General features: G+C 58.5%; 46 protein-coding genes, 1 pseudogene and 1 other annotated feature (1 of these 48 running past the window's edge). Of the genes and pseudogenes, 32 read left to right on the top strand and 15 right to left on the bottom strand.

The window, feature by feature from the left end:
* The first annotated feature begins 102 nt into the window (after nt 1–102).
* The 9 genes from FJE54_RS07920 to acs all read left to right on the top strand — a co-directional run bounded on the left by FJE54_RS07920 (nt 103) and on the right by acs (nt 12,165).
* Complete coding sequence (locus tag FJE54_RS07920) at nt 103–705, top strand: HEAT repeat domain-containing protein (RefSeq protein WP_139652268.1); 603 nt, start codon at nt 103–105, stop codon at nt 703–705.
* Nucleotides 706–774: 69 nt separating this feature from the next.
* Nucleotides 775–1,869, top strand: coding sequence for an isocitrate/isopropylmalate dehydrogenase family protein (locus tag FJE54_RS07925; RefSeq protein WP_139652269.1), 1,095 nt, complete (start codon nt 775–777; stop codon nt 1,867–1,869).
* A gap of 72 nt (nt 1,870–1,941) precedes the next feature.
* On the top strand, nt 1,942–4,599 hold the full coding sequence (gene acnA / locus FJE54_RS07930) for an aconitate hydratase AcnA (protein WP_439653137.1): 2,658 nt from the start codon (nt 1,942–1,944) through the stop codon (nt 4,597–4,599).
* A 294-nt stretch (nt 4,600–4,893) separates the two neighbouring features.
* Nucleotides 4,894–6,888, top strand: coding sequence for a Tat pathway signal sequence (locus tag FJE54_RS07935; RefSeq protein WP_139652271.1), 1,995 nt, complete (start codon nt 4,894–4,896; stop codon nt 6,886–6,888).
* A 69-nt stretch (nt 6,889–6,957) separates the two neighbouring features.
* Nucleotides 6,958–7,096, top strand: a sequence feature (ribosomal protein L10 leader region).
* Nucleotides 7,097–7,159: 63 nt separating this feature from the next.
* Nucleotides 7,160–7,681: a 50S ribosomal protein L10 gene (gene rplJ, locus FJE54_RS07940; RefSeq protein WP_139652272.1), complete on the top strand. Its 522-nt coding sequence runs from the start codon at nt 7,160–7,162 to the stop codon at nt 7,679–7,681.
* A 99-nt stretch (nt 7,682–7,780) separates the two neighbouring features.
* Complete coding sequence (gene rplL / locus FJE54_RS07945; protein WP_139652273.1) at nt 7,781–8,161, top strand: 50S ribosomal protein L7/L12; 381 nt, start codon at nt 7,781–7,783, stop codon at nt 8,159–8,161.
* 157 nt (nt 8,162–8,318) lie between these two features.
* A complete protein-coding gene (locus FJE54_RS07950) occupies nt 8,319–9,248 on the top strand; it encodes a DUF4013 domain-containing protein (RefSeq protein ID WP_139652274.1) in 930 nt (309 codons plus the stop codon).
* A gap of 216 nt (nt 9,249–9,464) precedes the next feature.
* The gene (locus FJE54_RS07955) at nt 9,465–10,136 is read left to right on the top strand and encodes a hypothetical protein (RefSeq protein ID WP_139652275.1); all 672 of its coding nucleotides are present in this window, start codon (nt 9,465–9,467) and stop codon (nt 10,134–10,136) included.
* Nucleotides 10,137–10,173: 37 nt separating this feature from the next.
* A complete protein-coding gene (gene acs, locus FJE54_RS07960) occupies nt 10,174–12,165 on the top strand; it encodes an acetate--CoA ligase (protein WP_139652276.1) in 1,992 nt (663 codons plus the stop codon).
* A gap of 145 nt (nt 12,166–12,310) precedes the next feature.
* On the opposite strand, the gene FJE54_RS07965 is transcribed toward acs, so the two are convergent.
* Nucleotides 12,311–13,141, bottom strand: a complete 831-nt coding sequence (locus FJE54_RS07965; RefSeq protein WP_139652277.1) for a MerR family transcriptional regulator — start codon at nt 13,139–13,141, stop codon at nt 12,311–12,313.
* 313 nt (nt 13,142–13,454) lie between these two features.
* Between FJE54_RS07965 and FJE54_RS07970 the strand changes: the two genes are divergently transcribed.
* The 4 genes from FJE54_RS07970 to FJE54_RS07985 all read left to right on the top strand — a co-directional run bounded on the left by FJE54_RS07970 (nt 13,455) and on the right by FJE54_RS07985 (nt 20,944).
* A complete protein-coding gene (locus tag FJE54_RS07970; protein WP_139652278.1) occupies nt 13,455–14,516 on the top strand; it encodes a nucleoid-associated protein in 1,062 nt (353 codons plus the stop codon).
* Nucleotides 14,517–14,548: 32 nt separating this feature from the next.
* Entirely contained in the window at nt 14,549–17,284 is a 2,736-nt protein-coding gene (locus FJE54_RS07975) for a DEAD/DEAH box helicase (protein WP_139652279.1), read from the top strand.
* A gap of 234 nt (nt 17,285–17,518) precedes the next feature.
* The gene (locus FJE54_RS07980; protein ID WP_139652280.1) at nt 17,519–19,306 is read left to right on the top strand and encodes an ABC transporter ATP-binding protein; all 1,788 of its coding nucleotides are present in this window, start codon (nt 17,519–17,521) and stop codon (nt 19,304–19,306) included.
* Nucleotides 19,307–19,423: 117 nt separating this feature from the next.
* Entirely contained in the window at nt 19,424–20,944 is a 1,521-nt protein-coding gene (locus FJE54_RS07985; protein ID WP_139652281.1) for an aminotransferase class I/II-fold pyridoxal phosphate-dependent enzyme, read from the top strand.
* Nucleotides 20,945–21,099: 155 nt separating this feature from the next.
* On the opposite strand, the gene FJE54_RS07990 is transcribed toward FJE54_RS07985, so the two are convergent.
* A complete protein-coding gene (locus FJE54_RS07990) occupies nt 21,100–21,462 on the bottom strand; it encodes a winged helix-turn-helix transcriptional regulator (RefSeq protein ID WP_139652282.1) in 363 nt (120 codons plus the stop codon).
* A gap of 153 nt (nt 21,463–21,615) precedes the next feature.
* On the opposite strand from FJE54_RS07990, the gene FJE54_RS07995 reads away from it, so the two are divergent.
* Both FJE54_RS07995 and FJE54_RS08000 read left to right on the top strand, forming a co-directional pair.
* Nucleotides 21,616–21,954, top strand: coding sequence for a TIGR04076 family protein (locus FJE54_RS07995; RefSeq protein WP_255467294.1), 339 nt, complete (start codon nt 21,616–21,618; stop codon nt 21,952–21,954).
* Between the two features lie 241 nt (nt 21,955–22,195).
* Nucleotides 22,196–23,392 carry an NADP-dependent isocitrate dehydrogenase gene (locus FJE54_RS08000; protein WP_139652283.1) on the top strand — a complete coding sequence of 399 codons (1,197 nt, stop codon included), beginning with the start codon at nt 22,196–22,198 and terminating at the stop codon, nt 23,390–23,392.
* Nucleotides 23,393–23,880: 488 nt separating this feature from the next.
* On the opposite strand, the gene FJE54_RS08005 is transcribed toward FJE54_RS08000, so the two are convergent.
* Nucleotides 23,881–26,421: an excinuclease ABC subunit UvrA gene (locus FJE54_RS08005; protein ID WP_139652284.1), complete on the bottom strand. Its 2,541-nt coding sequence runs from the start codon at nt 26,419–26,421 to the stop codon at nt 23,881–23,883.
* 231 nt (nt 26,422–26,652) lie between these two features.
* Nucleotides 26,653–27,939: a YhgE/Pip domain-containing protein gene (locus FJE54_RS08010; RefSeq protein ID WP_139652285.1), complete on the bottom strand. Its 1,287-nt coding sequence runs from the start codon at nt 27,937–27,939 to the stop codon at nt 26,653–26,655.
* Nucleotides 27,940–28,050: 111 nt separating this feature from the next.
* Between FJE54_RS08010 and FJE54_RS08015 the strand changes: the two genes are divergently transcribed.
* Nucleotides 28,051–28,641: a TetR/AcrR family transcriptional regulator gene (locus FJE54_RS08015; protein ID WP_139652286.1), complete on the top strand. Its 591-nt coding sequence runs from the start codon at nt 28,051–28,053 to the stop codon at nt 28,639–28,641.
* Here the strand turns inward: FJE54_RS08015 and FJE54_RS08020 are convergent.
* Both FJE54_RS08020 and FJE54_RS08025 read right to left on the bottom strand, forming a co-directional pair.
* A complete protein-coding gene (locus tag FJE54_RS08020) occupies nt 28,619–30,766 on the bottom strand; it encodes a Tex family protein (RefSeq protein WP_139652287.1) in 2,148 nt (715 codons plus the stop codon). The genes FJE54_RS08015 and FJE54_RS08020 overlap by 23 nt on opposite strands.
* 95 nt (nt 30,767–30,861) lie before the next feature.
* Complete coding sequence (locus FJE54_RS08025; RefSeq protein WP_139652288.1) at nt 30,862–31,098, bottom strand: glutathione S-transferase N-terminal domain-containing protein; 237 nt, start codon at nt 31,096–31,098, stop codon at nt 30,862–30,864.
* 914 nt (nt 31,099–32,012) lie between these two features.
* On the opposite strand from FJE54_RS08025, the pseudogene FJE54_RS16440 reads away from it, so the two are divergent.
* The 8 genes and pseudogenes from FJE54_RS16440 to FJE54_RS08060 all read left to right on the top strand — a co-directional run.
* Nucleotides 32,013–32,183, top strand: a pseudogene (locus FJE54_RS16440) (LysR family transcriptional regulator); the annotation flags it as partial.
* A 27-nt stretch (nt 32,184–32,210) separates the two neighbouring features.
* Complete coding sequence (locus tag FJE54_RS08030) at nt 32,211–32,888, top strand: LysR family transcriptional regulator substrate-binding protein (RefSeq protein ID WP_255467297.1); 678 nt, start codon at nt 32,211–32,213, stop codon at nt 32,886–32,888.
* 229 nt (nt 32,889–33,117) lie between these two features.
* Nucleotides 33,118–35,544, top strand: a complete 2,427-nt coding sequence (locus FJE54_RS08035; RefSeq protein ID WP_139652290.1) for a molybdopterin-dependent oxidoreductase — start codon at nt 33,118–33,120, stop codon at nt 35,542–35,544.
* 13 nt (nt 35,545–35,557) lie between these two features.
* The gene (locus FJE54_RS08040; RefSeq protein WP_139652291.1) at nt 35,558–35,893 is read left to right on the top strand and encodes a 4Fe-4S dicluster domain-containing protein; all 336 of its coding nucleotides are present in this window, start codon (nt 35,558–35,560) and stop codon (nt 35,891–35,893) included.
* 307 nt (nt 35,894–36,200) lie between these two features.
* Nucleotides 36,201–37,673, top strand: a complete 1,473-nt coding sequence (locus FJE54_RS08045) for an SLC13 family permease (RefSeq protein ID WP_255467469.1) — start codon at nt 36,201–36,203, stop codon at nt 37,671–37,673.
* A gap of 87 nt (nt 37,674–37,760) precedes the next feature.
* The gene (locus tag FJE54_RS16020) at nt 37,761–37,928 is read left to right on the top strand and encodes a hypothetical protein (protein WP_180326651.1); all 168 of its coding nucleotides are present in this window, start codon (nt 37,761–37,763) and stop codon (nt 37,926–37,928) included.
* Between the two features lie 774 nt (nt 37,929–38,702).
* Entirely contained in the window at nt 38,703–39,548 is an 846-nt protein-coding gene (locus tag FJE54_RS08055; protein ID WP_180326652.1) for an arylamine N-acetyltransferase family protein, read from the top strand.
* Between the two features lie 123 nt (nt 39,549–39,671).
* Nucleotides 39,672–40,037 (top strand): helix-turn-helix transcriptional regulator, encoded by a 366-nt coding sequence (locus FJE54_RS08060; protein WP_139652295.1) that lies wholly within the window; start codon nt 39,672–39,674, stop codon nt 40,035–40,037.
* Here the strand turns inward: FJE54_RS08060 and FJE54_RS08065 are convergent.
* Both FJE54_RS08065 and FJE54_RS08070 read right to left on the bottom strand, forming a co-directional pair.
* Nucleotides 40,034–41,176: a glycerate kinase gene (locus FJE54_RS08065; RefSeq protein WP_180326653.1), complete on the bottom strand. Its 1,143-nt coding sequence runs from the start codon at nt 41,174–41,176 to the stop codon at nt 40,034–40,036. The two genes, FJE54_RS08060 and FJE54_RS08065, sit on opposite strands and share 4 nt — an antisense overlap.
* 47 nt (nt 41,177–41,223) lie before the next feature.
* Entirely contained in the window at nt 41,224–42,486 is a 1,263-nt protein-coding gene (locus FJE54_RS08070; RefSeq protein WP_139652297.1) for a peptidase C69 family protein, read from the bottom strand.
* A gap of 142 nt (nt 42,487–42,628) precedes the next feature.
* On the opposite strand from FJE54_RS08070, the gene FJE54_RS08075 reads away from it, so the two are divergent.
* The gene (locus FJE54_RS08075) at nt 42,629–42,970 is read left to right on the top strand and encodes an arsenate reductase family protein (RefSeq protein WP_139652298.1); all 342 of its coding nucleotides are present in this window, start codon (nt 42,629–42,631) and stop codon (nt 42,968–42,970) included.
* A 79-nt stretch (nt 42,971–43,049) separates the two neighbouring features.
* Here the strand turns inward: FJE54_RS08075 and FJE54_RS08080 are convergent, their stop codons facing one another.
* Together FJE54_RS08080 and FJE54_RS08085 are read right to left on the bottom strand one after the other, a co-directional pair.
* Nucleotides 43,050–43,595: a GNAT family N-acetyltransferase gene (locus FJE54_RS08080; protein WP_139652299.1), complete on the bottom strand. Its 546-nt coding sequence runs from the start codon at nt 43,593–43,595 to the stop codon at nt 43,050–43,052.
* Entirely contained in the window at nt 43,592–44,542 is a 951-nt protein-coding gene (locus tag FJE54_RS08085) for a DUF808 domain-containing protein (RefSeq protein WP_218971909.1), read from the bottom strand. Before FJE54_RS08085 ends, FJE54_RS08080 begins: the two co-directional genes overlap by 4 nt.
* Before the next feature lie 674 nt (nt 44,543–45,216).
* Between FJE54_RS08085 and FJE54_RS08090 the strand changes: the two genes are divergently transcribed.
* Nucleotides 45,217–45,819 carry a DNA-3-methyladenine glycosylase I gene (locus tag FJE54_RS08090; protein WP_139652301.1) on the top strand — a complete coding sequence of 201 codons (603 nt, stop codon included), beginning with the start codon at nt 45,217–45,219 and terminating at the stop codon, nt 45,817–45,819.
* On the opposite strand, the gene FJE54_RS08095 is transcribed toward FJE54_RS08090, so the two are convergent.
* The 5 genes from FJE54_RS08095 to FJE54_RS08115 form a co-directional block, all read right to left on the bottom strand.
* Complete coding sequence (locus tag FJE54_RS08095; protein WP_180326654.1) at nt 45,816–46,802, bottom strand: ArsR/SmtB family transcription factor; 987 nt, start codon at nt 46,800–46,802, stop codon at nt 45,816–45,818. The genes FJE54_RS08090 and FJE54_RS08095 overlap by 4 nt on opposite strands.
* On the bottom strand, nt 46,774–48,525 hold the full coding sequence (locus tag FJE54_RS08100) for an ABC transporter ATP-binding protein (RefSeq protein ID WP_139652303.1): 1,752 nt from the start codon (nt 48,523–48,525) through the stop codon (nt 46,774–46,776). The genes FJE54_RS08095 and FJE54_RS08100 overlap by 29 nt, the downstream gene beginning before the upstream one ends.
* A gap of 267 nt (nt 48,526–48,792) precedes the next feature.
* Nucleotides 48,793–49,284, bottom strand: a complete 492-nt coding sequence (locus FJE54_RS08105; RefSeq protein WP_139652304.1) for a hypothetical protein — start codon at nt 49,282–49,284, stop codon at nt 48,793–48,795.
* A 139-nt stretch (nt 49,285–49,423) separates the two neighbouring features.
* Nucleotides 49,424–50,065 carry a type 1 glutamine amidotransferase family protein gene (locus FJE54_RS08110; protein ID WP_139652305.1) on the bottom strand — a complete coding sequence of 214 codons (642 nt, stop codon included), beginning with the start codon at nt 50,063–50,065 and terminating at the stop codon, nt 49,424–49,426.
* Between the two features lie 120 nt (nt 50,066–50,185).
* On the bottom strand, nt 50,186–51,094 hold the full coding sequence (locus FJE54_RS08115; protein WP_139652306.1) for a helix-turn-helix transcriptional regulator: 909 nt from the start codon (nt 51,092–51,094) through the stop codon (nt 50,186–50,188).
* 196 nt (nt 51,095–51,290) lie between these two features.
* Here FJE54_RS08115 and nrfD point away from each other — a divergent pair, with 196 nt between their 5' ends.
* The 6 genes from nrfD to FJE54_RS08145 all read left to right on the top strand — a co-directional run.
* Complete coding sequence (nrfD, locus tag FJE54_RS08120) at nt 51,291–52,250, top strand: NrfD/PsrC family molybdoenzyme membrane anchor subunit (protein ID WP_180326655.1); 960 nt, start codon at nt 51,291–51,293, stop codon at nt 52,248–52,250.
* A 4-nt stretch (nt 52,251–52,254) separates the two neighbouring features.
* Complete coding sequence (locus tag FJE54_RS08125) at nt 52,255–52,737, top strand: GntR family transcriptional regulator (RefSeq protein ID WP_139652308.1); 483 nt, start codon at nt 52,255–52,257, stop codon at nt 52,735–52,737.
* A gap of 5 nt (nt 52,738–52,742) precedes the next feature.
* Nucleotides 52,743–53,735, top strand: a complete 993-nt coding sequence (locus tag FJE54_RS08130; protein ID WP_139652309.1) for an SPFH domain-containing protein — start codon at nt 52,743–52,745, stop codon at nt 53,733–53,735.
* A gap of 268 nt (nt 53,736–54,003) precedes the next feature.
* Complete coding sequence (locus FJE54_RS08135) at nt 54,004–56,478, top strand: molybdopterin-containing oxidoreductase family protein (protein WP_180326656.1); 2,475 nt, start codon at nt 54,004–54,006, stop codon at nt 56,476–56,478.
* 13 nt (nt 56,479–56,491) lie between these two features.
* A complete protein-coding gene (locus tag FJE54_RS08140) occupies nt 56,492–57,118 on the top strand; it encodes a 4Fe-4S dicluster domain-containing protein (protein ID WP_139652311.1) in 627 nt (208 codons plus the stop codon).
* Between the two features lie 91 nt (nt 57,119–57,209).
* Nucleotides 57,210–57,671, top strand: partial view of a TorD/DmsD family molecular chaperone gene (locus tag FJE54_RS08145; protein WP_180326657.1) — the 5' portion only. 222 nt of this gene lie beyond the right edge of the window; the window shows 462 of its 684 coding nt (coding positions 1–462); it begins with the start codon at nt 57,210–57,212; its stop codon lies off the right edge, out of view.

Genomic DNA, 57,671 nt, shown 5'->3' on the forward strand with positions numbered 1-57,671 from the left:
GTATAATGGGTATGACCATACAGCATATTCAGATACGTGCCCGGATGTCGATCGGGTCTGCATGGTATCCAGGTTGGCTCGGGCAAAAGACGGAGGCGCTACGTGAGCGAACAATCTCAGGAAGTACGAAAGCTAGCGGCTCATGCCCTTGAAGACGATGAGGCTCTCGGTAAGGTGGTCGAAGACCTTTCCGGATCTTCCCGCAGGACACGTCAACTTGCGGCTTCGGCGCTTGCACTTGTGGTAAAAGATGCTCCCGAAAAGCTTGACGAGCATGCTGGAGCGCTTGTCGATGCGCTCAACCGCCCCGAAGCCCAAACCCGTTGGGAATGCCTCGACATCCTTACGGTGTTGACCGATCGGGATTCCCGTACCTGCGAAAAAGCGATCGCCGGTGCCGAGACCGCGCTGTTCGACGAGGATAGCGGACCGGTTCGTCTGGCGGCGATGCGGTTTTTATGCACCCTCGGCGCTACGACTGAAAACCGCTCGGAAAAGGTATGGCCTCTTATCGACGAAGCCATACAGTGCTATCACGGGGATATCGAGTTCCAGGACATGCTCGTTGCCGTTGTTGATTTCTCGGCAGGGAAGCTCAGCTCGCAGGTGAAGCACGCGCTTGCAGAACGCATGAGGTTCGATGCCGAAAACAGCAAAGGGGCCCTTAAGCGTCGGGCGACGCAGATCATCGAAAACGTTTCGTAACGCGAGGGTGATACCATGCGTTGTGCGGCGTATGACGAGTGACGCCTGAACCTAAGGAGGAATACGGCAATGGCAAGACATGCGGTCACCCTCATCCCCGGCGACGGCATTGGTGTAGAAACTTCTGCGGCCATGCAGCGTGTCGTCGAGGCGAGCGGAGCCGATATCGAGTGGCAGGGTGCCGAAGCGGGCGAATCGGCGATTCGGGCGCACGGAGTTCCGCTTCCTCCATCGACGATCGAATCGGTCAAGCGTACCGGGGTCGCCATCAAGGGTCCCGTTACTACGCCGGTGGGAACCGGGTTTCGAAGCGTCAACGTGGCGCTTCGGCAGGCTCTCGAACTGTACGTTTGCCTTCGGCCGGTTCACTCGATTCCCGGAGCAGGGGGTCGCTACGACGATGTGGATCTCGTCATCGTGCGCGAAAATTCCGAGGATCTGTACGCCGGCATGGAGTTCGAGGCGGGCAGTGAAGAAGCAGCCGAGCTGATCGCCCTGTGCGAAGAGGCCGGTCTTGGAAGGATTCGTCCTGATTCGGGTATCTCCATCAAACCGATCTCGGTTACCGCAACCCGCGCCATCGTTCGCTACGCATTCGATTATGCCCTCGCGCATCGGCGCTCGAAGGTAACGGCTGTGCATAAAGCGAACATTATGAAACATACCGACGGCCTGTTCTTATCGGTTGCACGCGAGGTGGCTGCCGAGTACGAAGGACGTGTTGCGTTCGACGATCGAATCGTCGATGCGTTCTGTATGAACATGGTCATCGACCCGTCGCAGTTCGACGTGGTCGTTTTTCCGAATCTGTACGGCGATATCGCAAGCGATCTCGGGGCTGGGCTCGTGGGGGGCCTGGGGATCGCGTCCGGGGCGAACATCGGTGAAAAGTACGCGGTGTTCGAAGCGGTTCACGGTTCGGCGCCCGATATCGCGGGAAAGAACATTGCCAACCCCACCGCGGAGATTTTATCGGCAGCGATGATGCTCGATCACATGGGTGAGCAGGCGTGCGCCGAGCGCATCCGCGCCGCTGTACGCTCTGTGTACGCCGAGGGAGAAACGCTGACCGCCGACATCCGCAAGGCGAGCGGATCTTCGCTTGCTGCGGCAACCTGCACCGAGTTCACCGACGCGCTTGTGCAAAAGCTCGGGTGCGGCTGAGCGAAACAGTAGATCAACGCGTCTTACGGCGCGCGAAGGAAATACATTGACGAGAGAGGCACGACACCTATGATGCAAGACCCAGCAACCCGCAGCGCGCAACTCGTTGTCGGCGAAGAGACGTACACGTATTATCCGGTCTCATCCGTTCCGGGCTCGGAGCGACTTCCGTATTCTTTGACCGTACTTCTGGAAAACGTACTCAGATGCGCCGAGAACGACGAAGAGGCCCACGAGTCCTGCGCGCGGATCATGGAAGCAGGTTGTTCGGGAGAAGTGGGGGAAGAGCTCTCGTACAGTCCCGCGCGCGTGCTGCTCCAAGATTTCACGGGGGTGCCGGTGTTCGTCGACTTCGCAGTTATGCGCGAGGCTATGGCTGCGCTTGGGGGAGATCCCGCGAAGGTCAACCCGCAGATTCCCTGCGATCTGGTGATCGACCATTCGGTGATCGCTGACGAGGCGGGATGCGCTTCGGCTCTCGAGAGGAACAAAGAACTCGAATTCGAGCGCAACGGCGAACGCTACACGTTTCTCAAGTGGGCCCAAAGCTCGTTCGAGAACGTGCGCATCGTACCTCCGGGGCAAGGCATCTGCCACCAGATCAACGTAGAGGAATTTTCCCAGGTTGCGATGGTCCGCGACGGGGCCGAGGGTAAAACCGTGTACTTCGATACGGTTGTCGGAACCGATAGCCATACGACGACGGCAAACGGCATTGGCGTCTTGAGTTGGGGTGTGGGCGGCATCGAGGCCGAGGCTGCGGCGCTCGGGCAGCCCATCACCACGCTCGTGCCGCGCGTGGTGGGCATCGAGCTGACTGGAAGCCTGTCCGAGGGCGTTTCCGCCATGGACCTCGCGCTCGTGTTCACGAACATGTTGCGTGCACGCGGTGTGGTTGGTGCCTTCGTCGAGTGCTTCGGGCCCGGGCTCGAGAGCCTTACCGCAACGCAGCGCGCTTGCGTAGCGAACATGACGCCCGAATACGGATGCACCTGCACACTGTTTCCCGTCGACCGCCAGACGCTCGATTATCTGCGTGTGACCGGGCGAAGCGACGAGCAGATAGCGCTTATCGAGGCGTATGCGAAGGCCCAGGGCTTCTGGAGCGATCCCGCGGCCGAACCTCGCGTGTATGCCGAGGTCATCAAGCTTGATCTCTCCACCGTGCGGCGCAATCTCGCCGGTCCCTCGCGGCCTCACGACCTTATCGTTGCCGCCGATGCACAAGAGGCATTTCGCTCGGTATGCGCCGATCGCGGCCTTTCCCTCGACAAGCGGGTTGCCGTTGAAGTGCGTGGCGAGCAATGCGAAATCAGCCACGGCGCGCTTGCCATCGCTGCGGTGACGAGCTGCACGACGGCAACCGATCCTGCCATGATGATCGCTTCGGGCCTCGTGGCCAAGAAAGCGGCGGATGCTGGCCTTGCTGCGAAACCGTGGGTCAAGTGCGTGCTCGCGCCCGGCAGCAGGGCAACCGAGCTTCTGCTCGAGCGAGCGGGCCTCGTAGACGGCCTGCAAAAGCTCGGGTTCTACAACTGCGGCTTCGGCTGCATGAGCTGCATCGGCAATTCGGGCCCCATCCTGCCTGCGATGCACGATGTAGCGGGTGAGATCGAGCTTGCGAGCGTTCTTTCGGGCAACCGCAACTTCGAGGGCCGCATCTCGCCCGACGTTTCCCAAAACTACCTTGCTTCGCCTGCGATGGTCATCACGTATGCGCTCGTGGGTACGATGGATTTTGATTTCGAGAACGAGCCGATCGGCTCGGGCGCCGAGGGCGAAGCGGTGTTTCTCGCCGACATCTGGCCGAGCGACGAGGAGATCGCCCGAGCCCTCGACGAGCAGGTGACCCGCGATCTTTACGAGAAGGGCCGCGAAGGCCTCATGGACGGCGATGAGCGCTGGCAAGCCATTTCGGTCGACCCGAGTGCGACGTTTGCTTGGAATGACGATTCGACGTACGTTCGTCGTGCTCCGTACTTCGACGGCATGGCGGCCGAGCCTGCGGCCGTAGAGCCCATCGAAGGCGCGCGCGTACTCGTGAACCTCGGCGACTTCATCACGACCGATCATATCAGTCCTGCGGGTTCGATTGCGCTCGATTCGCCCGCAGCCGCCTATCTGCGCGATCACGGCGTTGCGGAAAGCCTCTTCAACACCTACGGTGCGCGTCGCGGCAACCACGAGGTCATGATGCGTGGCACGTTCGCCAACGTCAAGCTGCAGAACAAGCTAGCCGAGGGCAGGCGTGGCTGCTGGACCACCGATCAGCTCACGGGCGAGATGGCGAGCGTGTTCGATGCAGCCATGGATTACGAGAGCGCGCAAGTCCCGCTCGTGGTGCTTGCCGGTAAGATGTACGGCAGCGGTTCGTCGCGCGACTGGGCGGCTAAAGGCCCGATGCTGCTCGGCGTGCGCGCGGCGTTTGCGATGAGTTTCGAACGCATCCACCGCTCGAATCTCATCGGCATGGGCATTCTGCCCCTGCAGTTTTTCGAGGGCGAAAGCGCCGAGTCGCTCGGGCTCGACGGAACGGAGACCGTGACCATCGGCGCCGTAGACTTCTCGAACGGCCTGCCCGACCCGAGCGTCGTAGCGGTGGCCGCTTCCAAAGCCGATGGAAGTACGGTGGATTTCGAGGCGATCGTCCGCGTTGATACGCCGACGGAGGGCCGCTACTTCGCCAACGGGGGCATCTTGCACTACGTGCTTCGCAATTTGGCCGAATAGCGCTTGGCTGTACAGCGCCTCGGTGCTGTGCGGAAAACGACGAAATGCGGCCCGGGGCGATGCGAAAGGTTGTTGCCTTGGGCCGCTTTGCCTTCGAAAGGGTTGGGCACCGTGGATCGAACTGCTCAAAGGTCGCCTCGCTTGGCCCGCTGTTCGAACCGCTATGCGCAGTCCGCGTATCACCATTCGGTAAACTTCGCGGACCAACCCGCCGTGTGCGGCCCTTTACGGTACAATGCTTAGGAAGTGAAAGCTCTATGCATTGCATTGTGCACTGAGAAGGGATGTTTATTCGTGAAACAGACATCAGGTTTGGATGCCTTGTTGGAAGCCCTGCGCCAGTCGGGCGTCGATGTGGGCGGCGGCGGTAACCCATTCGGGGGCGGTGCTTCCCAAGGAGGCGACGACGAGGACGCCTCGTCGGGCGGCGGCACGCGCCCGCCGCGGGTGGAAGTATCGTTCGGCGATAAGATGGCCGCATGGGGCAAGAAGGCGATCATCATCGCCATTATCGTAATCCTCATCATCGCGGCTGTCGCGTATTGGTGGTTCCATCCGCCCATCAACATTCACTCGACCGATACGTGGACGTTCGTTGCCATCTTCGTTTTACTGCCCCTGTTTTTGTTCTTCTGGGCGCGCTCGATGGCGTACAAGAAGGGCACTGGCAAATACGAGTACAACGAGAAGAAGGCGAAAACGTTCAAGATCGCCTCGTATATTCCCGTGCTCGTCATTCTCGTGGGCGTGATCGGCGCGGTAGCCTCGCTTTCGTTCTTCCCGGGCAACGCCGAAAAATACGCGAGCATCTTGAACACCACGAACGACGAGTTCGCCGAGGACATCAAAGAGGTCGACTACACCCAGATTCCGGTCATCGACCGCGATTCCGCAGTGCTTCTGGGCAACCGCACCATGGGTTCGATTCCCGAATACGTGAGCCAGTTCGAGATATCGCCGCTCTACAGCCAGATCAACTACCAGGGAAGCCCCGTGCGCGTGAGTCCCTTGGGTTATGCCGACCTGTTCAAATGGCTCGCAAACCGCGACCAGGGCATTCCGGCCTATGCGCTCGTCAACATGACCACGCAGGATGCCGAGATCGTGCGCTTGGGCGACAACCCGATCCGCTACTCCCAATCCGAGCCGCTCGCGCGTAACATCGATCGCCACGTGCAGCTCAAGTACCCCTTCTATATGTTCGATCAATTCGCGTTCGAGATCGACGACGACGGCAAGCCATGGTGGATCTGCCCGGTGCAGGCCCGCACGATCGGCCTGTTCGGCGGCAAGACCGTCCAGCGCGTAGTCATGTGCGATGCGACCACGGGCGAGTGCACCGATCTTGCGGTCGAGGAAGTGCCGCAGTGGGTTGATCGCGTGTACCCCGCAGACCTGTTGGTCGAGCAGTACAACTGGTATGGTGCGTACAAGGACGGCTGGATCAACTCTTGGCTCGGTCAGCAGGGTGTCGTGCAGACGACGCCGGGCACCAACGGCCAGCTCGGGTACAACTACATCGCCAAAGATGACGACGTGTGGGTATACTCGGGCGTCACGTCCGCCACAGCCGATAATTCCATCGTCGGATTCGTGCTCGTGAACCAGCGCACCGCCGAATCGCATTTCTACGAAGTTGCGGGCGCAACGGAAGACTCCGCTATGCGTTCGGCCGAGGGCCAGGTACAGCACCTCGGGTACAACGCGACGTTCCCGCTGCTCATCAACATCAGCGGCCAGCCCACGTACTTCATGGCGCTCAAGGACAACGCCGGCCTCGTGAAGATGTTCGCGATGCTCGACATCCAGCGCTATCAGAACGTCGCGGTGGGCAATACGGTCGAGGAAACGCAGCAGGCGTACAAGGCGCTTTTAGCCACCAACGGCGTCGAGCTCGAAGACGAGGGCGATGCGAGCATCGTTACCGAAACGAGCGGAACGATCGAGCGGATCGTGACCGCGGTCGTAGACGGCAATTCGCATTTCTACGTGAAGCTCGTCGACGATACGAACCTCTACGATTTCGCGCTGCCGCGCTTGATGGGAATCGTTGCGTACGCCGAGGGTGACGAGATATCGTTCAGTTACCTCGATTCAGACGGAGTGTGCGTGGCTGAAGAGATCATCGGGGAGCGGGTATCGTCGCAGGCGGCCGCTGCGGCCGCGAAGGCGGCGAACCCCTCGTCGGCAGACGGTCAGGCACAAGGCGGCGCCGAAGCTGCAGCCGGTGCGGCAGGGGAGGCCGGTGCGGAGGCCCCTGCAACGGGCGGTGCTGCGACTTCCTCGTGAACCTCGTGAAATCGCTTGACTTACGGATGGATCTCGCTAGTATATAACGGTGCGCTTTAGCGCATGGAATGAAAGATTGTTCCGCTGCCCAAGACAGCAGGTACCGAAAGGTTTAATCGCGTAAGCGGCCCGCCGAGGTGGTCTGTAAACAAACGGTTTTACGACCCCTGCTGTCATTGCGCATCAGGGGTCGTTTTCTTTTGCATGAAGCTTAAGGATTCACCCACGAGCGGTGCGGAACCTGAGTTTGCATGGAAAAGGAGGTGTACTTATGCCCAACGTACATAACGTCGAAACGCTCGGCCTTATCAAGGATGAGCTCAAGGATGTCAACGCCATGTGGGTCGTCGATTATCGCGGCCTCACGGTCAAGCAGATCCAGGAGCTTCGGACCAAGGTGCGCGAGGCCGGCGCGAGCATGAAGGTGTACAAAAACACGCTCATGCATATTGCCCTGGATGACCTCGAGCTCCCCAATATGGACTCCATCCTCGAAGGCCCGTCAGCGTTCGTGTTCGCCGGCGAAGACCCGGTTGCTTCCGCGAAGGCCCTGAAGGACTTCACGAAGGTGAGCAAGGATCTTGAGATCAAGGGCGGCATGATGGACGGCAAGTTCGTCGATGCTGGGCAGGTCGAGGCCATCGCTTCGCTGCCGTCTCGCGAGGGACTCATTGCAATGCTGCTCGGCACGATCAGCAACCCGCTGGTCCAGACGGTGCGCGTGCTCAACGCTCCCATGGAGGCGTTCGCCCGTTGCGTCAACCAGATCGCAGAGCAGAAACCCGCAGCTTAAGCGCTGCATGAAGCCGGCAGCCTGAACGGCTCCGGCACCTGACAAACGAAAGAATCGATCCGCTCAGAACGCGGACGAAAGAAACAAAGGAGAATCATCATGGCTGTGTCCCGTGAAGAGATCGTCGAGGCGTTGAAGGAAATGCCCGCCCTGGAACTGTCCGAACTCGTGAAGGAACTCGAAGAGGTCTTCGGTGTTTCCGCTGCCGCTCCGGTTGCCGTTGCTGCCGCTCCGGCCGCTGGCGACGGTGCTGCCGCCGCTGAAGAGAAGAGCGACTTCGACGTCGTGCTCGAGGGCTTCGGCGACAACAAGATCGCTGTCATCAAGGTTGTCCGCGAGATCACCGGCCTCGGCCTCAAGGAAGCCAAGGAGCTCGTCGAGAGCGCTCCGAAGCCGATCCAGGAAGGCGTTGCAAAGGACAAGGCCGAAGAGCTCAAGAAGCAGCTCGAGGATGCCGGCGCTGCCGTTACCCTGAAGTAGTTCACGCGGTTTTCGCCGCTTGCCGCTTTGTGCGGCGCTGCAAGGTGTTTTCGGTATCTTCATGATCCTAACGCCTTGGAAACGAAATGCAGGAGGGAAGCAAACGCTTCCCTCCTGTTGTGTATAGTGGACCCAATTCATGGTAGAAAGGATCCTCATGCAAGCTGGTTACTTCAAGACCGCATGGAACGACGTAAAGAATTCCGAGGGATGGTTCGGCAAGGTTTTGCTCCTGGCCCTCATCGCGCTCATTCCCATTTTCGGCCCCATCGTAGTAGCGGGGTATCTCTTCGGTTGGGCGCGCGATATCGCGTGGGGAATCCACGGCCCGCTTCCCAAGCACGTATTCGGCAACGAGGACGGTAAACTCTACAGCCGCGGTTTCTTCGTGCTGGTGATCGGCTTCGTGTTCGCGCTGCTTCCGTGGGTCATTGAGCTCGTATGGGCCTTCATCATGGGATTCGGATCTCTTACGTTCGGGCATGGCGGCATGGGCAACTGGGGCGGCATGTTCATGTTCGGAGGCTTACTGACACTCGTGTTCACGGCGCTCACCGTGGCATCCGCCTTCATCGCCATGATGTTCCAATGGGTCGGCGCAATGCGTATGAGCATTTACGGCCGGCTTTCCGCGGGGTTTCAATTCAGTAAGATGTGGGCGATGATGAGGCGCGATTTCGGCGGGCTCATTCGCATATTCGGCATGAGTATCCTGCTGTCGCTTATCCTTTCCCTCATCCTGTACGCCGTGTTCTTCATCCTGATCTTCGCGATCGTGTTCATCGGCATCTTCGCGACGGGCGGCAACCTACGCGCCGATCACCTCGACGGCAACGTGTTCGGCTGGATCCTCGCGTTCGGCGGACTATCGGTGGTGGGCATGCTTCTCGTGAGCTACGTTCTGGTAGCTGCAGTGATTTGGATCGAGATGCTCGTGGTTCGCGCGCTCGGGTACTGGACGCGTCAGTTCGACGTGCCGGCATGGCGCGGACAGGACGATCCGATGCCTTTCGAGTTGCACGAGGCGGCGGCGCGGCAAGCCCAACAACCCTATCATCATCCCGGGCCGCCCCCAAGCGGTCACTAGTTCCTCGCTTCGAAAACCATCGCGTCTTACAGAAAGCGGCTCCGATATTCGGGGCCGCTTTTTCCGTTCGCGGGCGATTCTTTGCCAGTCGTAGGCAAAAATCGGCGTCGTTCGTTGACCTTGTAATCGTTGCAACCCCCATGATTGGCCCACAGCACGAAACGGTTCCCTACGTCTACGTAAAGGACGAACGCATGTAAGAAAAGGAGGCACGTCATGAAAGCGACGAAACAGGAAATGGCTCTGAGGAAGTACCCGACCGCTTCTGAGAGAATCGATGTAGCCGCCATCAACGCCAAGCGCCCGAAGGCTACGGCGCCCATCAGCAACCTGCACGGCGAGATGCTCTGGTCGGTGGTCAAGAAGCTTCGCGAGCCCGAATTGCTTGCCTTCCTTGCAAACCCCGAAGAGCGCCGCGCCGCGAAGATCGCCGCCGTGGCCGCACTCGAAGATATCGATCTTCTGATTGCCGTGGCAACGGCCGCCGTTCCCCTGTTCGCCCGCAAGGATGCGCTCGTGCGCATCGACGAGCTGTGCGACGGAAAGCCCTTGGAAGTATCCGACGCTTTGCGTCTGGTTCCCTGTCTCAACGATAAAGACCTGCTCGCCTTCACTGTTTCGCTTATGGACATGAGCGATTTCGATTGGTGCGCGTACTCTACCGAACGTACCGTGGATGCGCTCTGCGCCGCCATGTACGAATGCCAGAGCATGTACGAATCGGTTCTTCTCGAAGACTCGTTCGCGCATCTCAGTCATTCGCGCCCGGATCTCGCAAAGAACCTGCGCGCCTGCAGCCCCGAGAAGTTCCTCACGGAAGACACGTTTGCTCCCGTGACCCCCACTGTGATGTACCTCGACCGCTATCCCGTTGACAACGTTGCCTAGCCGATCCTTGCAGACGAAGAGTAGAAGGGAACCCCTCATGAAGAAAAGCACCCGTACCGCATTCATCAGACACATGCTCGAAAACGAGCGATCCATCGAGCCTTCCCCCGAGTTCAGCTACAAAGCGCTCATCAAGAGCAGGCAGGACTACGACAGCATGTACGAGCGTTCGATCAACGACTCGGAAGCGTTTTGGGCTGAGATGGCCGAACAGGAGCTTGAGTGGTTCAAGCCATGGGATGCGGTCGAGGAGTACGACTTCTCATCCGAAACCCCGTATGCGCGCTACTTCCGCGGCGGCGAGCTCAACGTATCGTACAACTGCCTCGACCGCCACCTCGAAGGTCCTCGCAGGAACAAGGCGGCTCTCATCTGGCAGGGCGAGCCGAATGAAGATGTCGAGATCTTCACCTACCAGCGCCTCCATCGCGAAGTCTGCAAGGCGGCCAACATGCTCAAAGCGCTCGGCGTGAAACGCGGCGATCGCGTGGTCCTCTACCTTCCGATGGTTCCCCAGCTCGCCATCAGCATGCTTGCGTGCGCCCGCATCGGTGCCATCCACTGCGTCGTGTTCAGCGGCCTTTCGGCCGAGGCCCTCAAGGACCGTATTGAGGATTCGGGTGCGAAGGTGGTCATCACATCGAACTACGGGTACCGCTCCGGCAAGATACTGCACCTGAAAGATATCTGCGACAAGGCGCTCGACATGTGCCCGCAGGTCGAAGCCTGCGTCGTGGTGAGGCGCATTGAAAAGCGCACCGACATGAAGGTCGATCGCGATGTGTGGTGGGACGATTCGATGGCCAGCATGTCGCCGCATTGCGAGCCCGAGAGCATGGAAGCGACCGATCCGTTGTTCATCCTGTATACGAGCGGCTCGACCGCAAAACCCAAGGGCATCCTCCACGGTACCGGCGGCTACCTCTTGTATGCGACGCTTACCATGAAGTACGTCTTCGACCTCAAGGAAACCGACATCTACTGGTGCACGGCCGATGCGGGCTGGATCACCGGGCACTCGTATTTGGTGTACGGACCGCTGTCGAACGGCGTGACCTCGCTCATGTTCGAGGGCGTGCCGAACTACCCGCATCCCGACCGCTTCTGGGATGTCGTTGAGAAGTTCGGCGTGAACATCCTCTACACCGCTCCGACTGCCGTCCGTTCGATGATGAAAGACGGCGAGCAGTGGATCAACAAGCACGACATCTCAACGCTGCGCTTGCTCGGCTCGGTGGGCGAGCCGATCACCTCGAAAGCGTGGTTGTGGTATTACTCCGCCATCGGCCAGGGCCATTGCCCCATCGCCGATACGTGGTGGCAGACCGAGACCGGCGGCGTCATGATCACGACGATACCCGGTGCGGTCGACATGAAGCCCGGATCGGCAGCGTTGCCCTTCTTCGGCATCCAGCCCAAGGTCGTGCGGCCCGACGGCACCGAGGCGTCGGCCAACGAAGGCGGCAGCCTTGTCGTATCCCATCCCTGGCCCGGCATGATGCTCGGGGTGTACAACAATGAGGAAGCGTTCAAGAACGTGTACTTCCCGAATCCCGGCTGCTATCTCACCGGCGACGGCGCGTATCGCGACGAGGACGGGTACTTCTGGATCACGGGCCGCATCGACGACGTTATGAACGTCTCGGGTCATCGCATCGGTACCGCCGAGGTCGAGAGCGCGCTCGTATCCTACCTGCAGGTTGCCGAGGCAGCGGTTGTGGGGTATCCGCATCCGGTCAAGGGCGAAGGCATCTACGCCTACGTGACCGTCAAAGAAGGTTCGGTTATCAACGACGATCTGAAGCAGGCGCTTCGCCAGCACGTGCGTTCGAGCATCGGACCCATCGCGACTCCTGACGTGATCCATTTCGCCCGCGCACTGCCGAAAACGCGAAGCGGCAAGATCATGCGGCGCATCCTGCGCAAGATCGCGGCCCAGGATACCGAGAACCTGTGCGACACCTCGACGCTTTCCGAGCCTTCGGTCGTTGACGAGCTGATCGAAGAGACGAAGCGCTTGAGCGCTTAGAGGCTATCGGCCTGAATCTGATCGGGCCGGGCGCTTCAAACCTGTTGATATCGCCCGTGGCACGCGAAACGCTGTCACGGGCGATAGCCGTTTCGGGCCTTGCGGTGGGCAAGGTGGGATCGACGGATCGATGCGGTGCGTGCGGCTACGCGTCGACCAAGACCGATATGTGGATCAGGTAGTCTTCCGACGAATCGGACATGATGTAGGAGTTCATGTCGAGCTCGTACAGGGGGCTGAGCATCTCGAAGCCCTCTTTCTTTATGAAGTGAAAGAGCTTCTCGTAGGAGCGTGCGATGGTGCTCGTTCCGCCCTGGTGGAGGATGACCGCATAGTTGCCGCGCGCCTTTTTCTCGAGGCGTTCGCCGAAGCGCCGACGGTTTTCGGGAGGAGCAATCCATGTGACCAGTTTGGTGTAGAAATATTCATCGGGCTTATCCGTATCGGGGATGTCGACGATGCGTCCGAGCGGAAACTTCGAGACGCCGGCGGCTGAGCGGCAGAAATCCGAATGCTCGCTCATGGCCTCGGCATACGCCTTTTGCGTGCGCTCGCGCTCGACCTCGGTCGTGATGAACCATATCTCGTCCCAATACGCGAGGCGCGCTTTGCCCTTTGGGAACAGCAACGCGCGCTGGGTGATGTAGCGCATCTTCTCCATCATCGAGATGCGGGCATCGATGATGTCGCGCTGCTTTTCCATCTCGTAGATGCAGTTCTGGGCGTTTTCGAGGAACAGTTCGGTGGATCGGTTGTCGAGGTATTCCTTGATCTCTTTCATCGACATGCCGGTGTCGAGGAAGAAGCGGATGACGTCGAAGAGGTAGAGCTGCTTGAGGGAATAGTACCGGTACCCGTTTTCGCGCACTTCCTTGGGTTTGAGCAGGCCTATTTTGTCGTAGTGAATGAGCAGTTCCCTGCTGACATTGCACATCTGGGCGAACTCACCCGAGGAAAGCAGCAGCGAATTCTCCATGTATAAGCCCCCTTACGTCCAGCCGTCTGGCGGCTGGGCCAGAACTCGGCGAAAGCGCGCATTGAGCGACCGTTCGCGAGCATTAGCCTCTCACATATGAACCTACCGAAATTCTACCATCGGGGGCCTTCGGGTTCGCGCTACAAAGCGGGCAGCGATGCGTATTGGCCCGCCAATGCCCGCTTGTCCGCCGATGGGATGCGTCGCATCGGCGCTTGGTGATTCCTCGAATGTCCGGACGGGCGGGGCCGTTCTCTGGTATCCTGATCGTTCACACCTTTATCGATACGAATCAAGCTAGAATGCGGGTACCATGAAGATCAACCACGCGGTTTTGCACGTCTTCGACTTCGTCTCGTGCGTCAACGTGTTCGCGCACGACGAGCTCGACCTTTCAGCGAAGAACACCAAGCGCTACGTAGCCGGACACGCCAAGCGCGCACTCGGGAACCTGGATAACAAACGCGGCTCGTTTGCCGAGGACAGCCTGTTCGCACCCGAGTTGAAACGGTATTTTCGCGGGGAGCGCGATTTCGTGGATCTTTCCGTGCAGATTGCCGAGTACCTTGTCCAAGAGCTCGGGCGCATGGAGAAAACGGAATCGACCGATTTGCTCGTCATCGATTTCGAGGATGAGGCGAGTGCGGTTGTGGGCGATATGAGCGACGAGGAACTTGCCCGGGCCTACGAAGCCAAGGGCAAGCGGTACTTCGCGCTTTTGCTGCTCGAAGCGCGGCAAGCGTACATGCACGAGGTGGGTACTGGCGAGGACGGGGCTACCGCAACCGGCATCGCGCGGCATCACGCCATCCTGCCGAACCCCTCGCAGAAGGTGCAGTCCTATGCCGTCATCGAATCGGGATCGCTCGCCGTGGCGTTTTGCGACAAGGCGCGCACGATAGCGGGCGAGGAGCGCTGGCTCATCCCTGACGGCCTGCTGCACTGTTCGATGGAAGCTTCGGGCAAGGAGACGTTCGGTACAGTAGCACGCATCGTCGAGGAGGTTGCCCAGGAATACGGCGCCAACACCGCCGTGGCGCTGTCGAAAGCGAAAGCGTACGTTTCCGAACATGCGGAGGAATCCGACGAGGTGTACCCCGAAGAGCTCGGCCGCGAAGTGTTCGCCGACGACGCGGCGCTGCAGAAGCGCTTCGAGGAGGCGGTAGCCGAAGAGGCGCTTCCCGAAAAAGTGGTAGTCGAGAAGGCCGTCGCCCAGCGCGTAGCCAAGAACCACAAGATCAGAACCGATACCGGCATCGAGATCACCTTTCCTGCCGAGTACGGCGAGAACCCCGACTTCATCGAGTTCGTGAGCGCTCCGAACGGCCTCATTTCCATCGAGCTTAAAAACATCGGGCATATCGAGAACAAGTAGACGCGCCTGCGGGCGAAGATGCGGGAGACGCGATGGCTGAACATGCAGCAGACGGGCAAGGGGCACATCTTACGGGCGACACGTCCGAGGGGGCTGTCTCTCGGGTTTCCTCCGAGGTCGAAAGCGGTTTCGCTGCGGATGCGGCGGATGGACCCGCTGCTGACCCTACCTGTATTGCGGATACGGTGGCTGGATCCGATGCAAGCCCTTCTTTCGCCGCGGGTTCGCTCGGGCGGCTTGCGCCCTCATGGTGGGAGCCTGAGGACGGAGAGGCGCAGCCCGAGCCGTGGCTTTCCCCCGACGAAGCGCTCGACCGGTTTCTCGACTGGACGGTAGGGCGGGGTATCGAGCTGTGGCCCCATCAGGAAGAGGCGCTCATGGCGCTTATGGTGGGCGACCATGTGATTTTGGGAACGCCCACAGGTTCGGGCAAGTCGCTCGTGGCGCTCGGGATGAGCTTCATGGCGCTTGCCTCGGGGCGCCGCGCGTACTACACGGCACCCATCAAGGCGCTCGTAAGCGAGAAATTCTTCGATCTCGTGGAGGTGTTCGGGCGCGAGAACGTGGGCATGATCACGGGCGATACGCACATCAACACCAGCGCTCCCATCATCTGCTGCACGGCAGAGATTTTGGCGAACCTCGCATTGCGCGAAGGCGAGGAAGCCGACGTGGGCTGCGTGGCGATGGACGAGTTCCATTTCTACGGAGACGCCGATCGCGGGTGGGCATGGCAGGTGCCGCTGCTCACGCTGCCGAAGACGCAGTTTCTGCTCATGAGCGCCACGCTCGGCGATGTGAGCGCTTTGGCGGAATCGCTTACCGCCCAAACGGGGACCGATGTGGATGTGATCGCCGATGCGCCGCGGCCTGTGCCGCTTGCCTACGAATACGTTGAGATGCCGCTTGAGGGTACGGTGGAGCTTGCGCTGCGTAAGGGCGAGGCACCGCTGTACCTCGTGCACTTCTCGCAAGATGCTGCACTTGCGACTGCGCAATCGCTTTCCAGCTTCGGCGTCGCCACGAAAGAACAGCGCGCGGTCATCAAAGAGGCCGTTTCCGGCACTCGTTTCACCACGGCGTTCGGACAGGTGCTCAAGCGGCTTTTGGCAAGTGGCGTTGGCGTGCATCATGCAGGAATGCTTCCGCGCTACAGGCTGCTCGTCGAAAAGCTCGCCCAGCAGGGGCTTTTGCCGGTGATCTGCGGGACCGACACGCTCGGCGTAGGCATCAACGTGCCCATCCACACGGTGGTGCTGACGGCGCTTGCCAAGTTCGACGGTCACCGCATGCGCAGGCTGCGAGCCCGCGAGTTCCATCAGATCGTCGGGCGGGCAGGACGGTCGGGATTCGACACCGAGGGCATGGTGATTGCCGAGGCTCCCGAGCACGAGATCGAAAACGCCCGCCTGGTTTTAAAGGCGGGAGGCGATCCGAAGAAGATCCGCAAGATCAAGAAGAAGCAAGCGCCCGAAGGCTTCGTCACCTGGAACAAGCAGACGTTCGACCGCCTCATCGAAGCGGTGCCCGAAACGCTCAAACCGCGCATGCGCATCACGCACTCGATGGTGCTTTCCGAAGTGGTGCAGGGAGGCGATGCCTACGGCCGCGTACGCAAGCTCATCGACGATTCTGCGCAGACCGACGAAGAGAAGGCAGCGCTTGTCGTGCGAGCCGACGAGATATTCGAAACGCTGATAAACGCAGGTGTGGTTGAACGGGTTTCGGGCGAGGATGGTGCGGTCGAATACGTGACCACCGTGGATTTGCCGGAGGACTTCGCGCTCGACCAGCCGCTCTCTCCGTTTCTGCTTGCGGCGCTCGAGCTGTTGGATCCCGAGGACGAGACCTATGCGCTCGATGTCATATCGCTTGCCGAGGCGACGCTTGAGAACCCGCGCCAGGTGCTGCGCGCCCAAGAGCGGCATGCCCGAGATAAAGCCATGGCCGAGATGAAGGCCGAGGGCATCGAGTACGAGGAGCGTTTGGAGAAGATCGCCGATGTCACGTATCCGAAACCGCTTGAGGATCTGCTGGAGGCCGCGTTCGATCGGTACTGTCAGGAAGTTCCGTGGGCGCGCGACTTCGAACTGGCTCCCAAATCGGTGCTGCGCGATATGATCGAGACCGCATCCGACTTCAAGGGTTACGTGGGCCGATACGGCATCGCCCGTTCGGAGGGCACGCTTTTGCGCTACCTGACCGATGCCTACCGCGTGCTCGACCGCACCGTGCCAGCCGAACGGCGCGACGTGCGGCTCGACGATATCGTGGCATGGCTCGGCTTCGTGGTGCGTTCGGTCGATTCGAGTTTGGTGGACGAGTGGGAGAGCGCCGGGTCAATGCTGGATGCGGCTCCCCCCGCGCCCTCGGACGAGGTGGTGCACGACCGCAGGGGGCTTACCGTACTCGTGCGCAACGCGCTCTTTTTGCGAGTGCGGCTTGCATCGCAGGGCCGTTCCGGCGAACTGGGCAAACTCGATCAGGGTTGGGGCTGCGGCGAGCCGCGCTGGCAACGGGCGCTCGATGCGTTTTTCGAGGTGCATGAGGATATTCTCATCGATGCGGATGCGCGCTCGATGGCGTACCTTTCGATCGACGAGGGCGATGAGAAGGGCGAGCATGTGTGGCATGTGCACCAGATATTTAGCGATTCGGACGGCGACCGCGATTTCGGCATAGCCGCCGATGTGGATTTGGATGCGACCCAAGAAGGCAGCGAGGCCGTATTCAAAAACTACAGGGTTGGGTTCTTCGAAGAGCTGTAGGGCCTTGTCCCTGATTGGTTTTCGATGTCGTGTCGAGGGGCATGCAAGGGGCCCAGCGCAGGATGGACTCTGCGCCTGAGGGATGGGCTTGGAGTCCATCCTGCGCTTGCGGGCGAAGTATTGTAGTGTCTTGTGGGAGCCGGCATGCAGCGAATGCACATTCTTGTTAGAACTTCTGTTCGCATTCCGTTCTCTGTGTCATAATCTAAGGGAACAAACAGAAGGGAATCCAGCATGGCACAGACGAGCGCTCCGTCGACGACGCGACGCACACTTCACTATTTTTGGCTTGTAACGCGCAGACACGGCGGGCTGTTTGCGGCGCTCATGATTGCGACGATCGCATTCGTAGCGCTGCTTTCGTACGGCAACCCCTACGTCATGAGCCTCGTGGTCGACCGCGTGAGCGAAGGCACGGTTGCCCCCGATGAGGTGTTTACGGTGTTCGGCCCGTATATCGCCGCGCTCATCGGCATCAACGTGGTGGGCCAGGTGGCAAGCAAGCTGCAGGACTACACCATGTACCGGCTGCAGATTGCCGCAGCGTACGATCTGGCGACGATGTCGTTCGATGCGCTTTCCAACCAATCCATGTCGTTTCACTCGAACCGTTTCGGCGGCACGCTTGTGAGTCAAACCACGAAGTTCATGAGCGCCTACCAGCTCTTGCTGGAAACCATCACGTTTCCGTTTTTGCCCGTGATCTGCTCGGTTGTGTTCACGTGCGCCATTCTGGCACCACGCGTGCCGGTGTACGTGGCCATCCTCATGGTGCTTCTTCTCGTATACGCGTGTGTGTCGTATTACATGTACAAGCGCATCCTCTCGCTCAACGAGAAGGCGGCGAGCGCGCAAAACCAGCTTTCCGGCGAGCTTTCCGATTCGGTCGCCAACATCCTTGCCGTGAAAACCTACGGGCGCGAGGATTACGAGCGGGGCTTGTTCGACGAAGCGAACCGCGAAGTGGTAGCACGCGATTCGAAGCGCATGTGGGCATCGCTCACGCGCGGCATCGTGACCGCATGCATCACCATCGTCATCATGGCGGTGGTTGCGATATTCATCGCGGGCGGAAACGCTTGGTACGGTATTACGCCCGGCACGCTCGTGGTCATGTTCACCTATACCTACACCGTGACGAACCAATTCAACTTCATCAACAACGGCCTCCAGCGCTTCAACCGGGCCTTCGGCGATGCGAGCGGCATGACCACGATCCTCGACGAGCCGCGCCTTGTGGCCGACAAGCCCGATGCTTTGCCGCTCGTCGTGCGCGAAGGGGCCATCGATTTTGAAGACATCGATTTCTGGTACACCGACGGCGAGGCGCGCACGCAGGTATTCGATGCGTTCGACCTGCATATTCCCGCAGGTCAGCGTGTGGGGCTTGTGGGTATGAGCGGGGCGGGAAAGACAACGCTCACGAAGCTTTTACTGCGGCTTTCCGATATCCAGGAGGGTCGCATCCTCGTTGACGGGCAGAACATCGCCGATACCACGCAGCAATCGCTGCGCCGCCAGATCGCCTACGTGCCGCAAGAGGCGCTGCTATTCCATCGCACCATTGCGGAGAACATCGCATACGGACGACCCGAGGCAACCATGGAGGAGATTCGGGAAGCTGCCCGCCAGGCGAACGCGCTCGAATTCATCGAACGGTTGCCGCAGGGGTTCGAGACGGTGACGGGTGAGCGCGGCGTGAAGCTTTCGGGTGGACAGCGCCAGCGCATCGCCATCGCCCGAGCGCTTCTGGCCGATTGCCCGGTCCTCGTACTTGACGAGGCGACGAGCGCGCTCGACTCTGAAAGCGAGCTTCTCGTTCAGGATGCGCTTGCCACGCTCATGAGCGGCCGTACGTCCATCGTGGTAGCGCATCGCCTTTCGACCGTTGCGAGCCTTGACCGCATCGTCGTGCTCAAAGACGGTAAGGTGGTAGAGGACGGCCCGCACGTCCAGCTTATCGAAGCAGGCGGGGAGTACGCGTACTTATGGAGCTGCCAGACGGGCGCGTATTTGGAATAGAAAGTTCAATAAGTTCATTTTTCTGCCGTTGAGTTCAATTTTTGGAGAAATTCCTGCTTGCATGACGTATACTCAGTGAACGATTTCACGAAATTGAACCTTAGGAGTGCTGATCGCATGCGGGAGCAAACGTTTGCCGAACGTCTCAACGAAACCATGACGGCACGAAGCCTCAAGCAGGCCGATCTTATCCGCATTGCGGGCGAGCGTGGTACAAAGCTCGGAAAAAGCCAGGTCAGCCAATATGCTAACGGAAAAACCGTGCCGCGAAGCGATGTGCTGCGCATCTTGTCCGATATCCTCGAGGTGAGGGCCGAGTGGCTTATCGATGGAACGGAGCCTGTTTCCGAAGAGCGCGAAATTGAACCGCCACTGCACCGTGAAAAAGAAGGACATGCCGAAAACCGGGAAAAGGATGGCGCTATGGGAGCGATCAGGAAGTCAACCAAGCTCGACAACGTGCTCTACGACGTGCGGGGTCCGGTTGTGGAGGAGGCCGAGCGCATGGAGCAAGCCGGGGCCACCATCCTCAAGCTCAACATCGGCAATCCTGCTCCGTTCGATTTTCGCGCACCCGACGAAATGATATACGACATGGGTCGCCAGCTTGCGGATTGCGAAGGCTACTCGTCGGCGAAAGGGTTGTTCTCGGCCCGCAAGGCCATCATGCAGTATGCGCAGCTCAAGCATATCGAGGGCGTGACTATCGAAGACGTGTATACGGGCAACGGCGTAAGCGAGCTCATCAACCTGAGCCTGCTTGCCCTGCTCGACAACGGCGACGAAGTGCTCGTTCCCTCGCCCGATTATCCTCTGTGGACCGCGTGCGTGACGCTTGCGGGAGGTACGCCCGTTCACTACGTGAGCGATGAGCAGGCGGAATGGTACCCCGACATGGATGATATCCGCAAGAAGATCACGAGCCGCACGAAAGCGCTCGTCGTCATCAACCCGAACAATCCTACCGGTTCGCTTTACCCCCCTGCGGTGCTGCAGGAGCTTATCGACATCGCGCGCGAGCACGACCTCATCATCTTCTCAGATGAAATATACGATCGGGTTGTCATGGACGGGCTCGAGCATGTGTCCATCGCCTCGATGGCACCCGATTTGTTCTGCGTGACGTTCAGCGGACTCTCCAAATCGCACATGGTCGCGGGCTACCGTATCGGATGGATGATCCTTTCGGGGAACAAGGCGAAGGCGCACGACTACATCTTGGGGATCAACATGCTCTGCAACATGCGCATGTGCTCCAACGTACCCGCGCAGTCAATCGTGCAGACGGCGCTTGGCGGCCATCAAAGCGTGCAGGGTTACGTGGTGCCGGGGGGACGCGTGTACGAGCAGCGTGAATTCGTGTACAAGGCGCTCAACGACATTCCCGGCGTGACGGCTGTGAAACCGAAGGCGGGCTTCTACATCTTCCCCAAACTCGATGTGAAGAAGTTCAACATCACCGACGACGAGCAGTTCGCCCTCGATCTGCTCCATGAGAAGAAGATTCTCGTCGTGCACGGGGGCGGGTTCAACTGGAAAAAGCCCGACCACTTCCGCGTGGTGTTCTTGCCACGAATCGAAGTGCTCGGCGAAGCCATGGAATCGCTTGCGGATTTTCTGGCGCATTACCGGCAGTAAACGCACGAGCGCACGACGGCCGATTCGGGTGTCTTCGGGCGAAAGGCGGAAGATGTGCTTGTCGGTGCTCGTGCATCGAGCAAACCCATGCAATCGCTTTGCTCTTGCTGTAGTTGGCTTGCGCCGAGGGTGGCTTGTTTTTCGGATCGGGGACCCTAGCGTGCGCCTTCACGTGTGGGATTGACGGCGTTGCGCTCACCCCAGGCACACATGGCCTCCATCAGGGGGTAGAGCGAGCGGCCTTTTTCTGACAGGCTGTATTCCACCTTCGGGGGAATCTGCGGGTATTCGGTGCGCACGATAAGCCCGTCCGCTTCCATGTCTTTCAGCTGCGAGCTGAGCGTCTTATCGGTGATACGGCCGATTTTGCGTTTGAGCTCGTTGAATCGCACGGTTTCGCACTCCACGAGCCAATACAGGATGACCATCCGCCATTTGCCTCCGATCATCGAGAGCGTGTAGCCGAACGGCGTGTCGGTAAGGGAGGAAAGGTTCCCCTCAAAAGGCTCCATGCTCATCGCTTTGCTTCCTTTCAGAAAAGTACCCATCAAAAAAGACAGTACTATACCGTTGCTTCGATGTGCAGTATACCTGAGTTCGAGCGTGTTGTCTGCGTGATCGAACTGCGTGCAGCGCCACGCCTGAAAGCAAGCGACCGATGAGGAGCAGATATGAGCATGAACCAGGTGAGAATTACCGTGTTGAAGACAACGTTCGATGAAAAGCTGGCGCAGGAATACGGAGTCGAGGGTTTGAAGGCCTGTCCTTTTCTCAAAGAAGGGCAGGTGTTCTACGCCGATTACGCCAAACCCGAGGGTTTTTGCGACGAGGCGTGGAAGGCGGTCTACCAGTATGTGTTCGCGCTTGCGCACGGTGGCGCCAAAAGCAGCGCGTTTTATTTCGATGACTGGATGAAGGAACCCGGGATAGCTATAGCGAGCTGCAACGACGGTCTGCGTCCGGTCATCCTGAAGATCGAGGCGACCGACATGCCCGCCAAGCTCGGGTAGGATCCAGCGAACGTCGCAGGTGCGGTCTGCGGTCGGCGGCGGCAAGATTAGCGGCACACGCTTTGGCGGGCGATGTCGGCATAGTGCGGGTGCCGTTTCCTCATCCATTGTCGACTTGTTTCGGATTCGGCGGCGTTAAGGCCCGAGCCAGTGGGTGCTGGGGTATCATAGTCGAAGACACATAGCACGGCATTGCGCTGCGCCAACGGGGGCGTACGCCTACGGATTCGAAAGGTTGAGCATGACGAAAATAGCGATGACCACGCCGCTTGTTGAAATGGACGGCGACGAGATGACGCGCATCATCTGGCAGATGATCAAAGACGAGCTCTTGCTTCCGCACATCGATCTCAAAACCGAGTACTACGATTTGGGACTTGAACATCGCAACGCCACCGACGATCAGGTGACGATCGATTCGGCCGATGCCACCAAACGTTTGGGCGTGGCAGTGAAGTGCGCCACCATCACTCCGAACGCCGCACGTATGGACGAGTACGATCTCAAGAGCATGTGGAAGAGCCCGAACGGCACGATCCGCGCCATGCTCGACGGCACGGTGTTTCGCACCCCTATTACTGTCAAGGGCATCGAGCCGTGCGTGCGCACCTGGGTCAAGCCCATCACGATCGCCCGTCATGCGTACGGCGACGTTTACAAAAATGCCGAGATGATCGTTCCCGGCCCCGGTACGGTAGAACTCGTGTATACGGCAGCCGACGGAACCGAAACGCGCGAACTCGTCCACGAGTTCGACGGCCCCGGAGTGGCCCAGGGCATGCACAACCTCGACGCGTCCATCGAGAGCTTCGCGCGCAGCTGCTTCGAGTACGCGCTTGATCTGGGACAGGATATCTGGTTTGCTACCAAGGACACGATTTCCAAAAAGTACGACCACCGCTTCAAGGACATCTTCCAGGAAATCTACGACGCCAAGTACGCAGCGCGCTTCGAAGAGGCCGGCATCGAGTACTTCTACACGCTCATCGACGATGCCGTGGCGCGCGTGATGAAAGCAGACGGCGGCTTTATCTGGGCCTGCAAGAACTACGACGGCGATGTGATGAGCGACATGGTGTCGAGTGCGTTCGGATCGCTTGCGATGATGACCTCGGTGCTCGTGAGCCCGCAGGGCTACTATGAGTACGAGGCCGCGCACGGCACCGTGCAGCGCCACTACTACAAGCACCTCAAAGGTGAGGAAACATCCACGAACTCGGTTGCCACCATCTTCGCGTGGTCGGGAGCGCTGCGCAAGCGCGGCGAGCTCGACGGCCTGGCTGATCTGGTCGACTTCGCCGATCGCTTGGAAAAAGCCACGCTCGATACCATCGAGGCTGGCGAGATGACGGGAGATTTGGCGCGCATCACGACGCTCGAGAATCCGAAAACGCTCAGCACGCGCGACTTCATTCTGGCGGTTGCCGGGAGGCTGTAACGTTTCACCTCATCTTGTTGCCCTGCTTAGCGATTGCCGGGTTGCTCTAAGAACCATTTCCATGCAGGAATCTGGACGATGCTCTTTCCCCTCTTGTTCGAAAAGGGCATCGTCGCCTTTTCCGACAATGAGGGTTGCGCTTTTGACTTTACGCTCGTCCATCGCCTCCCAAAGCGCCCTCGTTTCGCGGGCGAGTGTTCCGGCGTCGTCGATGCGAGCTGCAACTTGGTACAGTTCGCAGGTTTCGTCGAAAAGCGCATCTCCCGTAACGAAATCAATGTTTCAAGAATTATCGTATTCATTATTCTCTAAACTGGCTAGATAACTTTACCAATATTTCAAAAACTGGAAAGGTTATCTAGCCAGTTTGGGAACAAAGTGATTCGTGGCGGTTCGACTACGAAGCGAACGACCACGACACGGCGACGGTGCATCGCTCCCTGTTCGGGTAGGGCTTCGGCTACGGGCAGGTCGATTCTCCCGCACCTCTACCGATGGGGCCTGACATAGCGCCCCGTGATGCTTGCCGGGTCGGCCGCTATCTCCCGAGGAGTGCCTGCGGCAACAATACGACCGCCTGCTTCGCCGCCACCCGGGCCCATGTCGATCACGTAGTCGGCATTGGCTATCACGTCGAGGTCGTGTTCGATCACAAGTACGGTTGCTCCGCTTTCGACAAGGCTCTGGAACACTTCGAGCAGCGTTCGCACATCGAGGGGGTGCAGCCCTATGGTGGGCTCGTCGAATACGAACACGGCATCGTGCTGCGCGCGGCCCATCTCGCTTGCTAGCTTCAGGCGTTGCGCTTCTCCGCCCGAGAGAGCAGGTGTGGCCTCGCCGAGCGTGAGGTATCCGAGACCCAGATCGTGGAGCGTCTTCAGTTTGGCATACACCCTTTTCAGATCATCGGTTGCGAGAAGCGCTTCATCTGCGCTCATAGCCATGATCTGGGGAAGCGTGAAGCCGGGGCCATCTTCGCCCTTGCGCGGGCGGTGGATGCGACTGGCTTCCTTGCCGTAGCGCGAGCCGCGGCATGCGGGGCAGGTGATATCAACATCGGGCAAGAACTGCACATCGAGGCTGATCGAACCTGTTCCATCGCAAACGGGGCAGCGGAGGCGCCCGGTGTTGTATGAAAAGTCGCCCGCTTTGAAGCCTGCGGCTTTGGCGTCGGCGGTGCGCGCATAGGCGCGGCGCAATTCATCGTGCACGTTCGCGTACGTTGCCACGGTGGAGCGCACGTTGGTGCCGATAGGCGTAGCATCGATGAGGTTTGCGCGTACGATGCTCTCGGCTTCGATACACCGTACATGAGAAGGGAGTTTCGATCCCTTCGCCTGAGCCTCGAGGGCGGGAATGAGGCTTTCGAGCACGAGCGTGGTTTTCCCCGAGCCCGATACCCCCGTAACCGCCGTCAGTCTGCCGAGTGGGAGGTCGACGGCAAGCGGCTTCACCGTATGGAGGCGCTCGGTTTCGAGGTGTATGCGGCCGTGGTCGAATACGTGCGGCGAAGAAACCTGTTTGCGTACCTCTACGGATTCTTTCCCTGAGAGAAACGGCCCGATCCGCGATGCGGGATCGGCCTCGATTCGTTCGAGCGGACCCTGCGCGATCACGCGGCCGCCATCTGCTCCGGCTCCGGGTCCCATCTCTACGAGGTAATCGGCGTGGGCCAGTATGTGCGTGTCATGATCCACCATGACGAGGGAGTTTCCGTCGGCAAGAAGGTCGCGCATGACGTCGAGGAGTCCGTCGATGTTGGAGGGATGCAGGCCGATCGAGGGCTCGTCGAGCACGTAGAGCACCCCTGTGGTGCGGTTGCGCACAGCGCGGGCGAGCTGCACGCGTTGGCGCTCGCCTGTGGAAAGCGTGGAGCTTGCGCGGTCGAGCGAAAGGTAGCCGAGACCCAGATCAACGAGGCGGCGGGCCGTATGCAGAAACGATTCGCAGATGCTTTTTGCCATAGGTCTCATTTCGGGCGGCAAGGCTTCGGGCGTGGCGGCAACCCACGCGATCGAATCGTCAAGCGTCTTTTCGGTTGCTTGTGCCAGGTTTATGCCGGCGATATGCGGATTTCGCGCTTCGGGGGAAAGGCGCGTGCCGTGGCAGAGGGGGCAGGTGCCTTGCGTGAGGAACCGCGAAACGCGCGTGAGTCCCTTTTCGTCCTTCGCCTTGGCAAGCGCGTTCTCTACCGTGTACACGGCGTTGTAGTACGTGAAGTCGAGCTCGGCGAAGGTGTCGGTTTTCTTCGCCTTGTACAAGATGTGCTTCTTTTCCGCCGGTCCGTGAAACACGATATCGCGCTCTTTCGGCGTGAGCTCGTTGAAGGGGACATCGGTGCGTACGCCCATTTCGCGCGCGACCTGCTTCATGAGATCCCACATGAGTGTACTCCATGGTGCGACCGCACCCTCGTCGATGGTAAGCGTTTCGTCGGGTACGAGCGAATCGATATCGACCGTGCGCACGATGCCCGTTCCGTCGCATGTCGGACAGGCGCCCTCGCTGTTGAAAGCGAGCTGCTCGGCTCCCGGGCCGAAGAATTCAATGCCACAGGTTGAGCAGGTGATGGGCCGTTCGGCCGCCACGGCGAGCGTCGGCGGGTTGCGGTGGCCGTTCGGGCAGACGTGGCTGCCTGCGCGCGAGAACAGAAGGCGCAGGCTGTTGAGCAGTTCAGTGGACGTACCGAACGTAGAACGAACGCCCGGCATGCTCGGGCGCTGGTGGAGGGCGAGTGCAGCGGGAACGTGGAGCACCTCGTCCACCGACGCATGACTTGCCTGGGTGAGGCGCCGGCGCGTGTAGGTGGAGAGCGCCTCGAGGTAGCGGCGAGAGCCTTCGGCATAGAGTACGCCCAACGCGAGCGAAGACTTCCCGGAGCCGGATACTCCGGCGATGCCCACGAGTTGGTTCAAGGGAATGTCGACGTCAATGCCCTTCAGGTTGTGCACGCGTGCGCCGCGCACTTGGATGCGATCGGGTTCTTGGGGCTTGTCGGGAACGGTGTCGGGTGCGTTTTTGCGTGTCATAGTGTTTGCCTCGGGTGCTTGTGCGGTTTACCTGTGTCTCGGTGCTCGTGCGGGATTCCATAGTAAAACGCTGCATGGCGCAAAGGGGCATCGACTTGGTAACAGAATTGGGCTAGCGGGCTTGCCGAGGCTTGTTTCGGTAACCGTTCAGGCGGCTTGTGGCGCCTAGTTGCTCGTGACTTTTGTGTTCGGCGGAAGGTCGTCTGTGAGGGCGGCCTTCCGCCTGTGCCGTTATCGAATTGGCGGATCGGTGTTTACGGCTTTACCCGTAGAGTGCGCAACTAGAGGTGCAACGCACAGGGCTATGGCCCCGACGAACCCTGCGCCGATGAGGCCTCCCGCCGCCGGGTTCGCGGCAGTCGCTCCCGTGTAGAATATCTGACGGATGCCGTCGCCGATGAAGTGCTGGGGTACCCAGGGGTAGAGCCAATCTTGATAGAGGGTCGGAAGAAGTTCGTACGGCAGGTTTCCGCACGCCATTCCGCACGCGAAGCATCCGAGGATGACTACCGCACCGAGCGGCGTTGCGATATCGAGGCATCCGACAAACAGGAGCATGAGGCAGAAACTTGCGAGCCAGAGGAAAAGGCCGGTGTCGAGAGAGGGTATCGAAAGGCCGCTTGTCTCGACTAGTGCGGTTGTACCGAATCCGATGAGCCATGAAAGCACGAGGATGAACATAGCTTGCATGCCGATCGTTTTGAATCGCTGCGAGCGGGTTGCGTCTTTCGCCGGCTTCGTTGCGACGAAGAGCGCTACCGAGCAGATCATCGACATGATGAAGACGGGCAATACGGTGAACTGCTGGGCCATGTTGAGCGTTCCGCCGCCGATGTCGGCTTCGTCGACGATCTCGAGGGTATAGGCGAGCCCCTGTTCGGCAAGCATGCTGGTGAGCATCGTTTTCACCGTCGAGGCGGCCAGGGGATTCTTGCCTTCGTCGATGATGACGGCAAGGGGGCTGATCTTCGGTATCTCGCTGTCTGCCGATCCGGCTGCGGCGTTGGGGATGCTGCTCTGGGCTCCGCTTGAAAGATCGCCTTGCGGTGTTGTGCCGTTCGGGCTCGAGGCTCCCTCGGTTTCGCTTGCTTCGGCAGATGCTCGGGCTGCAGCCACTTTTGCCGCCTGTTCGGTTTGCGCGGCCGCCGCTATCGCCTCTGCCGTTTTTGCGTCGACCTGCGATTGCGAGAAGTCCGAGGGAATTACGATCGCCGCGTACAGCTCTTCGTTTTCAATCGCTTCGTCAAGGGCTTCCTGCGAGTCGTATTCGGTCCACGTGACCGCGTGCGTTTCTTCTTCATCCTGCGATTCGAGAATCTGCTCGACGATTGTCTCGCCTGCATTCAGTGCGCCTTGCGGCGATTGTGCGCCCTCGTCTAGCGAGAGGATGCCGAGGGGAAGTCCTTTGGGTTCAGCGGTGACCATAGGGTAGACCACAAGCGACATGACGCATGCCACCACGAGGAAGGCGGCGAACGGCAGCACATAACGCTTCTTTCCCAGTTTTTCCACCATCATGTTTCCTCCTGTTCGAATGCCTGTTGATATTCCAACACCTGTTGGAATATAGTATGCACATCGCCAAGCTGGCAAAAAACCAGCAATCGGAACTCGAGTGTTGGGAAAGGTATGGGAAGACCGACGAAAAGCAGCGAGGGAATGCCCGTTCGCTCTCTTATGGAGGAAACATTCTGGAATCTGTTGCGTGAGAAGAGCTTCAACCAGATCAGCGTGAGCGAAATCGTGCGAAGAGTTGGGTGCAACCGCACGACGTTCTACTACTATTTCGACAACATCGAGGATATGACGAAGCGGGTGATCGAAGAGGCGGTTCCCGCTGACATCCCCGCCCTCGCCGAGGCTTGCTTCGAAGGAGCACTCTCGTTCGTGGAGCTTGACGACCGGTCGCGCACGTCGATCGAGCGGTTGTGCCTCGTGATTGGAAAAGGCGGAACGCCGGAGCTGATCGATCAGGTGAAGCGTGCGCTCAAAGCCGCCTGGATCGAGAAGTTCGATCTCGATTGCCGACAGCTCGACGTTTCGTGCGTGCTCGAGTTCATGGCGGGCGGCGTGGTGGGGATCTTGGGCCACGTGGGAAGCGGCGCCGACGATCGGTCGCTCGATCAGTGCATGCGTGCGGTTTCCTCGGTTTTCTCCAAACCAGCCGTTGCCTTCGCTCGGGAAAAGCGGGTGGGTGCTATTTCCCCTTCACCATGGTGAGCGAAATCTTGCCGCGGTCCTTGTCGATGCCGGTAACCCAAACGGTTACCGTATCTCCTACGGAAACGACCTCGCTCGGGTGCTTGACAAAGCGGTCGGCCATCTTCGAGATGTGCACGAGTCCGTCTTGCTTCACGCCGATGTCGACGAATGCCCCGAAATCCACGACGTTGCGGACGGTTCCCGTAAGCTCCATTCCCACCGTGAGGTCGTCGAAAGAGCGGACCCCCTTGCTGAACACCACTTCCGGAGCGTCGTCGCGCGGATCGCGCCCCGGCTTTTCCAGCTCGGCGATGATGTCGCGCAAGGTTGGGAGACCGACGCCGAGTTCGGCGGCCAAGGCCGACGGGTCGCCTAAGCGTTCGGCAATGTGCGGGATTCCTTGCTCGATGTCGGCGAGCTTCACGCCTGCCCGCTTGAGCACTTCCGTTGCCACGGGGTAGCTTTCGGGGTGGACGCTCGTGGCATCGAGGGGGTTCTTGCCTTCTGCTATGCGTAAGAATCCGGCGGCGTTCTCGAACGCCTTGGGTCCGAGCTTGGGAATCTTTTTGAGTTCGCGCCGGTCGGCGAACCTGCCGTGCTCTTCGCGATAGGCGACGACGTTCTTCGCCACAGCGGCGCTGATGCCCGCGACATAGCCCAAAAGGCTTGCGCTTGTCGTGTTGAGGTCGACTCCCACGCGGTTCACGACGTTTTCCACCACGCCCGTAAGCGCGCGCTCGAGGGCCGCTTGGTTGAGATCGTGCTGGTATTGGCCGACGCCGATCGATTGGGGTGGGATCTTCACGAGCTCGGCTAGCGGATCCTGCAGGCGGCGGCCGAGGCTCATGGCTCCGCGCGTGGTTACATCGAGATCGGGGTATTCTTCGCTTGCGAGCTTCGAAGCCGAGTAGACCGAAGCTCCGGCCTCGTTTACGATGGTGTAGCGAAGCGGTACATCGCTGTGCGCGATCAGGTCGGCGACGACCTCCTCGGTTTCGCTGCTTCCCGTTCCGTTTCCGATGACGATGGTGTTGATGCGGTAGCGTTTCACGTACTGGGCAAGCTTGGCTTGCGTCTTTTCGACTTCGGAGCGCGGCGGGGTGGGGTAGACCGTCGTGTAGTCCAGGAGTTTTCCGTATTCGTCAAGCACGGCGACCTTGCAGCCCGTGCGGTATCCCGGGTCTATGGCGATAACCCGCGCGCCCCTCACGGGGCGTTGTTGCAGAAGGTTCTCTGTGTTCTTGGCGAAAACCCGTATGGCATCGGTTTCGGCGCGCTCGGTGAGCTCGGCGCGCATCTCGCGTTCGAGCGAGGGTGCGATCAGGCGCTTGTAACTGTCGGCCAAACATGTTTTCAGAATGTCGGTGAATATGCTTGCTTGCCGAATCACCCGTCGTTCTAGCTGTTCGATCGCATAAGCGTCATCGGTTCGTACTTTGACCTTGAGCTTCCCTTCCTTTTCGCCGCGATTGATCGCAAGTACGCGGTGATTGGGTATTTTTCGGATCGGCTCGGAGAACTCGTAATACACGTCGTAAACGGTTTGTTCGGTTGCGTCGGTAGCCTCGGTTGCAAGGGCACCGTTTCTTCTGGTGAGATCGCGCAAGACTGCAGTGTTCTCCGCATCGTCGGCAACGTGCTCGGCAATGATGTCGAGTGCGCCCTGCAGGGCAGTTTCGGGCGTGTTGAACTCGCTGTTTGCGTTCACGTGGCGGGCGGCGAGCACCAGGGGATTCCCGCTTGCGAGCTGTTGAGCCATGATGAGGTTCGCCAACGGCTCGAGTCCCGCAGCGCGCGCCTTCGAGGCGCGGGTGACACGCTTTTTCTTGAAAGGCTTGTACAGGTCTTCAACGCGCTGCATAATCGTTGCGGCTTCGATGCTCTCCCGCAGTTCGGGCGTGAGCTTGCCCTGTTCGTCGATGGAGGCAAGGACTTCTGCTTTGCGTGCTTCGAGGCTCTTGAGGTACGTGAGCCTCTCATCGAAGTCGCGCAGCGTCACATCGTCGATGCCCCCGGTGGCCTCTTTTCGGTAGCGTGCGATGAACGGGATGGTATTGCCGTCGTCGATAAGGTCGATGACGGCTTCTACTTGGGCGAGCGTGAGGTTGAACTGCTTGGCGAGCGAGGTGGAAATGGTTGGCATGGTTTGCTTCTCGTTTTCCTTTGGTTTGTGCGGCGAACGCTCCGCCGCTTCCGACGAGGCGTGCCGACCGATGCGGGCGGGCTGGGCTGTTCGCTTTACAAAAACTTTCGAGTCAGGTACTCGATGACGGCATCGTTTCCGTTGACGAGCTGCCCATCGTCGTAAAGATAGGGAATCAAATCGGCATTGCCTCCCAGCTCGAGAAGCTCTTGATAGGGTTCTTCCTGTTCGACGTCGCGCTTGTCGAGTTCTATATCGTGTTCGTTGGCGAAGTTGACGACGACGGAGCACGTTTCGCACGGTGCCCAGTAGTAAAGTATCGGCTTGTCCATGGAAGAGATCCTTTCTCGCTGCGATGACTGCACAATCCTGCCGACTGCCGGCTTTTCGGATTCTGCCCGTATGCATATTGTCGGTCAAAACGGCGCATAAGGGAATGCGGAGTATGCGAACGGCTTTAACGGCGCCTGCGGAAGCTCATGATCTGATCGCTGCCTTCGCGCATCGCGGACCGTTGCGTTTATGCTCGAAAAGCTTGGAAGAAAAAAGTATGCAGTGCCTTTTGTGGCGGCTGTCGTGATCACGTGCGCGATGTCGCTCGGGTTCTATCCGATAATAAGGTATTCCTCGGGGGCCCTACCGTAAGCGACATGGACATCTATTGGCTCTTCGCTGATTATGGGCTCACTCGGCGGGAACCGAAGAGTCATATCGTCGATCGCCTTGCGCCCGCTTTTCTCCATGCATTCCCGCTCGAATGCGATCTGGCCTTGGCGTGGGTGATGCTTGGGCTCACCTCCTGCCGGCTTTACTGCTTGTCAGAATCGCGAGGGAAGACGGCGGACCTTGCGCGCGTTGCCCGCATGGCAGCTGGTGTATAATATATCTTGAGAGGTCGGCGAGGTATCCCAGAGGGTCTTTCGCCGTTCGTCCCGATCCCGCAAAGCATCGGTACGAACCGTTGCGGTAAGGTTGCCGGGGCGGGCGCTGACGCGCTGCAAGATGTCTGGGGGATACTAGGGGGTAGCATATGCCAAGCCAATGCGGTGCTTTCTGTTCATTTTGCGGAAGATGCGGCAGGGCCGTTACGAAGGAGCTGAAAGTCGAGAAGCCCCTCGACGTTGCTCCTCCGGGAGTGATTCGCGCGACGGGGGGCGTTGCCGAAAGGGGCGCATCAGCGGCGGCTTCGGGCTCCCGGATTTCCGCCGGGATGCCGGACAAGGAATACCGGTAGAGCCGAAAAGCCATGGAAATCCAGCAATTACGGTACTTTCTTTTGGCTGCTAACAGCTCGAGCTTCTCGCAAGCCGCGAAGCGGTGCTTCACATCCCGCCAGAATATCGCGCATTCAATAGGTGCTTTGGAACGGGAGCTCAATGTCGCGCTCTTCGAACGCAAGGGGAACGGCGTAGAGTTAACTTCCGCGGGATTGCAGGTCGCCTGTTTGGCCGACGATATCCTGAACCGCGTGGACTCGCTGCAGTCCTTATTCGGCCCGTCTCCTTCGCACGAAGAGGGTTTGAACATCGCGGTCTCGTACGGGTTCTTGGGGCGCATTCCCGAAAGGGCTGAATCGTTCATCTTCGGATTTGAGCAGCGCATCAGCTTGTTTGAGATGGGATGCGAGGACTGCTACCGTGCTGTCTTATCCGGGGAAGAGGACATCGGTCTAATCCTGTGCATGAAGCGGGATTTCCCAGACTGCAATTCGGACGAAGTGGGCCGATTGAAGGCGTACGCCATAGTGAACGAGAGTTCTCCGCTCGCCCAGAAGCGCCAACTATCCGTTTTCGACCTGAAGACGCAGAAGCTCCAGATCATGTCCGATTCGGCGTTCCAGCACGAGCCGCTTTTCTCTGAGTTGAACTCTCTTGGATATGACTTCTCCGACATATCGGTCGCTGCCTCCGCCTCGGCGCTGTACGGGATAAAGCGGAACGAGGCGATAGGAATCGCCACAAGCAAATTCGCTGACAGCGTCCCTGAGGGAATGCGCGCCATCCCCCTCGACGATCCTCGGTACGACTGGCGCATCTACGCGCTGCACTCTCGGCAGCCGAAGCACTGGATGGCCATAGCTCGCTTCATCCAGGGGTTCAGAAAGAGCTACTCCTCTTCGTGACGCACCGGGGTCGCCTCGTGCGCAGCGGAGACACGGCGGCCTTCGCAGGTCGGAGGAGGCGAATCCACAGAAGCGCGAGGTGGGTGACAAATCCTATTTGACACTCGGTGCCGAACCAGGGCTTTCGGCAGATATCTGACATCTTCTGCTCCCGCCATCTGCGCAGGCATACTTGTCGTTGGGCGCGAACATCGTAGGCGTCCGTGAAGACGAGTGTAAGGAGACAGCTATGAGCGAATGGAAACGTCAAGAAGATGACGAGATCATCTTCCGAACTTGCGCTTGGTCGCCTCCGGGATGCCATCCGGTGGGATGCGGCCTTCAGGTGCATGTGAAAAACGGCGTGGTGACGGAGGTCGAGGGGGATCCCGAGCACCCTATTACAAAAGGATCCCTGTGTCCGCGCTGCCTTGCGTTGACCGAGTACATCTACCATCCGGATCGGATCATCCACCCCATGAAGCGAGCGAAGGAGGATCGCGGTCTCGATACATGGGAGCGCTGTTCATGGGATGAAGCGAGCGACCTCGTGGCGAATGCGGCCAACGAGATCATCGAGAAGTACGGGGCCGAGACCATTGCGGTGTTCGGCGGCACCGGGCGCGAGGCGAACTACTGGTACACCCAGTGGGCGAACCTGGTGTTCGGTTCTCCCAATGCCGTGTACGCCCAAGCCGGATGGTCGTGCTACGGTCCGCGCATCTCCAATACCGCATTCATGCTTGGCGGCGGCTACCCCGAGATAGATTACGCCCAGAAGTTCGCCGACCGCTACGAGCATGAGGGCTTCGTGCCTCCCGAGGTCGTTGTGCTGTGGGGCAAGGAGCCCCTCCGCTCCAATCCCGACGGCATGTACGGCCATGCCGTCATCGAGATGATGCGTCAGTTCGGCACGAAGCTCATCTGCGTCGACCCCCGCATGACCTGGCTGGGGACCCGTTCCGAGATCGTCCTTCAAGTCAAGCCGGGTACCGACACCGCCATGGCCATGGCCTGGATCTACGTCATTGACCACGAGGGCCTGGCCGATCGCGAGTGGATCGACGCATGGACCTACGGGTACGACGAGCTCGTCGAGCGTTGCAAGGAGATGCCCCCTTCACGGGCGGCTGAGATATGCGGCGTCGACGAGGACCTTATCTGGAAAGCCGCCCGCATGTACGGCGAAGCCAGCCCGTCTTCGCTGGCATGGGGTCTCGCTGTGGACGAGAACCCGAACGGCACCCAGCTCGGCCAGTGCCTGATCGCGCTCATGACGATCACTGGCTTCATCGACGCCCCCGGCGGAACTACCCTGGGCATGAACGACGACGGTGGCAACCGCGTCGACGGCGGCAAGGCGAGGGATGCGAGCAAGAAGGTCGAAGACAAGAAGGACTCCACACTCGCCGTCGCGCTCAAGAACGGCCTCATGACCGAGGAGATGTGGGAGACCAAGCGGATCGGCGTCGACAAGTACCCCGCCGTGGGCGCCGTTATGTGGACCGCCCATCCCGACGAGTTCCTCAAGGCTCTCGAGACCGAGAAGCCCTACAAGGTGCACATGGCCGGCTACGTCTCTTCCAACCCCGTGGGCACCGCCATATCCGCAGAGCCCCAGCGATGGTACGAAGCCCTCAGGAAGCTCGACTTCAACTTCGCGTGCGACTGCTTCATGAACCCCACCATTATGGGTGTGTGCGACGTCGTTTTCCCGGTGGCGTCCACCATCGAGCACGACGGCATGGTGGCTACCCACTACGCCTCTAACGCCTCCTTCTATGGTGCGCAGAACAAATGCGTACAGGTGGGTGAATGTAAAAGCGACATCGAGATTATGATGATGGTCGGAAAGAAGATTCATCCCGAATTCTGGAACCGGTTCGAAACCCAGGAGGACTACGATAACTTTCATGTCATGCGCAGTTGGCTTCCCTTCAAGGAGCTTCGGGAAAAGGTCGTTGTCATGTCGGAGGAGCCCTACTACAAGTACAAGATCGGCAAGCTCCGCCCCGACGGGCAGCCCGGGTTCCCAACCACCACCGGCCGCGTGGAGTTATATTCCCTGATGTACAAGAACTGGGGCGAAGACCCGCTGCCCTATTATGAGCCGCCCGTGTACGGTCCCGACAGCTTGCCCGATCTGAGCAAGGACTACCCGTTCATGATGATCACCGGCGCGCGCGAGCAGAACTACTTCCATTCCGAGCACAAGCAGGTGCCCTCGCTTCGCAAGATCACGCCCTGGCCGATGATCGATATCAATTCGGAGGACGCAGCTGCCTGCGGTATCGAAGAGGGCGACTGGGTGGAGATACATTCGCCTTACGGCCATATTCGCCAAAAGGCCCGCGTCACCCCTACCATGAAGAAGGGCGTCGTCCACTGCATGCACGGCTTTTGGTATCCCGAGCAGGAAGCAGACGCCCCCAACCTTTACGGGAACTGGAAGTCCAACGTCAACATGCTCATGCCGAACAGCGTGAACGGCAAGCTCGGGTTTGGCAACACCTTCAAGCAGATGATGGTGAGCATCAGAAAGGTCGACGATCTGGGTGGCCCGAACGACCCCGGATCCACGGGCATCATCTTGGAACCGAGCCGTCAGGCCGAGTTCTCTATCCAGCAGAAGTGGCGTCCAGCCGACGAGCCCACCGATAAGTACCTGAAGAGATAGAGGGGAGAAGACCATGTTGCAAGGTGCTCTTTACATTGACTTCGAATTTTGCTCGGGTTGCCACAGCTGCGAGGTTGCATGTCGCACGCATCTCGGGCTACCCAGTACCGAAGACGGGATCAAAGTGCTGGAGGATCGCCCCCATCAGCATGAAGACGGTTCTTGGCATTGGGACTACCTGGCCTATCCGACGGAGCTCTGCGATCTTTGCGAGGGCCGCGTCGCGGAGGGTAAGCTGCCTTCGTGCGTGCAGTGCTGCCAAGCCAAAGTGCTCGAGTACGGCACAATCGAGGAATGCACCGCCAAGCTCCTTGGAAAGCCTAGGAAGGCGGCGGTGTTCGTCCCGTAGCGGACGTATTTCCGTCGAGGCTGCGGGAGTGCCGGCGTAAGCCGGGACCCCGCACCCTCGACGCGGATCAAGGGGCGGAACTGGAGTCTCGGGCAACCAGGGTTTCGGCTCCGCTTAGGAGAGCGACTTCCGGCCCGTCGCGAAGCGCCCTTCCAGCCAAACGAGTGGATCTTTCAGCGCAGGAAAAGCGCGCTCGCATCGGCCGGAGGCAGGCGCTTGCGGCATGCGGCTTGGAAACGCAACGAGATAAAGATAGGGGAGAAGAATGGCTCGCATCGAAGCTGCTGCCTCTGGTCGAGAAACCTGCATGAAAGGCCGGCCGGCAGATACAAAATCTCGAAAGCAGGTGCTTTCTATCGTCGTTGCTGCTGCCGTGTTCCTGTTCTTTCAGTTTGCATGTCCCGTACCGGAGGGCCTTTCGCGTTCAGCTATGTCGGCGGTCGGCATTCTTCTATGCTGCATCATATTATGGGTGACCGAGGCATTCCCGTTCATCGTCACCGTCGTCCTCGTCTACATCCTGCTTCCCGTTACCGGTGTTTTACCGTATGCCACGACCACGCTTGCGGACGGGACGGTGGTGCAGTCGGTATTCAACCAGTCTAGCTTGATGGTTCCCATTTACTGTCTGTTCATCTTCGCCGTGACTGCCGCGGTCATGGCCACGCCCATCCCGTACCGCATCGCCAACGTCGTTCTGAAATGGTCCCGGGGCGACAGCAGGAAGATGGTCGTCGGCCTCATGATGGCCACGGGGGTGTTCTCTATGTTTATCGCCGACCTCGCGGCATGCGCCATCTTCGTCGGCATCAGCCTAGCCATCGTCGAGGCCAACGGCGGGATCAAGAGGCAGTCCGGTCTCGGGAAGGCGCTTGTGATCGGCATTCCCGTCGCCGCCCTCGTCGGGGGCATCGGCACTCCTTTGGGGAATTCGTCGAACATGCTGTGCATAGGCCTGCTCGAAGCGGCCATGCCTATCCGGGTGACGTTCCTGGGATGGTGCATCGTCAACGTTCCTTTGGCGCTGGCCGTTACATTCCTTTCCGCCCTGTACATCTCCAGGGCGTTCAAGCTCGAGGACATCAAAACGGAGGCTTCCGCCAGCGTGGACGCCAAGCTGAGGGGGATAGGGGGGATCACAAAGAAAGAGTTCAAGCTTCTGGTCTGGTACATCGTCGCTTTTGGCTTAATGATTGCGAGTACGTGGGTTCCCCAGATCAATTCGATACTCGTCGCCTTGGCGTTTACCGTGATCGCGTTCCTGCCCGGGGTAAGGCTTCTGACCAAGGAAGAGTTCTACAAGAACATACCTTGGGAAGTCATCATGATGGTCATCGGCATCCAAGTGCTCGCATCCGGCCTTATGGGAACCGGTGTTGTCGAATGGCTGGTTGGTACGGTCTTCGTGGGGGTCGAAGGATGGCCCGTTCTGCTGATCGTATTCGCCATGTGCCTCGTCACGCTGGTGTTACATATGTTTATCCCCATCGGGCCCCCGGTCATCTCTGTCGTCGTGCCCCTCATGGTCGCTGTGGTATCCGCCGTCAATGCGAGCGCTGGCGGCGTAGCCATCAATCCGGCGATAATCGCCTGCATAGGCGGTGGTTTGGGCGTCGTCTCGACGTTTTTCCCTTTGGACTCCATCGTCCTGATCGGCTACGACAAAGGTTGGGTTTCAATGAGGGAATGGCTCGTCAGAGGATGGGGTCCCACGCTTATTTTGTTCGTAGCGAGCGTTCTGTGGCTTCCCTTCGCCTGCGGTTTCGCGTTCCCCGTCTAGGAACCTTGCTGTCGGTAGGTGACTTCGTTAACGGCGTTGCTGGGGGCGATGATCACCCAGCCATTGTAGCAAATGGAGGATCTCACCATGGAATCGATGCCTTTCGATGGGGTAGCCCTCGTTTTGACGGGCGCTGCGATCGTGGCTCTCGGCGCAGAGGCGGCGCAGGCGAGGGCGGGAGGAAGCGGCTGGAAGCGGCTATGCGAAAAATACTTTGCCGAGTACGTCGAGCGTATGCGGCAGTACAGGAAGTGATGCGGATTGCCTCTCGAAGGGAGGCGGCTCCGCATCGTGAAAGGATGACGTTATGTGTTTTAGACCGTCGAGCGTTGAAATGAAATGTCCTGAATGCGGCGCGTCCGTAGGCGCGTTCGATCAAACATGCGCCGAATGCGGAGCCGAATTGAGCGGTGGGGCGCCGAGGATGCCCATCGGAGCACCCGGAGCACCCGGAGCACCGGCGGTAGCCCCAGGCGCTCCAGCAGCCCCGAGCGCCCCGGCAGCCCCGGGCGCCCCGGCAGCCCCGGGCGTGCCCGGCGCTATACCGGCAGACGGTTCGAGCGCTATGCGCAAGTTGCTTTGACGATCTCGGAAAGAAGCGGGTCAGGGGACTTGTCGTAACGAGCCAGCTCCCAAGCGCAGAGAACACCGTAACCAGAACGGAAAACAAAGCGAATCAAGAAGACCGGCCGAGTCCGGACTCGGCCGGGTACTTCGATACCGCCCCATCGCGTTCATGGCGACGCTTAAAAGTTCGGGCCATTCGGTCGACGCCGAGGGTGTCTCCGGAGACGAAAGAAAAAAGCCGTTTTGGAATCGGAATGAGGGGCATCTGCCGTCATCGAGCGGCGCAGCGGGCTCGCTATCTGGGCCGTAAGCGGAGGCCGCGTGGCAGATCCCCGTCGAATTCACCGGTTCACGTCCTTCCGGCGCAAGCGCGCATCGGTACCAATGGGAAGAACGGGTTTGCCGGAACGACGTGCCCCTCAGAATGGATTTCGCCGTAAACGCGCAAGCAAGGAGAATGTCATGTTTGAAGAGCTCTACGAGCCGCTGCCCGACTCCGCGCGCTATTGGAACCGTCTGGGAATCGATCGTTGCAGGCTCTCGCTCGATCGGGAAAGCCTCGACCGCATCGTCTGCGCCCACCAATGCGCCATCCCGTTCGAGAATCTCGATGCGTGCGACTATCGCACACCTATCTCGCTCGGCATCGGCGATTTGTTCGAAAAGATCATCCTCGGCAGACGGGGCGGCTACTGCTTCGAACTCAACGCGCTGTTTGCTGCACTGCTCGCCGATACGGGCTTCACCGTTGTGCCGTGTTTCGCTCGCAGCCTCAAAAACAAGGGATATATCCAACCCGTCGCCCACCGCGGTACCATTGTTGCGCTCGGGGAAGAACGGGTGTTCTGCGATGTCGGATACGGCGGCCCTATGTCCGCCTGCGCTCTGCCACTCGAGGACGGTGCCGAAATCTCGTCGTGCGGGCAGACTTTCCTCGTCGAGCGCATGGAAGACCCTTGGTGGCGCATTCTTTACTGCGGGCGCGCATCCTTGGACGGGGTAATCGCAAGCGGATCATCGGCCGAGCTGGGGCCCGAGCCCGTGCTCGCCTTTATGGATGCGGCGCAGCACGAAGTTGATTTCGTCGCCCTCTCGCTGTACTGTTCGACGCACCCTAGCTCGATCTTCACCCAGCAGCGCATGATCAACCGGAGAACCGAAGAAGGCAGCGCATCCATAATTGCCGACCGATTCGTGCGAACAGCGCAAGGCGCCAAAGAGCAGCGGATTATCGGATCGGAAGACGAGTTTCATGCGTTGCTTGAGCAGCACTTTGGCATCGTCGCACCGAGAAAATCCTGGTCATGAGGCTTCTTGAGGATACGGCCATGCGGCAAGGTATGTTGGGCGCTTTGCTTTCCGTAGTCGCGCTGGCTGCATCATTGTTGTTCTCGTCTTACTTCTGGACCTTGCTTCGAGTACGGAGTCGATGTGGTCAGGCAGGACACGCCTGACTCCTCGTACGGGTTCTTGGATACGAAAGCGCTGCATTGCGGCAATCGCCATATCGATTGCGGCGCGGGCTCAACAAAAGAGGGAACCGCAAAAGAGGGAGTTGGTCGTAGATGGAGAAAAGCATTGCTGTTCATGCAGAAAGGGGAAAGCCGGGGCTTGTCTGCCCGTGAATGTGAAACAGCCCTGCAGTATGCTCAAGGGAAGAAGCGTCCGCCCCATATCAGCGAACAATGCTTCGTCTCTGCCATCACCGCGAAAACCCACCTCAAGACGGTTTATGCGAAAACTGGATATCATAGCAAACAGGAGTTGATCGACGTGGTCAATTCGACCAAATCTTAGATAGCGCCTTTTCGACAGGCTGCGGAACGCTTTCGAAGGGAGTCTGCGACCCTCGAGGTCGCCTCTCGAAGGTGCCGCTCGGGATACTGCAGGCTTTCTTCGACGGTGCTTCCCTCGCTGGCCTCGAAGACGGTGAGGCCGTGTTCGCGGAGCACGTGCTTTTCGCATGTGCACGTTCCGCATATCGATACCACGGGTACGGCCCCCGCTTCCGCTGCGCGCAGAACGCCTGAAAGCACTTTGCCCGAGAAGCTTTGGGCGTCGAGCTTTCCTTCCCCGGTGACGACGAGATCCGCATCGGCGATCCGGTGCCGAAAGTCGTACAGATCCAAAACGGCATCGATGCCGCGCACGAGCCGGGCGCCCAGCATGGTTGCGCAGCCGAACCCGAGTCCGCCACCGGCTCCCGAGCCGGGAACGTGCGCGCAATCGATTCCCGATGCCCGGAGCATCACGCCGCCAAGATGGCGAAGGCCGTCATCGAGGGTGCGGACCTGTTCGGCGTCGGCGCCTTTCTGGGGTCCGTAAACGAAGGCTGCTCCCGTCGGTCCGTACAGGGGGTTGTCGACATCGCAGAACACCATGAACGAGCTCTGGCGTACGCGCGCATCGACGCCGCTCATGTTGACGCGCGCGATGTCGCCCAACGTTGCGCCGTTGGGTACGAAGCCTTTGTTTTCGCTGTCGGAAAACTCAGCTCCGAGGGCGGCTGCCATGCCGCAGCCTCCGTCGGTTGTTGCGGTGCCGCCGAGGCACAGGATGAAATCGCGCAGACCCCGATCGAGTGCCTGCAAGATGAGCTGTCCGAACCCGTAGGTGTTCGAATCCATCGGATGAAGCCCGATCTGCCTGGTGATGCCGCAGCTTTGCGCTGCTTCCAAAACCGCTTTCCCTCCGGCGGTTACTCCGAATTGGGCTGTGATCTGCCTTTTGTCGGGCGATAGGACGCTCGCCTGCTCGATGCGCCCGCCGAGAACGGCGAGGATGGCTTCGAGACTTCCTTCGCCGCCATCGGCTAGCGGTATCTCTACGATCTCGCAGGCGGGGATGCGGGCGGCGAGTCCGCCTCTCACGATGGCGGCAACCTGCTGCGCGCTCAGCGAGCCCTTGAAGCTGTCGGGCGCAACGACGATCTTCATCGGAGCTCCTTCCGATCTGCGGCGCGGCGCGTTTCGCTTGGATGCCATCACGGCCGCTCGAGGCCGAGCGCTTCGTTCTTGCGCTGCCAGTAGCGATTGAAGCTGTTCTTCCCGGGCATGGTCTGCCAATCGGCTCGGTAGAATTCGTCGACGAGAGCCTGCTCTTCTCTGCCGGCTTCGGCGGACAATGCGGCGAGGGCCGCTGTGTCGACGACGTCGGCGCTCATCAGGCTCGCTTCCTCATCGATCCAGCGTCTTTCGAGAACCCTGATTCGTTCGCGGTATGCGGTGGCATCGATTTTGCCAGCCAAAATCGCCCGATGTATATGCTCGCGCTTCATCCAGTATGCGAGGCTCGCTGCGGAGTCGGCGAAGAGCGGGGGAGCGTCCGAGTTCCAGAACACCGGCTTGAAGGCAGCGATGCAGGGCGTCGAGCAACCGGTGATCCAGAGCGTGGTGGGTTTTCTCGCGCGCAGCGTTGCAACGAGGGATCCGGTGGTGTGGTCGCCGATCATGCCGCCTGCGTGCATGCACACGCTGCCGACGCTGCCCTGTGAGAATTCCCTCCCGCCTGCTCCGGGGGCGTGCGTTCTGAGGATGCCCATGAGGCCTTCGGCTTCGAGATCGGGTGCGAGCTTCTGTTCGACCAGGCAGCGCCGTTGCTTTGCTTGGGAGAAGTGCGAGCGAACGGGTTCGGTGAAGCGTTTCGAGAAGTCCTCGCCCGGCGCAGCGCCTGCGCGCGCAACGTGGTCTGCGCCGATGCCCAAGCGGTTGGACAGGGCGTACGCGTTTACGGCCTTCACGAGGGCGTAGTTCTTGCCGGAGGTTTCCAGCACGTAGCCCTCGTCGGCGTCGCAGACAAGGAAGCTGTTGTCGTAGTGAAACTCCTTATCGAACCCGCAATTGCCGCCTTGCCCGTAGGTTTCGAGCAGACCGATGAGCACCTCGACCGCCTCGGTTGCCGTTGCCGCGCGTTCGAGCGCAAGGCGCAGAAGGTCCATGCCGATCAGGGACGGCTCGCCTCTCTTGGCCTTGGTGAACACCGCTTCGTTGCCGATCGCCACGCCTGCGTCGTTGACCCCCATCTCTGCGCCCCAGATCCACGAGGGTTTGCACAGTATCATCTCGCGGGTGCGCTCGACTTGGGGAACGTCGATGTAAGTGCAGCGCACGGTCTCGCCCGGCTCATGGTGCGCGGCGGGGATGCGCAGGGTCAGAAGAGGTTCGTTGGGGCTTCGGTCGCTGTTCTTCGCAAAACGGCTCCAACCGTCAAAGCTGTAGTGTGGAGCGAGGTACATGGTGTCGCACATGGCTGTCCTCCCGCGATTGCACGGATAGCTTTCCCGTAGTATACATCGGTTGCGCGGAAGGCGTGAGGCCGCTCGCTTTTGGTTCCGAATGATAGTAGAGTGCGTAGTCGTTGTGGACGTGCGGACGGGAAACGGGAGTGCGATGAACATCCAAGTATTCGGAACCAAGAAGAGCTTCGATACCAAGAAAGCCCAGCGCTACTTCAAGGAGCGGCGCGTGAAGTTCCAGTTCATCGATCTGAAGGAAAAAGGCATGAGCAAAGACGAGCTCGAATCGGTCTGCCGCGCGGTCGGGGGCATCGATAAGGTGATCGATCCCAAGGCGAAAGACGGAGATACGGTGGCTCTGCTTACCTATTTGGCTCCCGAGCAAAAGTTCGATAAAGTCCTAGAGAACCAGCACGTCATTGTCGAGCCTGTGGTACGCAACGGCAAGCAGGCCACCGTGGGCTATGCCCCCGAAGTATGGAAGACGTGGGAGTAGGGTCTGGCTCGCATCTTTCGGTGAAGAGGTGTCGCTGGATTCAGCTGAGGCTGTTTCGGCAGCGTCCGTGCGAACGCGCCTATCGTGCATCCAGTTCTAAAACATATTCTCGGCTATCGAAGAACCGAATACCGTCAACGTGGGGCGTGATGCCGTCGTGGTCGTATACGAATCCAAGTTTTTCGATCACCTTTGCCGACGCATGGTTTTCTTTGGCGTGACCGCCGGCTACCTTCCGTATCCCAAGGTCGACTGCTGCAAAGTCGAGAATAGCCCTCATTGCTTCGGTCGTATATCCGCGATTCCAGTGGGTTTTGTTGATGTTGTAGCCGACCTGAAACAGACCGTAGCTCTCTTCCCAAATCAGTCCACCCGAGCCGAACAATTCACCTGTCTCTTTGAGAACGAAGCCCCAGATGTAGTTGTCCTGCAAACGCGGTGAGCCTTCGCAGTCGTGCTTCCATTCGACTTCTTTCAGCCACTCTATCGTATCGTCGATGGAATGATGCGGAAGCCAGCTGACGTATTGCGCAACCTCTTCGTCTCCGGTCCAACCGTGGTAAGCCGTTTCGGCATCGGCAAGGGTGAGCGGTCTGAGAATGAGGCGATCCGTTTGCAGAATCATATGCTCCCAGAGCCCTCTTCGCCTTCGTTTCTTGCTCTCTTGACGAGCATAACGATGCCTGCAAGCACTGCGCCGACGACGATCCCGAAGCAGGCCGACAGCAGGGTGTCGGCGCACCAAAGAAGAAAACCGTTGCTGATCTGGCTCGTCAGGTCGTGCACGATAGTTGCGAACAGGGGCAGGCCGACTTGTGCCAGGTTTACGATGAGAAGGTGCCCTCCCACCCACAGCATTGCGGCGACGCCCACCACGGTTAGAAGTGCGAATACCTTCGGCATGAGCTTGACCAAGCCGACTCCGAATGCCTGCAGAAACGAGCTCGCCTTTTCGGCGCCCCGCTCTGCGAGCCAGCGGCCGGCATCGTCGACTTTGATGAGAAGGCCTACCGATCCGTACACCAAAAGCGTCATCAGCACGGCGACGACGATGAGCATGATGAGCCTCATCCACCAATCGCCCGACTCCAGTGCATCAACCGAAATGAGCATGATCTCGGCTGAGAGCACGAAGTCGGTGGTTGCTGCTCCTTGGATGATCGACTTCTCGTCTTTGGGCGAGCGGTCGACGATTTCTTGTGCGGCATCGGCTTTGCTGCCGTGTTGAACACGGTGGATGATTTTCTCAGCGCCCTCATAGGCAAGATAGCATCCTCCAACGATGAGCGCCCAGGGAAAAATCCAGGGTGCGATGGCCGAGAGGATCATGATCGCAACGATGATAATGCCTTTGTTGATGAGCGAGCGTTTTGCTATGGCGGCAACGACAGGCAATTCTCGTGCGGGGGAGATGCCCTGAACGTACTGGGGCGTTACCGCTGCGTCGTCGATGACGACCGCCGCGCACTTGGAGGCGGCTTTGCCTGCACCTGCAGCAATGTCGTCAACGCTTGCTGCCGCCGCTTTGGCGAGCACGGCGATATCGTCGAGAAATGCGAAAAACGAACTCACGGGCATCCTATCTTCAGGTTCGCAGCGCCCCCGCGCTTCCAGCGGGGGCACACCGACCAAGTGCATCAAAGCGAAGGGTACGTACGGCAAGAAGTATAGCAGGGGTGCGTGGCGGCGAGGGGCACGTGCCCTTCGCTACGATTTGGACACAAGCCGACGAGTGTTGCGTGCGGCGCTCGATGCCACCTGCGGCCTTGCCCTCGACGGATCCACGCTGCGCGCATTAAGCAGCGAGAGGGCGCCCCGAGTTCTTCTGCGTCTGCGGGCCTTTGCGGGTTCGAGGTTTTGTCGAAACGTCGCCCCGAAATGGCGGCGAACCGTCGCTTTGCGAAACGGAAGCACCCCACTGGGCCCATATCGCCTATCTCTTGTTAGCCACGCCGAACCGCGGTCAGGTGTTTTGCGGGGCGGAAACGTACTCGGACGCCCTCGAAGTTCGTAACGCTTTCGCAAAGCTCGCCTTCGCCGCCATCGGAAGGCCGTTTTCGCGCGGAAACACATTATCGATAAACTGCCTTAGTTGCTTGACGGCGGGCGCAATTGGGCGTTCGGCTTATGTCGGCCTCATGTCGGCGAAAGGCCTCTTCGCCATGAAGCATGCCGCAAGTTGATCGCAGTGCAATCCTGTATGATGGGGATACAATCCCAGCGTTGCGTGAGAGGTGAGGTTCACCATGGAAGAACAACCCCGATGCTCATGGCCAGGCGATATTCCGATATACGTCGACTACCACGACAACGAGTGGGGCAGGCCCTCCCACGACGACCGCGAACTGTTCGAACTCTTGATTCTCGAGGGTGCGCAGGCGGGCCTTTCGTGGATCACGATCCTGAAAAAGCGGGAGGCGTATCGCAAGGCTTTCGATGATTTCGATCCTGTGAAGGTGTCTCGCTACGATGAGAAAAAAGTTGAAGAGCTCATGGAAAACGAGGGGATCATCCGCAACCGCCTCAAGATCAACGCGGCCATCGCCAACGCGAAGTTGTTTTTGGACATAGTCGAAGAGTTCGGAAGTTTCGACGCGTTCCTATGGGGTTACGTGGATGGCGCGCCTATCGTGAACCGATGGGAAAGTGAGGATGAGATTCCAGCGAGCACACCGCTTTCCGACCGCATCAGCAAGGATCTGAAGAAGCGCGGTTTCAAATTCGTCGGCTCCACCATCATGTACGCCTATATGCAATCCATCGGCATGGTGAACGACCATGTAACCGGGTGCTTCGTGTATAGGGAGCTGGCGGGCGGTCCCGCTGTGTCCGATGTGCGATCCAGCTAAAGGAAACTCTTCTCCACCCAATCCCGATACCGCTTGATGCCTTCGGGGCATAGGCGATAGTATGCTTTGCCGTCTTTGAGCGAACACTCGACGAAAGCGGCGGAGAGCAGGGCATTCATATGATGCGAGGTGGTTGCGGGGGTGAGATCGAGCATGCGGGCGATTTCCAGATTGTACAGCTCCTCGGTTTTGAGAGCTTCCAGGATTTCCAGCCTGTTCGCATCGCTGAGCGCTTTTGCGGCAAGGATGGCCTCGGTTTTGCCGTACCCCTCGTTCTGTCCTGCGAAAACCCTCGTGACAAGCAGGCCGAACACGCAGAAGGTATCGTAGAGGATAACCGCCAAAGCGGCAGCAAGCGATGGCACGATGATCGTGTTCGGGTTCGATGCGAGCACCTGGCTCACTACGTCGGGAAGTTCGTTTTTGCTCACACAATCTTCGAGGAGCTCGAGGAGCGGCCGTATTTCTGCTTCGTGTTTCGCGTACGCGTAGTCGAAAGCGGGCAGGTTCGCGTTAATCGCATCGATAACCAGCATAAGCCTTTGCTTGGGCTGCTGGAGCAGGGCGGCTATCTGCCATTTCGCCTTATCCGGAAACCCGCTTGTTTGAAGAGCGTCGACGACGCTGCCGTCGCTCTCCAGAAGATCGCTGAATAGGTCATCGACGGCAATGCGCACTTCTTCTTCGGAGATATCGTTGAAGCCGTCAAGCCAGTTGGGGTTCTTGATGATAAGCGGGATCAGCGACAAAGCGAGCTCGTCGGCCATGTTTTCGATGAACGCGGTGCCTTCGGTTTCCACTCTGCGGCTATCGAAATCGGCGAAGAACTTTTCCAAAAGGGGGTAGTTCGCCGCATAAAAGGCGGTGCCGTTGATGCCGAAGTCATCGAGCGCCTTGATCGCTTTCTTTTTCTGCTGTTTGCCCCAATGAGAAACCGTCAAGAGGGAAAGCGTCTCAATCGCCGGGTGTAGAAGGTATTTCATGCTGCTGGACCTCAACCTCTTTCGAAATAGCTTGATCGCCGCAATCAAGGCGCTGGAACTGCGCAAACGCGCCGTGCCGTTCGACGAGCGAATCGTAGGTTCCTGTTTCTTGGATACGTCCCTGGTGCATAAAGAGTATAGCATCGTAGCGGTTCAAAAGTTCGGGTCTCAGGTTGTGGGTGATGGTTATCATGGTCAGATCTTCGAGTTCCAAAAGCGCGTTTTCGATGTCGTAGGCGGTTTGGATGTCTACCGCGCTCGTGCCCTCGTCGAGGATGAGCAAAGGCTTCTGCTCGATCAGCGCCCGCGCAACGGCGATTCGCTGACGCTGGCCTCCTGAAAGCTTGGAGCCCATCTCGCCTGCGCGGGTGGCGAGCCCGCTTTCGGTTTGATCGAGGAATTTTGCGACGCCGCTCGTATCCAGCGCTTTGCGCCATTCGGCTTTCGAATACGTGCGGCCAAGGCCGATGTTGTACTCGATGGTTTCGTCGAATAAGTAGACGCCCTGGTGGATGGTCGACATGATGCTGAGCAGCTCGTCGATATCGAGATCGCGGAGCTCGGTTCCGTCTACCCGAATCGCACCGGAATACGTGCTGTGTTCTGCTCCCAAAAGACCCATAAGCGTGCTTTTTCCGCAACCGCTTTCGCCCACAAGCGCGTACTTCTTGCCTTTTTCGAGCGTCAGATCAAGCTCGGAAAGAACCGGCTGGCCTTCCGAGTAGGCAAAGCCGAGCTCTTCGAACCGAATATCCTTTTCGAAGGCCGGTTTGGTTGTTCCGCGGAACGCGGACGGCTCGGGAGTGCTCAGCTCTTCGAGCCTGCCGAGTACGGGCAGCGCTCCTTGGATTCGGGGGATGCTTTGCATGATAACCGCAACCGGTTGCACGAAAGCGCCTGAGAGCTGCAGGATAGCCAGAAGCGCTCCGGCAGTCATCTGTCCGTTCAGAACCAGAAAACCTGCTACCAGCATGGTGCCGATTTGGGATCCTGCACCCACGACAGCGGCGATGCTTTCGCTGACTGATAAGAGCTTATCGACGGCGTATTTTCTGGTTGCAAGAGTTCGGTTCTGATCGGAGAAGTCTTCCCTAACCCGATCGGCCAGCCTGTACGAACGGATGACGTCATAGCCCGAGAACTGATCCTTCACTTTCATGGTGAAGAGGGAAAGACCCGCTGAATACGCTTCTTGCCGCTTGCCTATGGGCTTGCCCAAGCTGGCAGGAAGAAGGTACATGAGGACGAGGCTCGCTACCATGATCCCGCCGATGAGGGGACTGTAGAAAAAGAGGGCGACGGCGGCCATCACGAAAATGATCGCGTATTGGATCGTGTTGAGAAACGGCACGATGACGTTCTCCTCGATAATCGTCATGTCGTTGGTGAGTGCGGAGAGGTAATCGGCGGTGTTTGTTGTGCGGTACTGTTCGGTGTCGCGGGACAGTATGCCCTTCTGAACACGAGACCGAAGATCTCGGATGGCGTTGACGACGAGCTTCTTCTCGGCAAGCGTAGCGCCGAGCGCCACGACGAGCAGGATGACAATGTAGCCGACTACGACCCAAATCATAGTGGTGAAGAGCTCCCAGTTTCCGTCAACTACCGCGTTGAGGATGTTTTCCAAGATGACTGCTGCCGCAATCGTAAGCGCCGCGCTCATGATGCTCAGGATCATGGTGAGGACGAAGAGGGCTTTGTGGTTACGGAAAAGCTTGAGCATGAGGTGCTCCTTTTTCGGATGGTCTGACGATGACTCATATTAGATGAATGTCTAATACGAGTCAATATGAATATTATCGAACTTTTAAGGAGTTGCTACCGAGCGTTTGGGACCTCGACAAAGCGATTATCGGTTGAGCACGTTATCCGGTGTCGTCCGTCATGACTAGACTCCGCTGCATGCAAGAAGCCGCTCGTCGAATCCAATCGACGAGCGGCTTCTTGTGCCATCCGTTTGCTCGGGCTCGAAACAAGAGCCCGCTAAACGTTAGCAGCGCGTTGCGTAGAGGTCTACGTTGATGTGCCACGTGCCGTCATCTGCAACAGTGACGTTCTGCCAATGGAAGGCGTTGTCTTCAATGCTCGCGAAAACCCACTTCTGCCGCTCGTCCGCGATGTTCGTCAGCACTATCATGCCGTCCTGTTTCCTCGCCTCGAGCCGTATGATCTTTCCCGTAAAGCAATAGGCGATGTCCCAGGCGTGCGTACCGGGGTTGTAAATGCGAAGCGTCGTCCCGTACTCTTCGTCGGGGTGGGGCGTTGCGGTTCTCGTGTCGCGCGAGGGTAGGATGATCACGTCCTGTATCGCCATGCCTTCGAGAATACGTGCGAAATGCCACTCGCCCTTGACCGTGCGCAACGTGTTGTGGTCGATATAGTCGAAACTCCAGCTGCCGACGAGTGCACCAAAGTAGTCGTACTCTTCGGGCAACTCGTCGCTTTTGGCTTCACTTGTCAGGGTTTCTATGAAATTTTGCATGCGATCATCCTCCGCTAACCAGTTTCTTTCGATGCGTGCATTGTACCTTTTGGAGACTGGTATCCATGGGCTTACGGCTGGATCATGGGTTTTCCTTAAGCGTGCAGCAGCATGCACCTCTGTTTACGGTAAAGGCAGATCAGCGCTCGTTGCTCGTCGTTGGCAACGTTTGCATGAGGGCGAAGAAATGCTCGGAATTCCCGCTGTTGAAGTATTCGTACCAGTGCTCCAGCGTATCCGATCGAAACACGTCGAGGCGCTCGATGATGTGCTTGGTCCACGGTAAAGCGCCTGTGGAACCTGCGGTGATGAGATGATCATCCGCCACCGACGGCTCATCCCGGTACAATTGCTGTCCTTTGTAGCCGGGGGAGACCATCTCGAGGAAACCAGGCCCGTTGCTGGTATGCGGGCGCGCGTCTAGAAGGCCGGCGTCGGCAAGCGCAGCGGTGGCTCCGCAGATTGCGCACACCGTGGCATCCGAAGCGAGGAACTCGCTTGCTTTTTCGATAATGGCAGCATGGTTCGGGTCGTTCCAGGTGTTGGCACCTGGCAGCAAGAGCATGCTTGTCTTACTTGCGACGATATCGTCGACCAGGCAATCGGGCGTTATCGTCACTCCGCCCATGGTGTTGATCGGCTCTTTCGAGTAGCTTACCGTCTTGATCGCTAGGTGGGGTGCGTCTTTTTTGAAGAACCGTCTGGAATTGAGCTCCGCACTAACGTATCCCAACTCCCAATCGGCCAGCGTATCAAGGATGTAGATATAGATTGTGTACATACATTTTCCTGTTCTCGTTACGGTTTCTATCCGCGTTCAAGAAAAGCGGATAGAGCGGTCGGCTCCATGCGACATCCTAACAAAGAGAACATGACATCAGTATGTCTTGTTTATCGTACTTTATCGATAGTTCGATACAATATTCTCTGCGGTGGTTTTCAGATCGTCCACAATGAAACGAGGCTCCACTACGTGCACCTTATCGCCAAAGCCGAGCAGCCAGGTAAGAATATAGTCGCGCTTCGTAAACGAGATCTCAAACCGCAAACCCGTGTCTGTTTCTTCGTAGCAATAGGGCCCGTACGCGTCGATTAGCCGATGCTTCTCGGACGGGTCGAACAGGGCGACGAGCGTATGCTCCCTATCTTCGGTAACCCAAGCCTCGAAGTCCTGCTTTTCCGGTGGAACAGCGCGCGGTGAAAACGTTTCATCGCACACCTGCAGATTCCAGAGGCGCTGGAGTTTGAACAGCCGAAAATCCGATTGATCCAAGCAAAATCCGAACACATACCACGCTGTCCATTGGAACACAACGAAATGAGGCTCGATACGGCGATGCGATTCGCCTTTTTCGTAGATGTAGTCGAACTCGATGAGCCGGTTGCTAAGCACGGCGCTTTTTATGAGTTCGATTTTTTCCGAATGATGATCTCCGCCATGCGAAGCGAGATCGATGACCACGGGTTCGCGCATTGAGACGACCGCGTCGCTCTTGGCGTGGAACTTATCGAGAACACGTTCGATGCTTGACTGCTCGGATACGCTGCCGAGCCCTTTCAACGCAGCGATGATGCTCGCCAGCTCATCTGCGGTTAAGACGCTTTTATCCAGCTTGAACCCTTCGACAATCGAGATACCGCCGCCGCTTCCTTGCTGGGTCACGAGGGGAATCCCCGCCCTGCACATCGCGTCGATATCGCGCCCGATCGTGCGACGACTGACCTCGAACCTTTCAGCCAGTTCGGGCGCAGTCACGCGATCCTTCTGGAGGAGTATGGTCAGTATGCCAAGCATTCGATCGAGTTTCATAGTTCATCACCGATTGCAGCATAGCGCAAAACACGACGATGGGTGACGTGTTCTGTTCAAGCCATAGCAATTGGAATGTGGGTCAGAGGCAGGGCATGGCTGTTGCCGCACTGCGTCTTAATGTAGAGCCGGCTGAACGCAAGCTATTGTTCTACGACACCAAAATGATCTATCATTCTATCCTAGGATTGAAGGGGTGCATTTTGGACGCGAGAGCGGGAGGTCGGTCATGTTCGGCATTTTGATCGTGTGCTACCTGTTCTTGGGCGGACTTGGCGGGGGGTTGTGCTTGGTGCTTTCGCTTACGGGGCTTGCCGTTCCGCACGAAAGGCTCAGCCAGAGGTTGTCCCCATCGTATCGAAGCTTCTTTCGGTACGGATATACCGCATCGGCCTGCGTGCTCATTGCAGCCGCATTGTGTTTGCTTGTTGATTCGGGAAACCATGGAGCATTGACCTACTTGTTTTTCTCGGGGCGCATCACGTATCTTTCGGTGGGGTCGTATATGCTCGTGGGTGCGGTAGCGCTCAGCGCGCTCTTGGCGTATCTTTGGGTGGTTCGAACTTCCGTGCAAAGGGTGGGGGTTTTCAGGGCGCTTCTGATTGTCGCCGCGCTTATCGGACTTGCGGTTGCTTTGTATACAGGGCTTTTTCTGGCGAGTATGCAAGCGGTTCCGTTTTGGAACACACCCTGGCTTCCGATGCTCTTTCTGCTCTCTTCTGTCTCTTGCGGGTTAGTTGCCGCTTTGATAGTTGGGCACATGAGCGGGGTGTCCTTGCAGTTCGAACAGTATTTCTCTCGCATGGCGGCCGTCGATGCGGCGGTTCTCGTTCTCGAGGCCGTGTGCCTGATCGGTCTTATTCTGAGTTCGCTGTTCGCGGGTGATTCCAATTCTGCCTCTGCTGCGGCACGCCTCTCGGCGAATGCTCTTATTTTCGGTGAATACGCTTGGATTTTCTGGTCAACATCGGTGTCGATCGGGCTTGTTGCCGCGTTTGTTGTCGATGTGGCTGTTGCGAAATCCGGGCAGGTTTTGCTAGGCCGTCCCTTTTACTCCCTTGTGCCAGGGGTATGCGTGTTTGCAGGTGCTTTTACCTTGAGGTTCTGCATAGTGATGGCAGGAGAACACCCTGTCGCTAGTCTTTTAGGAGCGTGATCGCATGGCAACCATCTCAGCCGACGGCTTTCCTTTCGAGGCTGATTCGGATTCGACTTCCCCCTTGTGGGTCCAATTGCGAAAACGCATCGTTTTTCTGATAGGCTCCGGCTACTTGAAACCAGGCGATCAGCTGCCCAAGATACGCGAACTCGCGGCGGCTTTGTCGATAAACTTCAATACGGTGAACAAATCGTATCTAAGCTTGTCTTCCGACGGCTATGTGGAATCGATTCGAGGGAAGGGCGTGTTCGTCTGCAACGTAGCGAAATCGGTAGACGAAGCAGAGCAAGGGGAGCTGGAGGCCCTGCTGGACGATTGCCTTCAAGCTTGCAAAAACCTTGGCTTAAGCTACGACGAGACGGTGGCGCAGATGACGCTTTACGTTCGGAGGCTGAAGATGAGGGAAGCCCAAGCGCATGTTGAGCCGGGAAGCAATGTGATCGAGCTCAAAACGCCCAATGTTTCTACGAAGAGGGAGGCGTAACGATCATGGCCAAAGATAAAAGCGGGGTAGCGCCACGCTCTTCGAAGGAGGAACCGGGTCGCGCCGAAAGACTCGGTGCCTATCAGTTCGTTCCCAAGGACAATGCTCAGCCTCCCGGGGAGCGCACTACGGGGGCGGGCATCATTTTGTTTTCGCTGTTCGTGTTCTGCATCGTGTTCATTGCAGTGTTCGCGCTCGGCTTCACGTTGTTCGGTCGCGCATTGCCGCTCGTGACGTTGTTCTCGTTCGTAGCCGCCATGCTCGCGTCGATGTCGATCCATATTGCTCAGCAGTGGGAGCGTGTGGTCGTACTCCGCTTGGGAGGCTTCAACCGCGTATCGGGGCCGGGTTTGTTCTGGACCATTCCGTTCTTCGAGCAGAACGCCATGCGCGTCGATTGCCGCGTGCGCGCTACCACCCTCGATGCAAAGGAGACGCTCACGGCCGATCTGGTACCCTTAGACGTGAATGCGGTCTTGCTGTGGATGGTTTACGATGCCAAGGCGGCCTGCACCGAATGCAGCGATTTCAGTCGCACGGTTGAGCTGAGTGCGCAGGCGGCTCTGCGCGATGCTATCGGACGCTTAACCGCGGCGGAAGTGGCAATTCGAAGGGAGCAGTTGGATATCGATATCAAGGAGGCTTTGGAGGCGGAGGCAGAGCAATGGGGTCTTTCGGTTCTTTCGGTAAAGGTCCGCGATATCCTGCTTCCCTTCGAGCTGCAGGGCGTGATGAGCATGGAGGCCCAGGCGGAGCAGCGCCGCAAAGCCCGCGTGATCCTCATGGAGGCCGAAGAGGACATAGCCACCATGGTGAGCGCAGTGAGCGAAGTTTACGGTGGGGAAGACGCCGCCTTGAAGCTGCGATCAATGCATTTACTGAACGAAAGCGTGCGCGAGGCAGGCAGCACGTTGGTGGTTCCCAGCAGCTTTAGCGAGGGGTTTGGCGACGTGTTGCCTGATGAAGCCAAGAAAACCATTGCGAAGAAGTTAAAATAGCTCAACTCCCTGAAGCAATTATCCTCAAAGAAGTATCGAGCAATCCTAAGATTAGTATAGCAATCCTAGGATTGCCGTGCTATGATTTTGAAAAATCGATCGGTTTTCAGAAACAAGCAAGAAGACGTGAAAACGCTTTATTGTTGCGTGGGATACGGGGCGCCGATGATTTCGCTGTGCGGTTTGCTGCAAAACTCGCGGCGTCCTCCGTTCGATAGGGGGAGGATACATGGACAAATCCAGTAAAAAACTAACAAGAAGGTCGTTCTTGGCTACGACAGCTTTGGCTGCCGGCGCGCTCGCAACGGCAACGGCAGCAGGCTGCAGCAGTGTAGACGAATCGGGAACCGGCGCAGCGAACGTCGATTCCGGTACGGCCGCTCCTGAAGAGTCGTACTTTGTCGGCACATGCCATGGCAACTGCGGTGGACGCTGTGCTCTGAAGGCAACGGTACGCGACGGCAAAATCGTAAGCACGCTACCGATGGACTACACCAAGGAGAACGAAGGGCTGCGTGTTGGATGCGTCAAAGGCGTATCCAATCCGTTGCGCATCTACGGCCCTTCGCGCCTTATGTATCCCATGAAGCGCGCCGGCGAACGTGGCAGTGGAGAATGGGAGCAGATTTCCTGGGACGAAGCTATCGAACTATTCGCCAACCAGCTGAAGACCACTATGGAGACGTACGGTGGACAGTCCAATATGTGGCAGGGCGGTGCCGGCAATATGAACGGCATTCTCAACGGCACGCCGACGGGCATCATCAACAGCGCTCTGTTGCCGTCTGGCGAAATCAAGCCGCTCGATAGTTTCAGCAAGGGATATGCCAACTCGCGTCTCATCCAAAAGACCGGAGGCACGGTTCTGTCGGTCGGTCACGACATGGCGGGCATCGTGTTCGCCTTTGTGCACTTGACTCAGCCGCGGAGTGCGGTAGAGGATCTCGCAAACGCCAAGACCATAGTTTCTTGGGGCGCAAATCCCGCCGAGGCTTCCTTCTGTCGAGCTGCATGGAACTGGGTCTGCAAAGGCAGGGAGAACGGAGCGAAGCTCATCACCATCGATCCTTTGTTCACGTCGACTGCGGCCCATTCCGACGAATGGCTTCCCGTTCGCACCGGCACCGATGCGGCGCTCATGTGCGGCATGATCCACTACATTGTGGACAACGATCTCGCTGACTGGGAGTACGTAAAGAACGGCTCAGTCGCCCCGTTTCTCATTGATGAGACGGGGGCCTATGTCCGACTCTCGAACTTCGGTAAGGCCGAAGCCGGTACCGACGAGGACGTTCCAGTTGTATGGGACGAGGATGCGGGGGAGTTTGTTGCTCATACAGAAGCCGCTAACCCAGCAATTCACGGTACGTTCGATGCCGAGGGAGCAAGCGTACGCACGGTATTCGATGCCGCTATGGATAACATCGCGCCCTTTACCGTTGCATTCGCAGCTGAGGAATGCGGTATCTCCGTCGAGCAGATAGAGAATCTCGCCCGTATCTGCGCAACGGAAGGTCCGACGAGCTTCTATATCAATTACGGACTTGAACATACGTACGAATCGTGGCGCATCTACTTCCTTATCGGGCTGCTTGCCTCCCTGACTCACAGCGTGGGTATTCCCGGCGGATCGCATGTGGGCAGCATCGGCCTCGGCCACGAATCCGCCACAACGATTAAGCAGCCGAAAACGTTCAATGCGGAAAGCTTCATCGTCGAAGACGCCGTTCCGGGCAACCATTTTACGGGCGACTGGATCGTTCAGATTGCGGAGACGGGGCAGTGGGCAGGTAAGGATTTCCATATGGGCACGCTTGTCAATATGTGCGCCAATCCGCTCGACAACTTCTCCGGATCGTCCGCTCTTCTGAAAGCGTACGACAAGATCGATTACATCATCACCATAGACAGCATCATGACCACCACGGCCCATTACTCCGATCTGGTTCTTCCCACCTGTATGCCTTGGGAAACCTACGAGTACATCGACGGGGGAATCTTCGAGCAAAAGGCCATCGAGCCGGTTGGTGATGCGAAGTCGGATTTCGATATCATCAAATCCGTTGCAGTAAAAATGGGCTACGATGATTTGATCGAAGGGGAGGGTCTCGATTTCTTACGATCGTATCTTGATACGCCTGAAAACATCGAGGCGGGCGTCGGCTTCGATGCGTTGTCTGAAAATGGTGTCGTGATCGGCGATTACACAATGCCTGCCACCGTCGTGCCGGAATACAACCCCTACGGCCGCACCCAATTCTACATGGAATACCTGATGCCGCGCGACGCTTGGGGACAGGTGTTCGGTCTGCAGGATCGCTTGCCGTTCTACAAGCCGTCCATCGAAGCCTATGCGGACAATCCGGATCGTGAGAAATACCCCCTCTACGGCTTCAGCAACCACGACCTCTACCATGGGCAGACGCTCTGGATCCACAACGAGTGGCTCGACACCTTCAGAACCCTTGAAGGAAAACCGTTCTGCCGTATGCATCCCGAAGTGGCCGAAGCGCGCGGTATCAAAACGGGGGATACGGTGCGGGTGTTCAACGACCATGGTTCATGTGTCTTAAACGCCCTTGTTACCGAGGGAATCCGTAACGATTCGCTCTGGCTGCCGCATGGCTTTACGTGGGACGAGTTCGAAGAAGGCTACGCTCAATCGCTCACGCGTTGGTGCCCCGATGATGTAACGAGCAATAACAATTTCAATGACTGGATCTGTCAGGTCGAGAAGGTATAAGGGGGCATCGATAATGACTAAGTATGGAATGGCGATAGATACGAACCGCTGCACGGGCTGCAATATGTGCTCGATGTCTTGCAGGGTGGATCACAACTTGCCGAACGACGTGCTTTACAGTACGGCTGTCACCGACGGGAGCGAATATTTCCGCGTGCCGACGGGGACGTATCCGAATGATCTGACGATGACGTTCTACACGATGTCGTGTCAGCACTGCGACAACCCTTCGTGCGTTGAGGTGTGCCCCACCGGTGCTGCGTATAAGCGTGAAGAAGACGGCATCGTTTTGGTTGACAACGAAAAGTGCATCGGATGCAAGAGCTGTGTCGCCGCATGCCCGTACGAAGGCGTACGCACTCTGCTATCGTCCGAGCCGACGTATCCCCTCGATTTCCAGATCGGTGACTATAGGGCTCAAGAGCATAAGCCGAACACCATGGAAAAATGTACCTTCTGCGTCGAGCGGATAGACGCAGGCGAGCGGCCTCTGTGCATCGACTTGTGTCCTGCCGTTGCTCGGTATTTCGGTGATTTGGACGATCCCGAATCAGAGGTATCGAAGGTTTTGCAACAGCGCGAGTACGAGCAGCTGTTGACCGATCAGGGTACCGGTCCCAACGTGTACTTCCTGCGGTAAAGGTTTTTGCGCTTCAAGCGCACATGATGTGCGACGGGATCGGAGTGCTATGCTTCCGATCCCGTCGAGAAAAATGAGAGGGGGAATCGGGATGGGGGATGGCAAAGCACCCGATGAGTGGATGTACGGGGCGACGGCATTCGAGCTCTTGTCTTTGGCTTTTCTGCTGCCCACGAAAGATACGGCGGAAGCTTTGGTTGCGGGCGAGTTCGCGGATGCATGCGAAGAGGTTTTGGTTGCACTCGAATGCGAATCGGCCGCCAGGGACGAGATCACATCCTTTTTGTCGGGGTATGGCGGGAAAGATGCCGAAGAGGTGTTTCATGTCCTGCGCACAGAATACACGTACCTGTTCGTGGGCGAGCGCGAGCCGCGGGTTACTCCTTTCATCGGCGTTTGGGCTGCGCACGAGCGCGGGCAGAAGGGCTTGCTTTTCGTGAACAAGGAGTCGGTTGAAATCGAGCACTTCATGCGCGATCGGGGAGTTACGAAAAACCTCGCGGCCGGTCAGGTAAACGACCCGGTGGACCATATCGGAACGGTTTTCGAGTTT

This window comes from Raoultibacter phocaeensis (assembly GCF_901411515.1).
Lineage (GTDB): Bacteria > Actinomycetota > Coriobacteriia > Coriobacteriales > Eggerthellaceae > Raoultibacter > Raoultibacter phocaeensis.

What these genes read in the sequence shown, in the direction of transcription:
- FJE54_RS07925 (WP_139652269.1), top strand. Translation starts at nt 775, where the DNA reads ATGGCAAGACATGCGGTCACCCTCATCCCCGGCGACGGCATTGGTGTA.
- acnA (WP_439653137.1), top strand. Translation starts at nt 1,942, where the DNA reads ATGCAAGACCCAGCAACCCGCAGCGCGCAACTCGTTGTCGGCGAAGAG.
- rplJ (WP_139652272.1), top strand. Translation starts at nt 7,160, where the DNA reads ATGCCCAACGTACATAACGTCGAAACGCTCGGCCTTATCAAGGATGAG.
- rplL (WP_139652273.1), top strand. Translation starts at nt 7,781, where the DNA reads ATGGCTGTGTCCCGTGAAGAGATCGTCGAGGCGTTGAAGGAAATGCCC.
- FJE54_RS07950 (WP_139652274.1), top strand. Translation starts at nt 8,319, where the DNA reads ATGCAAGCTGGTTACTTCAAGACCGCATGGAACGACGTAAAGAATTCC.
- FJE54_RS07955 (WP_139652275.1), top strand. Translation starts at nt 9,465, where the DNA reads ATGAAAGCGACGAAACAGGAAATGGCTCTGAGGAAGTACCCGACCGCT.
- acs (WP_139652276.1), top strand. Translation starts at nt 10,174, where the DNA reads ATGAAGAAAAGCACCCGTACCGCATTCATCAGACACATGCTCGAAAAC.
- FJE54_RS07965 (WP_139652277.1), bottom strand. Translation starts at nt 13,141, where the DNA reads ATGGAGAATTCGCTGCTGCTTTCCTCGGGTGAGTTCGCCCAGATGTGC.
- FJE54_RS07970 (WP_139652278.1), top strand. Translation starts at nt 13,455, where the DNA reads ATGAAGATCAACCACGCGGTTTTGCACGTCTTCGACTTCGTCTCGTGC.
- FJE54_RS07975 (WP_139652279.1), top strand. Translation starts at nt 14,549, where the DNA reads ATGGCTGAACATGCAGCAGACGGGCAAGGGGCACATCTTACGGGCGAC.
- FJE54_RS07980 (WP_139652280.1), top strand. Translation starts at nt 17,519, where the DNA reads ATGGCACAGACGAGCGCTCCGTCGACGACGCGACGCACACTTCACTAT.
- FJE54_RS07985 (WP_139652281.1), top strand. Translation starts at nt 19,424, where the DNA reads ATGCGGGAGCAAACGTTTGCCGAACGTCTCAACGAAACCATGACGGCA.
- FJE54_RS07990 (WP_139652282.1), bottom strand. Translation starts at nt 21,462, where the DNA reads ATGAGCATGGAGCCTTTTGAGGGGAACCTTTCCTCCCTTACCGACACG.
- FJE54_RS07995 (WP_255467294.1), top strand. Translation starts at nt 21,616, where the DNA reads ATGAGCATGAACCAGGTGAGAATTACCGTGTTGAAGACAACGTTCGAT.
- FJE54_RS08000 (WP_139652283.1), top strand. Translation starts at nt 22,196, where the DNA reads ATGACGAAAATAGCGATGACCACGCCGCTTGTTGAAATGGACGGCGAC.
- FJE54_RS08005 (WP_139652284.1), bottom strand. Translation starts at nt 26,421, where the DNA reads ATGACACGCAAAAACGCACCCGACACCGTTCCCGACAAGCCCCAAGAA.
- FJE54_RS08010 (WP_139652285.1), bottom strand. Translation starts at nt 27,939, where the DNA reads ATGATGGTGGAAAAACTGGGAAAGAAGCGTTATGTGCTGCCGTTCGCC.
- FJE54_RS08015 (WP_139652286.1), top strand. Translation starts at nt 28,051, where the DNA reads ATGGGAAGACCGACGAAAAGCAGCGAGGGAATGCCCGTTCGCTCTCTT.
- FJE54_RS08020 (WP_139652287.1), bottom strand. Translation starts at nt 30,766, where the DNA reads ATGCCAACCATTTCCACCTCGCTCGCCAAGCAGTTCAACCTCACGCTC.
- FJE54_RS08025 (WP_139652288.1), bottom strand. Translation starts at nt 31,098, where the DNA reads ATGGACAAGCCGATACTTTACTACTGGGCACCGTGCGAAACGTGCTCC.
- FJE54_RS08035 (WP_139652290.1), top strand. Translation starts at nt 33,118, where the DNA reads ATGAGCGAATGGAAACGTCAAGAAGATGACGAGATCATCTTCCGAACT.
- FJE54_RS08040 (WP_139652291.1), top strand. Translation starts at nt 35,558, where the DNA reads ATGTTGCAAGGTGCTCTTTACATTGACTTCGAATTTTGCTCGGGTTGC.
- FJE54_RS08045 (WP_255467469.1), top strand. Translation starts at nt 36,201, where the DNA reads ATGAAAGGCCGGCCGGCAGATACAAAATCTCGAAAGCAGGTGCTTTCT.
- FJE54_RS16020 (WP_180326651.1), top strand. Translation starts at nt 37,761, where the DNA reads ATGGAATCGATGCCTTTCGATGGGGTAGCCCTCGTTTTGACGGGCGCT.
- FJE54_RS08055 (WP_180326652.1), top strand. Translation starts at nt 38,703, where the DNA reads ATGTTTGAAGAGCTCTACGAGCCGCTGCCCGACTCCGCGCGCTATTGG.
- FJE54_RS08065 (WP_180326653.1), bottom strand. Translation starts at nt 41,176, where the DNA reads ATGAAGATCGTCGTTGCGCCCGACAGCTTCAAGGGCTCGCTGAGCGCG.
- FJE54_RS08070 (WP_139652297.1), bottom strand. Translation starts at nt 42,486, where the DNA reads ATGTGCGACACCATGTACCTCGCTCCACACTACAGCTTTGACGGTTGG.
- FJE54_RS08075 (WP_139652298.1), top strand. Translation starts at nt 42,629, where the DNA reads ATGAACATCCAAGTATTCGGAACCAAGAAGAGCTTCGATACCAAGAAA.
- FJE54_RS08080 (WP_139652299.1), bottom strand. Translation starts at nt 43,595, where the DNA reads ATGATTCTGCAAACGGATCGCCTCATTCTCAGACCGCTCACCCTTGCC.
- FJE54_RS08090 (WP_139652301.1), top strand. Translation starts at nt 45,217, where the DNA reads ATGGAAGAACAACCCCGATGCTCATGGCCAGGCGATATTCCGATATAC.
- FJE54_RS08095 (WP_180326654.1), bottom strand. Translation starts at nt 46,802, where the DNA reads ATGAAATACCTTCTACACCCGGCGATTGAGACGCTTTCCCTCTTGACG.
- FJE54_RS08100 (WP_139652303.1), bottom strand. Translation starts at nt 48,525, where the DNA reads ATGCTCAAGCTTTTCCGTAACCACAAAGCCCTCTTCGTCCTCACCATG.
- FJE54_RS08105 (WP_139652304.1), bottom strand. Translation starts at nt 49,284, where the DNA reads ATGCAAAATTTCATAGAAACCCTGACAAGTGAAGCCAAAAGCGACGAG.
- FJE54_RS08110 (WP_139652305.1), bottom strand. Translation starts at nt 50,065, where the DNA reads ATGTACACAATCTATATCTACATCCTTGATACGCTGGCCGATTGGGAG.
- FJE54_RS08115 (WP_139652306.1), bottom strand. Translation starts at nt 51,094, where the DNA reads ATGAAACTCGATCGAATGCTTGGCATACTGACCATACTCCTCCAGAAG.
- FJE54_RS08125 (WP_139652308.1), top strand. Translation starts at nt 52,255, where the DNA reads ATGGCAACCATCTCAGCCGACGGCTTTCCTTTCGAGGCTGATTCGGAT.
- FJE54_RS08130 (WP_139652309.1), top strand. Translation starts at nt 52,743, where the DNA reads ATGGCCAAAGATAAAAGCGGGGTAGCGCCACGCTCTTCGAAGGAGGAA.
- FJE54_RS08140 (WP_139652311.1), top strand. Translation starts at nt 56,492, where the DNA reads ATGACTAAGTATGGAATGGCGATAGATACGAACCGCTGCACGGGCTGC.